This window comes from Catellatospora sp. KI3, from assembly GCF_029948125.1.
Classification (GTDB): Bacteria; Actinomycetota; Actinomycetes; order Mycobacteriales; family Micromonosporaceae; genus Catellatospora.
In genome coordinates, this window is sequence record NZ_JASAMB010000003.1 from 402080 (window position 1) to 450723 (window position 48644).

35 protein-coding genes (1 of these 35 cut by a window edge) are annotated in these 48644 nt (G+C 70.1%); 22 read left to right on the plus strand and 13 right to left on the minus strand.

Annotation, left to right across the window (positions count from 1 at the left end):
- The 7 genes from QEZ54_RS08250 to QEZ54_RS08280 form a co-directional block, all read right to left on the minus strand.
- On the minus strand, positions 1 to 153 hold the 5' end (the start) of the coding sequence (locus tag QEZ54_RS08250; RefSeq protein ID WP_281303888.1) for an ABC transporter ATP-binding protein. The gene continues 1584 nt to the left of window position 1, outside the view; 153 of the gene's 1737 nt are visible here — the first part of the coding sequence; it begins with the start codon at positions 151 to 153; its stop codon lies off the left edge, out of view.
- Positions 150 to 1193 carry a hypothetical protein gene (locus tag QEZ54_RS08255; RefSeq protein WP_281303889.1) on the minus strand — a complete coding sequence of 348 codons (1044 nt, stop codon included), beginning with the start codon at positions 1191 to 1193 and terminating at the stop codon, positions 150 to 152. Before QEZ54_RS08255 ends, QEZ54_RS08250 begins: the two co-directional genes overlap by 4 nt.
- A 214-nt stretch (positions 1194 to 1407) precedes the next feature.
- Positions 1408 to 2652, minus strand: coding sequence for a GDSL-type esterase/lipase family protein (locus tag QEZ54_RS08260; RefSeq protein WP_281303890.1), 1245 nt, complete (start codon positions 2650 to 2652; stop codon positions 1408 to 1410).
- Positions 2653 to 2862: 210 nt separating this feature from the next.
- The gene (locus QEZ54_RS08265; protein WP_281303891.1) at positions 2863 to 4440 is read right to left on the minus strand and encodes a right-handed parallel beta-helix repeat-containing protein; all 1578 of its coding nucleotides are present in this window, start codon (positions 4438 to 4440) and stop codon (positions 2863 to 2865) included.
- A 222-nt stretch (positions 4441 to 4662) separates the two neighbouring features.
- Positions 4663 to 5805, minus strand: a complete 1143-nt coding sequence (locus QEZ54_RS08270; RefSeq protein ID WP_281303892.1) for a hypothetical protein — start codon at positions 5803 to 5805, stop codon at positions 4663 to 4665.
- Between the two features lie 151 nt (positions 5806 to 5956).
- Positions 5957 to 6910 carry an ABC transporter permease gene (locus tag QEZ54_RS08275; protein ID WP_281303893.1) on the minus strand — a complete coding sequence of 318 codons (954 nt, stop codon included), beginning with the start codon at positions 6908 to 6910 and terminating at the stop codon, positions 5957 to 5959.
- The gene (locus tag QEZ54_RS08280; protein WP_281303894.1) at positions 6907 to 7812 is read right to left on the minus strand and encodes an ABC transporter ATP-binding protein; all 906 of its coding nucleotides are present in this window, start codon (positions 7810 to 7812) and stop codon (positions 6907 to 6909) included. Before QEZ54_RS08280 ends, QEZ54_RS08275 begins: the two co-directional genes overlap by 4 nt.
- Before the next feature lie 404 nt (positions 7813 to 8216).
- On the opposite strand from QEZ54_RS08280, the gene QEZ54_RS08285 reads away from it, so the two are divergent.
- The 3 genes from QEZ54_RS08285 (at position 8217) to QEZ54_RS08295 (ending at position 10732) form a co-directional block, all read left to right on the plus strand.
- Positions 8217 to 8696: a GNAT family N-acetyltransferase gene (locus QEZ54_RS08285; protein WP_281303895.1), complete on the plus strand. Its 480-nt coding sequence runs from the start codon at positions 8217 to 8219 to the stop codon at positions 8694 to 8696.
- A 40-nt stretch (positions 8697 to 8736) separates the two neighbouring features.
- On the plus strand, positions 8737 to 9345 hold the full coding sequence (locus tag QEZ54_RS08290; RefSeq protein WP_281303896.1) for a phosphotransferase: 609 nt from the start codon (positions 8737 to 8739) through the stop codon (positions 9343 to 9345).
- Between the two features lie 304 nt (positions 9346 to 9649).
- The gene (locus tag QEZ54_RS08295; RefSeq protein WP_281303897.1) at positions 9650 to 10732 is read left to right on the plus strand and encodes a glycoside hydrolase family 11 protein; all 1083 of its coding nucleotides are present in this window, start codon (positions 9650 to 9652) and stop codon (positions 10730 to 10732) included.
- 82 nt (positions 10733 to 10814) lie between these two features.
- Here QEZ54_RS08295 and QEZ54_RS08300 read toward each other — a convergent pair whose 3' ends face one another.
- Positions 10815 to 11915 (minus strand): RICIN domain-containing protein, encoded by a 1101-nt coding sequence (locus QEZ54_RS08300; RefSeq protein ID WP_281303898.1) that lies wholly within the window; start codon positions 11913 to 11915, stop codon positions 10815 to 10817.
- A 56-nt stretch (positions 11916 to 11971) separates the two neighbouring features.
- Positions 11972 to 13672 (minus strand): ricin-type beta-trefoil lectin domain protein, encoded by a 1701-nt coding sequence (locus QEZ54_RS08305; RefSeq protein ID WP_281303899.1) that lies wholly within the window; start codon positions 13670 to 13672, stop codon positions 11972 to 11974.
- A gap of 401 nt (positions 13673 to 14073) precedes the next feature.
- Here QEZ54_RS08305 and QEZ54_RS08310 point away from each other — a divergent pair, with 401 nt between their 5' ends.
- The 16 genes from QEZ54_RS08310 to QEZ54_RS08385 all read left to right on the plus strand — a co-directional run bounded on the left by QEZ54_RS08310 (position 14074) and on the right by QEZ54_RS08385 (position 35261).
- Complete coding sequence (locus QEZ54_RS08310) at positions 14074 to 15657, plus strand: sigma-70 family RNA polymerase sigma factor (protein WP_281303900.1); 1584 nt, start codon at positions 14074 to 14076, stop codon at positions 15655 to 15657.
- A gap of 235 nt (positions 15658 to 15892) precedes the next feature.
- Entirely contained in the window at positions 15893 to 16825 is a 933-nt protein-coding gene (locus QEZ54_RS08315; protein WP_281303901.1) for a substrate-binding domain-containing protein, read from the plus strand.
- A 234-nt stretch (positions 16826 to 17059) separates the two neighbouring features.
- Entirely contained in the window at positions 17060 to 19051 is a 1992-nt protein-coding gene (locus QEZ54_RS08320) for an alpha-L-fucosidase (RefSeq protein ID WP_281303902.1), read from the plus strand.
- 460 nt (positions 19052 to 19511) lie between these two features.
- Entirely contained in the window at positions 19512 to 19940 is a 429-nt protein-coding gene (locus QEZ54_RS08325; protein WP_281303903.1) for an RbsD/FucU family protein, read from the plus strand.
- Positions 19941 to 20440: 500 nt separating this feature from the next.
- On the plus strand, positions 20441 to 21562 hold the full coding sequence (gene chvE, locus QEZ54_RS08330) for a multiple monosaccharide ABC transporter substrate-binding protein (RefSeq protein ID WP_281303904.1): 1122 nt from the start codon (positions 20441 to 20443) through the stop codon (positions 21560 to 21562).
- A 56-nt stretch (positions 21563 to 21618) separates the two neighbouring features.
- Complete coding sequence (gene mmsA / locus QEZ54_RS08335) at positions 21619 to 23151, plus strand: multiple monosaccharide ABC transporter ATP-binding protein (protein ID WP_281303905.1); 1533 nt, start codon at positions 21619 to 21621, stop codon at positions 23149 to 23151.
- A 4-nt stretch (positions 23152 to 23155) separates the two neighbouring features.
- Complete coding sequence (gene mmsB, locus QEZ54_RS08340) at positions 23156 to 24421, plus strand: multiple monosaccharide ABC transporter permease (protein WP_281303906.1); 1266 nt, start codon at positions 23156 to 23158, stop codon at positions 24419 to 24421.
- A 69-nt stretch (positions 24422 to 24490) separates the two neighbouring features.
- Positions 24491 to 24979: a substrate-binding domain-containing protein gene (locus QEZ54_RS08345; protein ID WP_348650523.1), complete on the plus strand. Its 489-nt coding sequence runs from the start codon at positions 24491 to 24493 to the stop codon at positions 24977 to 24979.
- 403 nt (positions 24980 to 25382) lie between these two features.
- The gene (araB, locus tag QEZ54_RS08350) at positions 25383 to 27035 is read left to right on the plus strand and encodes a ribulokinase (protein WP_281303907.1); all 1653 of its coding nucleotides are present in this window, start codon (positions 25383 to 25385) and stop codon (positions 27033 to 27035) included.
- Positions 27032 to 27709, plus strand: coding sequence for an L-ribulose-5-phosphate 4-epimerase (locus QEZ54_RS08355; protein ID WP_281303908.1), 678 nt, complete (start codon positions 27032 to 27034; stop codon positions 27707 to 27709). Before araB ends, QEZ54_RS08355 begins: the two co-directional genes overlap by 4 nt.
- A 138-nt stretch (positions 27710 to 27847) precedes the next feature.
- Positions 27848 to 28849, plus strand: a complete 1002-nt coding sequence (locus QEZ54_RS08360; protein ID WP_281303909.1) for an ABC transporter substrate-binding protein — start codon at positions 27848 to 27850, stop codon at positions 28847 to 28849.
- 114 nt (positions 28850 to 28963) lie between these two features.
- Positions 28964 to 30505: a sugar ABC transporter ATP-binding protein gene (locus tag QEZ54_RS08365; protein WP_281303910.1), complete on the plus strand. Its 1542-nt coding sequence runs from the start codon at positions 28964 to 28966 to the stop codon at positions 30503 to 30505.
- A complete protein-coding gene (locus QEZ54_RS08370; protein WP_281303911.1) occupies positions 30502 to 31572 on the plus strand; it encodes an ABC transporter permease in 1071 nt (356 codons plus the stop codon). Before QEZ54_RS08365 ends, QEZ54_RS08370 begins: the two co-directional genes overlap by 4 nt.
- Positions 31569 to 32564, plus strand: a complete 996-nt coding sequence (gene yjfF / locus QEZ54_RS08375) for a galactofuranose ABC transporter, permease protein YjfF (RefSeq protein ID WP_281303912.1) — start codon at positions 31569 to 31571, stop codon at positions 32562 to 32564. The genes QEZ54_RS08370 and yjfF overlap by 4 nt, the downstream gene beginning before the upstream one ends.
- A 30-nt stretch (positions 32565 to 32594) precedes the next feature.
- Positions 32595 to 34097: an L-arabinose isomerase gene (gene araA / locus QEZ54_RS08380; protein ID WP_281303913.1), complete on the plus strand. Its 1503-nt coding sequence runs from the start codon at positions 32595 to 32597 to the stop codon at positions 34095 to 34097.
- Positions 34098 to 34223: 126 nt separating this feature from the next.
- Complete coding sequence (locus tag QEZ54_RS08385) at positions 34224 to 35261, plus strand: LacI family DNA-binding transcriptional regulator (RefSeq protein WP_281303914.1); 1038 nt, start codon at positions 34224 to 34226, stop codon at positions 35259 to 35261.
- A gap of 103 nt (positions 35262 to 35364) precedes the next feature.
- Here the strand turns inward: QEZ54_RS08385 and QEZ54_RS08390 are convergent, their stop codons facing one another.
- The 3 genes from QEZ54_RS08390 to QEZ54_RS08400 all read right to left on the minus strand — a co-directional run bounded on the left by QEZ54_RS08390 (position 35365) and on the right by QEZ54_RS08400 (position 41672).
- Complete coding sequence (locus QEZ54_RS08390) at positions 35365 to 38106, minus strand: beta-L-arabinofuranosidase domain-containing protein (RefSeq protein ID WP_281303915.1); 2742 nt, start codon at positions 38104 to 38106, stop codon at positions 35365 to 35367.
- 284 nt (positions 38107 to 38390) lie between these two features.
- Positions 38391 to 39950 (minus strand): alpha-L-arabinofuranosidase B, encoded by a 1560-nt coding sequence (locus QEZ54_RS08395; protein WP_281303916.1) that lies wholly within the window; start codon positions 39948 to 39950, stop codon positions 38391 to 38393.
- A 681-nt stretch (positions 39951 to 40631) separates the two neighbouring features.
- Positions 40632 to 41672, minus strand: a complete 1041-nt coding sequence (locus QEZ54_RS08400) for a LacI family DNA-binding transcriptional regulator (RefSeq protein ID WP_281303917.1) — start codon at positions 41670 to 41672, stop codon at positions 40632 to 40634.
- 771 nt (positions 41673 to 42443) lie between these two features.
- Here QEZ54_RS08400 and QEZ54_RS08405 point away from each other — a divergent pair.
- From QEZ54_RS08405 to QEZ54_RS08415, 3 genes are all read left to right on the plus strand, one after another.
- Positions 42444 to 43958, plus strand: a complete 1515-nt coding sequence (locus tag QEZ54_RS08405) for a ricin-type beta-trefoil lectin domain protein (RefSeq protein ID WP_281303929.1) — start codon at positions 42444 to 42446, stop codon at positions 43956 to 43958.
- Between the two features lie 630 nt (positions 43959 to 44588).
- On the plus strand, positions 44589 to 45902 hold the full coding sequence (locus QEZ54_RS08410) for a glycoside hydrolase family 43 protein (protein ID WP_281303918.1): 1314 nt from the start codon (positions 44589 to 44591) through the stop codon (positions 45900 to 45902).
- Positions 45903 to 46077: 175 nt separating this feature from the next.
- The gene (locus QEZ54_RS08415; RefSeq protein WP_281303930.1) at positions 46078 to 47832 is read left to right on the plus strand and encodes a family 43 glycosylhydrolase; all 1755 of its coding nucleotides are present in this window, start codon (positions 46078 to 46080) and stop codon (positions 47830 to 47832) included.
- A gap of 446 nt (positions 47833 to 48278) precedes the next feature.
- On the opposite strand, the gene QEZ54_RS08420 is transcribed toward QEZ54_RS08415, so the two are convergent.
- On the minus strand, positions 48279 to 48644 hold a 366-nt coding region (locus QEZ54_RS08420; protein WP_281303919.1), incomplete at its 5' end, for a cellulose binding domain-containing protein.

Below are 48644 nucleotides of genomic sequence, written 5' to 3' on the forward strand. Positions count from 1 at the left end.
GGCCACCACCGCGCCGATGACGAAGGCGCTGCCGATCGACAGCGCCATTACCAGGCTCGCCCCGCCCAGCGAGACGGCGAACAGCCTCGGCTCGGACCTGATCATGCGGGCGCACAGCCGCGTGCCCCGGACGATCAGCTCGCGCGCGGTCACCGCAGCACCTCGGCCCACAGGTCGGCCATGGCGCGGTCCAGCGCGGCCTCGTCGAAGTGCGGTGGCGCGGTGTCGTCGGACGCGGTCGCCGTACGGGACAGCGCCGTGCCCTCCTGCGAGTCCCGGGCCAGGGTCCGGTCGAGCGTGTGCGGGGCCGCCAGGCCGCAGTGGGCGAACAGCGACCCCAGCACCGGGTACGGATCGTCGACCAGTTCCTCGTAGGTGGCGGTGAACAGGTCGACGCCCCGGTGCCGCAGCGCCAGCGCCCGCTCGGTCTGCGCCACCCACTGGCAGGCCATGACCTCCTCCGGTGACAGCAGCCGCCCCAGCCGCCGCCGCCACCGGGCGACCAGCGGGATCAGCGTGCCGAGCCGGTCCTGCACCGCCGCCGGGTCGGTGACCAGGGCGGGGTCGTAGCCCGCGAACGCCCGCGCGGTCGAGCGCCCCCAGGCGCGGGGCTGCCGGTACAGGAAGACCGAGGCGAACTGCGGGAACTCCTCGTGCAGCAGCCCGGCCAGCTCGATGACGAAGCTGCGGGGTTTGATGACGGCCGGCCGTCCCCGCGACAGCAGCCGTACGCAGCTGCGGGCCAGTCGGCGCAGCTCGGCGGGGTCCAGGCGCGGGGCGAGGGTGACCAGCTGGGTCAGCACGTCCGGCTCGGACACCCCGGCCAGGCCGCCGTGTTCGACCAGGGCGGCGGCGACCAGGGTGGAGCCGCACCGGCCGGTCGAGTAGAGGAAGACCCCGGACGGGTCGGGCACGTCCAGCGCGTGCAGCTCGTCGTAGGACAGCGCGACGAGGCCGTCTGCGTGCTCGTACTGGGCGAGGAAGTGGAACGGGGCGCGGCTGAGGTCGGCGCCGGTGCGGGTGAACACGGCCCGGCCGGTGTCATGGTCCAGGCAGTACAGGCTGTAGGCCGGGTCGGCCACGACGACCTGAGGGTCGACGGTGCCCAGCGGCGTGCAGCGGAAGTCGGCGGGGCCGGCCACCGCCAGCGGATAGGCCTTGGTCCTGTCCGCGAGAGCGAGCAGTTGCGCCATCTCACCGTCCCACGATGCGTCCCACGACGGGCTCGGCCCGAAGCAGACGAGGGCGGCATGCCGGCCGCCCTCGTCTGCGCTTTCGGTCAGGGGACCGAACTCGGTCAACGCTACGGGTAAGCGTTTTCCTCAATCAAGTATTTGCATGTGCAGCTTTGTTGCATGCCCGCAAACCCGGTGGACCGCTCCAAAACCGCCAATCCGGCATCACGGATCAGAGCAGCCACAGCGGCACGGCGGCCGCCAGCGCCTGGGCGCCCGCGTCGTTCGGGTGGATGTGGTCGCCGCTGTCGTAGGCGGGCAGCACCCTGGTCGGCGCGGCCGGGTCGCGCAGGATCTGGTCCAGGTCGAGCAGCGCGTCGAACCCGGTGTCACCCCGCAGCCAGGTGTTCACCTCCTGGCGGACGGCCTCCTTCGCCGGGGTCCACGACGAGTACCCCTCGAACGGCCCGAGCGTCGTGACGACCAGGCGCACGTCCCGGGCCTTGGCCTGGCTCGCGAGCTGGCGCAGGCCGCCGATGATCCGGTCGGCCGGGTAGCCGGACAGGTGCACGTCGTTGATGCCGAGCTCGACGATCACCGTGCGCACCCCGGGCTGGCTGAACACGTCGTCGTCCAGCCGGGCCAGGGCGCTGTCGCCCAGCGCGGGGGAGTTGAGCGTCAGCCCGTCGCGGGTCACCTGGTTGCCGGCCAGGCTCACGTTGATCACACCGGGGTCGCCGAGCGCCGGCCAGGTGCCGTCGATGCGCGCCGCCAGCTGGTCCGGCCAGCGGGTGTTGGCGCCGAGCGTGGCGCCCGACCCGTCGCTGATCGAGTCGCCGAGCACGACCACCGTGCCCAGGCCGGTCCTGGTCAGCACCTCGACCCCGGCCAGGTAGTAGAAGTGGTTGTACGCGGCGGTCTGCCCGCTGCCGTCCGGGTCGGCAGCCCGGTCCCCGGGGTAGACGTACGAGGTCTGCCGAGCCGTCCAGTGCCAGGAGGCGGCGCCGGTCGCAGTGGGCAGGTAGATCGTCACCGCGAGCTCGGTCACGGCGGCGACCGGCAGGTCCACCGGGTCGGAGAGCAGCTCGGCGCCCTTGTAGACGGTGGCGGAGGGGCTGCCGTCGAAGGTCACCTCGCGGATGCTGTCCGGCCGCAGGTGGGGCGAGCCCGCCGAGACGGGCAGGCCGACCGTGGCGTGCCCGATGGCCAGCGGTCCGGTGCCGTACGCGTTGGCGAACCGCAGCCGCACCTTCTCCCCGCCCAGCGACACCCGCACCACCTGGCGGATCGTCTGATCCGTGAAGCCGTTGAGCGAGCTGCCCGTGTTGGCCAGGCTGGGCGCGGTGAGCGCGGTCCCCCAGGTCCCCACCCAGCGCGGCGGCAGCCCGCCCGAGGCCGGACCCGCCCCGGCGACCAGGCTGGTCGCCGCCAGGCCGAGTCCGGCCAGCGCGGCCACCACCCGCCTACGAATGATCATCACTTGTGGAACCTCCGTCGATTCCCGAGGGGGAGGCGGCGGACTGTCCCGCCACCGGAGGCCACGATGCCAATAAATGTTAAAACTGCCGATATACGAATCTGCTGTCATTTTTAGCGGTTCGGCTGATTTATCCGAACCACCCGTACATGAGCGAGGCGGGCGGACCACCCGGGGGGCGCCGGGCGGTCCGCCCGCCGGATCCTGCGGCTAGAACCGCGCGCCGACGTCGGCGTTGCTGCTCGGGCGGAGGAACGTCGAGGAGGGGATCGAGCCGTCCGTGAGGCGCGGCCCGGTGATCACCGCCGGGTCGGTGCTCTGCAGCGGCCAGCTGCCGCCCAGGTCCCACGAGTTGCCCGAGCCGCTGGAGTTCGAGCCCAGCGACACGTTGGTGCCGTTGGCCACGGCGAGGTTCTTGCTCAGCGTGCTGTCGGACCGGTTGGCGTTGAATCCGGTGCCCGGGTTGTCCCAGGCGGTGCAGCGCTCGATCAGGTGCTGGCCGGGGTTGTTGTTGTCGATGAACCCGCCGGCGGCGTTGTCCCAGGCCATGCTGTTGCGTACGGTGTGGCTCGCCGAGACGGCGTTGCCGCCGAGCTTGAACCCGTTGCCGTCACCGGTGTAGTTCGGCAGGTTCCACCGGTTGAACCCGTTGCCCCAGGCCAGGCTGCTCTCCAGCAGGATCGGCGACTGGAACATCCAGAAGTCCAGCCCGTCGTCGGAGTTGTTCCACAGCCGCGCGCCGCGCACCACGTTGCCGCTGCCCGAACCCTCCTTGAGAGCCAGGCCGTCGGCGCTCTCGCCGTTCTTGCGCGGGTCGCGGTTGCCGTAGCTGTCCAGGTTCAGGATCAGGTTGCCGCCGGAGGAGCCCTGCAGGTGCAGGCCGCTCTCGTAGTTGTCGCGGGTGACCAGGCGCTCGAACACGTTGTTGTTGGTGTCCAGGCCGAAGACCCCGTACGGACCGTGGATGATCTCCAGGCCGGTGATGCGCCACCAGTCGCCCTCGATGTGGATCGCGCCGCGCTCGGCGCGGGGGATGGTGGAGTCCACCGCTCCGGGCGTGTAGGACATGTTCTCGCCGTCGAGGATCACCCGCTCGCTGCCGTAATTGCGCAGCGTGATGGGCTGGCTCGACGTGCCGTTGGCGAGGATCTGCAGGTTGGTGCTCGGCGCGTAGGTCCCGCCGCGCACGTAGACGGTGTAGCCGGGCCTGGCCAGGTCGACGGCGCGCTGCAGGGTCTTCAGCGGCGCGCTCAGCGTGCCCGCGGCGGCGTCGTTGCCGGTGGTCGCCACGTAGAGGGAGGTGGTGGGCGGGGGTGTGCCGCCCGCGTCGAACTCGAGGTAGTCCACGTTGGGCAGGCCGGTGGCGGCGGTCGGGCTGAGGCGGATCGTGTTGGCGCCCGCGGTGACGCTCACCGTGACCGTCTTCGTGCTCCACGCGTCCCAGGCGGCGGTGCCCTCGAACGACAGCGTCTGCACCGTCGCGCCGTTGACGGCGAGCGCGGCGGGCCGGGCGGTCGTGGTGCCGTTGGCGAAGCGGATGCCGACCGTGGCGCTGCCCGCGGCCGAGGCGCTGACCGTGAACTGCACATACCCGCTGGTGGAGTTGGTGCCGTTGCAGAACCCGCTGCCGGAGAACCCGGCCCAGTCGCTGTCGACGGTGCCGACGCAGACGGCGGGCGAGGTCTCGGCTTCGTGGCGGACCGGCGCGGCGACGGCCGGGGTCGCGGGCAGCACGAGCGCGGTGCCGAGGGCCAGGGCCACGCCCGCGGCCAGAGATGTGTGTCTCAAGGTGTCTCCCCATGCTGGTGACGGCGTGCGGCCCGGCGGTGCCGGCGCACGCCGCAGTGGGTGACGACGCGAGAGAGCCCTCGCCCGGAAAGAACTCCGAACGTCGATGCGAGACCCAGTCTGTGGAAAGCGCTTGCCCATGGCAAGGGTCGGCGGTTGCAGGTTTGTTGCAGGGCGCCGACCAGCTGGTACACGCCGTCGCGAACCCGACGGCCGACTGTCCTACCAGGTGATGCCAGAGGCGGTGGGGGAGAGCAGGTTGAACAGGGCGAAGCGGCGCTGCGGGCTGCCGTTCAGCGACGTGTACGCCCCCGCGGCGACCAGCTGCCCCAGCTCCGGGCTGGACCGCAGCGCCCGCACCCCGACCGAGCCGTTGCCGTCGGCGATCCAGCCGAGCAGCGCCCCGCTGGCCGGGTCGAGGGCGGCGAGCTTGACCCGCCGGGTCGCGCCGTCGCGGCATAGCCCCAGGTGCCCGGTGTTCGCGCTGGCGCACACGTTGTCGAAGTGCCCGCCGAGGTAGAGCACCCCGTCCAGCACCGTCATCGCCTGCACCGCCCCGTCGGTGGCCACCGTCCACCGCACCAGCCCGGCCAGGTCCATCGCGCTGGCCCGGCCGCCCCCGCCGTCCACGCCGACGTAGACGCTGCCGTCGGCGACGGCGAGGTCGTTGACCATCGCGTTGACGTGCGACCGGAAGCCGGGATCGGGTACGCCTGTCACCGGGTCGAGGGCGGCGATCTTCCTCGTGCCCTTGACGCCGTCGACCGAGTCGAACCTGCCGCCCAGGTACACCCGGCCCGGGGTGTACCGCACCACGTTCACCACGTCGTTGAGGGTCGGGTGCCACTGCGCGTCCAGTTCGCCGGTGGCCAGGTCGAAGGCGGCCGCCCCGGTGCGCACCTGGCCGTCGACCGCGGTGATCGACCCGCCGACATAGAGGCGCCCGCCGCCGAGGGACATGGAGTACGCGTGTCCGTCGACGCGGTGGTTCAGGGCGGGCTGCAGCACACCGGCGTGGTCCACCTCGGCGAGGTTGTCGCGGCCGGCTCCGTTGACCTTGTGGAACTTCCCGGCCAGGTAGACCCCGCCGGCATCGGCCTCGATGGCCCGCACCCCGGCGTCGACCTGCGGGCTCCACGGCAGCAGCGCTCCGCTCCGGGCGTCGACCGCCGCGGCGTGCGGCCGGGCGACGATGTGCCCGTCCCAGGTCGCGGTGGTGAAATCGCCGCCGACGTAGATGGTGTCGCCCCAGTACGCGGCCGTGTGCACGGCGCCGTTGAAGGTGGCCGACCCGGCCGGAACCGGTTCGACCGGTGCACCCTGTGACACCCCGCCGACCAGTACCACGACCAGGACGGTGAGCACCGCCGCCGCGGCACCTCGCAGACTCAGACCTTCGCGCACGTCATGCCCAACGACCCAGCCACGGCGAGGACGCAGTCGCCGCGGCGCTCGCGACGTGGCCGGCAGGGCTCGACCACGTCGCGGGACTCGGCACGCGCCGACCGGCGTGCCGTCAGGCGATGTCGCGGCGGCGGTTGAGCAGGATGCCGACGGCGCCGGCGACCAGCGACCAGCCGGCCATGACCAGCACACCGACCCACCACGGCGCCGCCTGCGGATACAACCGCTCCGGCGACACCATGACCTGCGACGCGATGGGCGGCATCACCACGGCGGAGGTCAGCACCCAGTCGCCGTGGATGAGGTAGGTCCGGATCAGGTTGAACACGCCGATCCCGCCCACGAACCCACCGAGGTAGATCACCATCGCGGTCACGACCGCGCCGATCTGGCTGTGGATCAGCGTGCCGAGCCCGAAGCCGAGCAGCGCCCACAGCAGGTACGCGACCAGGTTGAAGATGAGCGCCCGCTGGACCGGCCACTCCGACAGCGAGTTCGTCAGGCCCATGTCGTGGAAGAACAGCAGCCCGGCGGCGAACGACACGGCTCGCGCCACGAGCCAGAAGACGAGCCCGAGCCCGAGCACCGCGAACAGTTTGCCGAACACCACCCGGGTCCGCCGCGGGGTGGTCAGGAAGGTCGCGGTCGCCGTCTGGTACTGGAACTCGTTGGTGATCACGAGGGCGCCCAGCAGCATCACCAGCAGCAGGCCGAAGAACTGCCCGCTGGTGAAGATGTTCCCGGCCGCGTTGACCGCCTGCAGGTGCAGGTCGTGCAGCTGCGCGAACTCCGCCCTGGCCGCGGCGATCTCGGCCGCGCCCATGCCCCGGCCCGGCTTGAACACCGCCGCCGTGTCCCGCGCGCGGTCGATGTGCCCGGACGCCTCGGCCATGTTGATGGCCAGGGCGAGCCCGGTGAACACCAGCGACGCGAGGCCGAACAGCCACCACGCGTTGGTGGTGGTGATCTTCCGGATCTCGCTGCGGACGAGCCGGAGCCCCGGCACGCCGACGTGGGCGATCACCGGGCGGTCGGCGGCCGGGGGTGCCTGGAGGGTCGCGGTCATAGGATGTCTGCCTTTCCGGCCGTCAGCTGGAGGAACACGTTCTCGAGGTCGCGCCGCTCGACGGTCAGCTCGTGGATTTCGGCGCCCGCCCGCAGCGCCGCCGCCCCGACCGTCGGCCCATCGGCGCCCACGATGCGCAGCGCACCGCCCTCGACGGGCGTGGCCGTGACCGCGGCGCCCAGCTCGGCCAGCAGCGCCTCCGGCCGGGGCGTGCGTACGAGCAGCTGCGCGCCCCCGGTCGAGGCGATGACCTGGGCCACGGGACCCTGCTGGACCAGCTTCCCCGCCGCGATGATCACGACATCGTCGGCGAGCAGCTCCATCTCCGACAGCAGGTGGCTGGAGACCAGGACCGTGCGCCCCTGCTCGGCGAGTGACCGGAGCAGTTCCCGCATCCAGCGGATCCCCTCGGGGTCCAGCCCGTTGGCGGGCTCGTCCAGGATGAGCACGTCCGGGTCGCCCAGCAGCGCCGCGGCGATGCCCAGCCGCTGGCGCATGCCCAGCGAGTACCCCTTGAACTTGCGGTCGGCGGCCGAGGCCAGCCCGACCGTGTCCAGCACGTCGTCGGCCCGGCCGACCGGGATCCCGGCCGCGTCGCACAGCATGCGCAGGTGGTTGCGGCCGGTGCGGCCGCGGTGCGCGCCCGACGCCTCCAGCAGCGCGCCGACCTTGCGGACGGGGTCGGCGAGCTCGGCGTAGCGCCGCCCGCCGATGGTCGCGGTGCCTGCCGTGGGGCGGACCAGGTTCAGCACCATGCGCAGCGTGGTCGTCTTGCCGGCGCCGTTCGGCCCCAGGAAGCCGGTCACCCGGCCCGGACTGACGGTGAACGACAGGTCGTCGACCGCGCGCACGTTGTTGTACAGCTTCGTCAGTCCACTGACAGCGATGCCGTCGTCGGCCATCGACCAGCTCCCCTCTCGCCCAATACGTAGAAGCGTGATGCATAGTAGTTCTAGGTATCGGCGGCGCGCAAGAACGCGGCCGCACCGCCGCGACCAGCGCACCGACGGCGAGGCCGCCGAGCCGGAGAGTGGCGTGCCGCGGCGAGGCGAGGCTCCGACCGGTGGTCGTGATCTTCGGGCTCGTTTCGGCCGGTGATCGCTGTTCCGGGTCGGGACCTCGGCTGACGGGTGAGGTTCCGACCGCGTACGGCGATGGACGGCTGGCTGGCGAGGTGATCGGCCGCGACCTCGGCCGCCGTCGGGAAGCGAGGACATCCGCGACGCCGCTGCGTTGCTAGGCTGCGCGCGTGTCAGACCTGAGTTCCGTGGCTTGGCCGCCTGAGCCGATCAGAACCGAGCGGCTCGTGCTCCGCGCGCCCGAGGCCCGGGACCGTCCGGTGTTCATCGAGCTGCTGGCGTCGCCGGAGGTGCACGCCTACCTCGGCGGGCCTCGGCCGAGCGGCGAGCTCGAACGCGAGCTGCCCGCGGTGCCCGAAGCGTGGCCCGGCAGTCTCGTCGTCGAGCTCGACGGGACGATGATCGGCCACATCCTGCTTCGGAAACTGGAGCATCGCCGCCCGGCCGCCGTGGGCAGGGCTGATCTCGGTTACCTGTTCCTGCCGAGAGCGTGGGGACGCGGATACGCCGCTGAGGCGTGCGCGGCGGCGCTGGCCTGGTTCGACGCGGCCCTTCCGGGGGAGCCGGTGGTGCTGTTCACGCAGAGCGCCAACGCGGGCTCGATGCGCCTCGCGGCCAAGCTGGGGTTCACCGAGGTGGAGCGGTTCCACGCCTGGGACGCCGAGCAGTGGCTCGGCCTGCGGCCACCCGTCGCGCCGTCCCCATGAGGACGCGGCCCTGGCTGCGGCATCGGCAGGTGCCCGCACGATGACCGCGCCCGACGACACGGCGATCCTCGACCGGGTATGGCGCCGATGCGCGGGAACGGCCACCCTGACCGCGGTCGAGCGCCTGCCCGGCCGCAGCCATCGCGTCTACGCGTGTACACCCGACCGAGGTCCGGCACTGATCGTGCGCCTCGGTGACCCGGGCCGGGCCCGTTTCGCGTTGGAGGCCGCGCTGATGAGACGCTGCGGCGACAGCGGCGTGGCGGTGGTTCCTGTCGTCCGGCACGTGGGAGTCGAGGAGGCCGGCGGGCAGGCCGCGGCGGTGATGGTGCTCGAGCGGGTGGCAGGGGAGCGGCTGAGCGAGTTCGCGCGGCGGGTCGGCCCACGGCGGGCGGCCGGGTCCGTGGCCCGCGCCGGGGAGGCCCTCCACGCCGTGCACCAGGTCCGCACCAGCGGGTTCGGTCCGCTCGACGCGGCGTTGGGCGGGCCGGCCGCGCGCCTCGGGGACTGGTTCATCGACGGGCTGGCCGACAAGGCCAGGCGGGCCAGAGACGTCGACCGCTCCGGCGTGCGGTACGCCGCCGACCGGCTGAGGCGGGAGGTGGAGAGCGCCGATGCCTGGCGGGCCCCTGGATGTGACGAACAGTGACCGAAAGTTCCGGTCTCTCCGGTCGGCCCCTTGTCGATCACAGACCCGTCCGGACGTCCCAGACGGTCCCGACATTCCACGACGTCGGAAGCCTTCGGGCAGTGCGTTCACGGTTATTTTGGAGGTTTTGCGCGAGAGGGAAGGCGTGTAGAGGCTTCCGCAGGACTTCCGGTAATTGTTGACAGTCCCAACGGGACGGTCCAATACTGCCTGCATCCATGGGTGTCGACGGCCTCTCTCCGCGGCCGCGGCCATTCCCGCAGCCTGGCCCGCAGGCTGCCCCTCCCGCAAAGGACGCACTCGCGTGAACGAGCACCCCACCCACCCGCGCAGGCGCAGTCGGGTCAGACCGATCATCGGCGGCCTCGCCGCCATCGCGCTGGCCGCCGCCTCCTTCGTGCTGGCCGGCACGGCCCACGCCGAGGCCGACCGGACCATCACCGGCAACTCCACCGGCTTCCACAACGGCTTCTTCTACTCGTACTGGAAGGACAGCGGCAACGTCACCATGACCCTGGGCGCGGCCGGCCAGTACAGCGTGCAGTGGAGCGGCATCAACAACACCGTCGTCGGCAAGGGCTGGAACCCCGGCTCCAGCCACACCGTGAAGTACTCGGGCAGCTTCAGCCCCAACGGCAACGGCTACCTGGCGCTGTACGGCTGGACCACCAACCCGCTCATCGAGTACTACGTCGTCGAGGACTTCGGCAGCTACAACCCGAGTTCGGGCGCGACCCGGCTGGGTTCGGTCACCACCGACGGCAGCACCTACGACATCTACCGCACCCTGCGCGTCAACCAGCCCTCGATCATCGGCAACGCGACGTTCTACCAGTACTGGAGCGTGCGCCAGCAGCACCGCACCAGCGGCACCATCACCACCGCGAACCACTTCAACGCGTGGTCGGGCCTCGGCCTGAACCTGGGCACCCACAACTACCAGATCATCGCGACCGAGGGCTACCAGAGCAGCGGCAGCTCCAACATCACCGTCAGCGAGGGCGGCAACCCGCCGACCAGTCCGAGCCCGCAACCCAGCGCGAGCCCGCGGCCGTCCACCTCGCCCGGCGGCGGCGCCGGCTGCCGCGTGTCCAATGCGCTCAACCCGTGGAACAACGGGCTGACCGACAACATCACCATCACCAACACCGGTTCGTCGACCGTCAACGGCTGGTCGCTGCGGTTCACCCTGGCCTCCGGACAGGTCATCACCTCCGGGTGGAGCGCCACCTTCTCGCCCGGCAGCGGGCAGGTGACCGCGACCAACGTCGGCTACAACGCCGCCATTCCACCGGGTGGATCCACCACCATCGGCTTCCAGGCGACCCACACCGGCAACAGCTCAGCACCGACCGGGTTCTCGCTCAACGGCACGACCTGCGGCTGAGGGCGCGGCGGCGTAGGCGCCGCCAGATGTTCATGAGGCACACGCTGTGGCGCGGTCACCAGACCGCGCCACAGCTCAATCCCTATGCTCGCGTCCACCGCTGGTTCGCCGCGGTGGTGCAGGTCCACAGGATCACGGGGGTGCCGTTCGCGGTGGCGTTGCCGGAGACGTCCAGGCAAAGCCCTGATGCGGCGTTGCTTATGGTGCCGCTGGCGTTGAGGCTCCATTGCTGGTTGGCCGCTCCGCTGCACGTCCACATCTGCACCTTGGACCCTGCCGTCGCGCCGGTGGGCGCGTCCAGGCACTTGCCCAGCGACTGGATGCTCTGGCCGCTGAACGTCCACTGCTGGTTCGGGCGGCCGCTGCAGTCCCAGATGATGGGTTGGACGCCGTTCGTCGTGCTGCTGTTGGGCACGTCGAGGCAGCGTCCGGAGGCCGCGCTGACGAGTGCGGACGCCGTCGGTCCGGTGCCCGTGCCGATGCTGCCGGGCACCGAGCGCAGCGCGGTGTACCAGGTGGCGGCCATCTTGTCGTAGCCGGTCGCGGTCGGGTGGATGCCGTCGATGAGGTCGGCGGTGGTGAGTGCGCTGTGCATGTCGACGAGGTGCACGTGCCTGCCCGCGTTGACCTTGCTCTGCACGATGCCGGGCAGGGCGGCGTTGAACGTCCGCGCGGCGGACTCCTGGCCGCTGTTGCTCAGCGGGATGATGGTCGCGACGAAGACCTCCGCGCTGGGAGCGACGTTGGTGATCCGGTCGAGCAGGGTGGACAGCCTGCCCGGCGCACCGGACACGTTGTAGTTCTGCAGCACGTCGTTGGTGCCGATGTGCAGCAGCACCGTGCGCGGGTTCGTCGCCTGGAGCCAGCCGGTGATGTTGGCGTCGATCTGGTCGATACGCCAACCGGGGTGGCCCTCGTGGTCGTGGTCGCCGAGGCTGGAGGGGCCGTTGAACTGCGAGCCGACGAGGTCGACCCGGTAGCCGCCCGCGGCCATCCGCTGCCACAGGCCGATCCGGTAGCCGCCCGGCACCTGGGTGCCTTCGGTTATCGAGTCGCCCAGCGGCATGACCCGTACCCCGCCGTTGGACTCGGCGGCGGCCACGCCGCTCTGCGTCGCGAGCACGGTGGCGGTCAACGCCAGCGCGGCCGCCACCGCGACGAGCCGGCTTACGTGTTTGGACATGGTCGATCCTCTCGATCGAGCCGAGTGAGTAAAGTTCGGGAAGGTGCGTTCGGTGGTCAGCGCAGGCGCCACTGCTGGTTGGCCTGGTTGTTGCAGGACCATAGGATGATCTTGGTGCCGTTGGCGGTCCCGGCGCCGTTGGCGTCCAGGCACAGCGACGACTGCGCGCCGGTGATGGTGCCGTTGGCGTTGACGTTCCACTGCTGGTTGGTCTGCCCGTTGCAGTCCCAGATCACGACCGCGGTGCCGTTGGTGGTGCCGCGGTTGTACGCGTCCAGGCACTTGCCGCCGTACACCCGCAGCTCCTTGGCGGCGGTGTAGGTCCAGGCCTGGTTGGGCTGGCCGGCGCAGTCCCACAACTGGACCTGTACGCCGTTGGCGGTGCTGCTGCTGGGGACCTCGACGCAGCGGTTCGACGCGGTGCCGACGAGCTGGCGGCCCTGCGACTGGCCGTCGGTGCCGGAGACGACGAGCAGGACCGCCTCCCCGGCCGGGACCCGCGCCGTGTAGCCGGTGGTGAAGGAGCCCAGGTTGGTGGCCGACCACAGGTTGCGGACGGCGGCCGAGCCGGTCAGGCCGAGGTCCGACCACCGGGCGGTGATGTCGGCGGCAGCCGACGTCCGGTTGAGCAGCAGCACCGCCCGACGGCCGCTGCCGGACAGCGTCTTGCCGTACACCTGCAGCCCGGTTCGGTCCTCGGCGACCTTCACGCCCTGCCGGCCGAGGGCGTCCTGGTCGACGGCGATCACCTCGCTGTTGGTGAGGATGGCACGTGTCTCGGCGCTCATCTGGTCGAGCTTGTTCCCGGCGAGCAGCGGTGCGCCGGAGATCGCCCACAGCCCCAGATGGGTGCGGTTCTGTGCGGCGGTGAAGCCCGGCATGCCGGCGATGAGCATGTCGGGGTCGTTGTAATGGCCGGGGGACTGCGCGCTCGGGTGCAGTGCCGAGTCGAAGTTCGCCAGGACCCGGCTCATCGACGGCGCCTGCCCGAAGAAGATGATGTCGCCACTGGTGCGCCAGAGGTTGGACATCCCCGGTGCCCAGTTCCAGGGGCTGTCGACGCCCCAGTTGCAGACGGACAGGACCATCGGGCGGCCGGTCTGGGCCGTCGCCCGGCTGATCGCGTCGCTGATCGCCTGGTAGGTGGAGCGGGAGTCGAGTCCCTCGGCCGAGCCCCCGCACCAGTCGACCTTGACGTAGTCGAATCCCCACCGGGAGAACTGCAGGAAGTCCTGGTCGTAGTGGCCCTCGCTGCCACTGCCGGGGGCGGCGGGGCGTCCGGTGGGGTAGTAGTAACCGCACCCGTCGCGTCCGGCGTCGGTGTAGATGCCTGCCTTCAGGCCCTTTCCGTGGATGTAGTCGGCGATCGCCTTCATGCCGCCCGGCCACTCGGCGGTGTCGACGGTGATGTTGCCGGCCGAGTCCCGGGTGCCCTGCCACCAGCCCTCGTCGATGTTCACGTACTGGTAGCCGGCGTCCTTCATGCCGGACGCGACCAGCGCGTCCACCTGCGTCTTGATCACGTTGTAGTTGATCTGCGCGGCGAAGCTGTTCCACGACGCCCAGCCCATCGGCGGCGCCGCGATCTGGGCGACGGCCGCCGAGGCGGGGGCGGCGCCGAGCAGGACCGGGGCGCCGATCATCGCGGCCAGTAGCACGACGATCTGGGCGAGCGCGCCGGAGACGCGGTACCTGTGCACGTGGGCGGCGGGTGGCGGCGACATGGCCGCCCGCTGCCGCCTCTGCGTTCGATGCATCCAACTCTCCTCGGAGGCCGGTTCGGCGGCGGCGCCGCCATGTACACGTCGTCCCTGGACAGTTATCGCTAACAATCGCCCGACTGTGTCACATGGAAACGGCGGAGCTACGCCTAGGTGGTGTTTAGGTATTGACATGTCGTTATGCATGCCTGCTCAAATGTGACCGATAACATTGCAAGCGTCAAGAGTGCGACAGCCGTCGGCGCGGCACGTGCCGGGCCGACCGCCCACCACCTCGCCGCTGTTGACCCTCGGCTGCCACTGGCAGTAACTTGGCTGCCACCTCCCGAAGGCCGGAGCCGGCATCAGCCGACCCCGGCCCGCGGCAGTCGAATGCCGCCATGCCGCAGGCGGCTCGCGACGCCGCACCACAGGGGGCACGGGCAAAGGTGGGGCGGTTGACGACAAGGGATCTGGGCCACTCGGAACTGGTCATCGCGGCGCAGCGCGGCGACCGACGGGCCCGGGGCGAGCTGCTCTCGGCCTACCTTCCGCTGATCTACAACATCGTCGGCCGCGCGCTCGGCGGCCACGCCGACGTCGACGACGTCGTCCAGGAGACCATGCTGCGCGCTGCGCGAGACCTTCCGAAGCTCCGCGATCCCGACAGCTTCCGCTCCTGGCTGGTCGCGATAACCGTTCACCAGATCAGCTCTCACCGGCACCGGTGGCGCCGCAGGTCGGCTCTCGACACCACCGTCGCCGGGATGGACCAGTTCTCCGATGCCGACGCCAGTTTCGAGGACACCGCCGTCCTCCGCCTGCACCTGGCCGATCAGCGGCGCCACGTCGCCCGCGCCGGCACGTGGCTCGACCCCGACTACCGACTGGCCCTGTCGCTGTGGTGGCAGGAGCTGGCCGGCTTGCTCACCCGCGGCGAGGTGGCCGACGCGATGGGGCTGACCATCGCCCACGCCGGCGTCCGGCTGCAGCGCATGCGCGAACAGCTCGACACGGCGTGGGCGATCGAGGTGGCGCTGACCGATCGCCCCCGCTGCCCGCAGTTGGACGCCGCCGCCGTCGGCTGGGACGGCAGCCACACCTCGGTATGGCGCAAACGGCTCGGCCGCCACGTACGCGGCTGCGCGGTGTGCGCCGCCGGCGCCACCGACCGCGTGCCGCTCGAACGCCTGCTGCTGAACGTGGCGCCGCTGACCGTCCCGGTCGCGCTGGGTGCCGCGCTCACCGCCAAGGGCCTGCTGGCAGGCACAGCCGGGTCCGCAGGACAAGCGATCGTCGGCTCCGCGGCTGCGGCCTCGGCCGAGGGGGCCCGCACCTCGGTGCTCGGCAAACTCGCCGCCGGAGTCGCGGCTCACCCGCTGCCGAGCCTCGCGGCAGGTGTGGCACTCGCCGTAGGCACCGCTGCCGTCTACGCGAACTGGCCATCGTCGCCCGAGGCACCCGGCGTCGTGGCCGGGCCGAGCCCGGTGCTGCCGACACGCACGCCGGCGTCGCCGTCGCCGCAGCACTCGGCGACGCCCGGTCCGGCCAGCCCGTCTCCGCAGCGACCCACCCCATCTCCCAGCCCGGCGGCAGCGCCCACCCTGCCGCCGGGAACGTGGTCCCTGGAGTCCGCGGGTGCACGCGGCACCTACCTGACCTACGCCGGGAACTTCGCCACCCTCGGTGCCGTGGACGGCTCGAGCACCGCCCAGGCCCGTAGGCAGGCGACGTTCACCGTCGTCAGCGGGCTCGCGGACGCGAACTGTGTCACCTTCCGCGCCGCAGACGGCCGCTACCTGCGTCATTACGAGCTGAGGCTGCGGCTCAGTCCTGAGGACGCCACCCCGCTGTTCCGGGAGGACGCCACGTTCTGCCCACGGCCCGGGCCCGTCGCCGGCTCGGTGGAGCTTCAGTCGCACAACTACCCCGACCTGGTCATCCGCTTCCGCGACGGCGCCTTCTACATCGACGTACCCGACGGCAGCGCCGAGTTCGACGGCCAGAGCTCCTTCATCCGGCATCCCGCCTGGGCGGCATGAGAGGCTCCGCCCGCCGGAGACGCGCCGCGCCGGAACCCGCCCCGCGCCCTATGACCACGGCGGAGAAGTGTGTCGTGGACATGGCCGAAAAGTTTCTGTTATGGCCTCGGCGGCCCGGAGCCTCCTGCTCATAGAGGCACCGTGGACTTCCGCGTCCTGACAGTCGGACCGCTGGAGAACACGAACGTGCCCGAACACCCGCGGCCGCCCGGGTCGTGGATGCGAAGGAGGCACGATGAACGGACGCGATGTCAGAACGGCGGACGGCCGCAGCGCGACGATGACCGGCGCGGCGCCGGTCAGCCGACCACTCCTCGCGCTCGACGGCAGCCCCCGCCGACCGGACCTCATCGGCGTCGTGGCGTTCGACGCCATCCGGTACGGCACGGCCGTGACGATGCGCGGGGTCGAGCAGGCTGCCCGGCGAGCCGGCTACGGCACCTGCATCGTCGAACTGGAACGGCCCGACGACACCGGCATGGCGGAGGCGATACGTCGGCTCTCCCGACAGCCCGTCGTCGGCACCGTGATAATCGCGCCGCTGACTCCGGCCGTGACCACCGGCAGCCTGCGCTCTGCCGTGCCGACCGTGGTCGTCGGCGCGGAGACGGCCGGTCCGGTCCAAGCCCCCACGGTGGACCATGAGCTCGGGGCGCGGCTGGCGGTCGAGCACCTGCTGAACCTCGGGCACGACACGGTGTGGCACCTGTCCGGACCCCAGGACTGGCGACAGGCACAGCACCGTACCGACGGCTGGCGCTCCGCCCTCGAACGGGCCGGCCGCAGCGTACCGCAGGTCATGGTCGGCAACTGGGGCGCGCAGTCCGGATACGAGGCCGGCCACCGCCTGGTCGACCGAGCCGACGTGACCGCCGTGTTCTGCGCCAGCGACCAGCAGGCCATGGGCATGCTGCGGGCGCTGTGCGAGCGAGGTGTCCGGGTGCCGGACGACATCAGCATCGTCGGGTACGACGACATACCCGAGGCCGAGTACCTGACCCCGTCACTGACCACCGTACGGCAGGACTTCGACGGGCTCGGTCGCTCCTGCCTCACGACGCTGCTGGCGACGATCGAGCAGCGGGACCCGCTCGCGACGGCGGGACAGCAGTGGGCGACGCCGACACTGGTCGTCCGTGCCAGCAGCGGACCACCGCGGACGAGGTGACCGGGTCGGCGCTGACACCGCAGACCGGGCCGATACGGACAGGCGTTGACCGATGTTGATGTGACCGTTAACATTTCACTGCCCCCCTTGGCTCGACATCCAAGTCCTTCGACGCTCATGCGGGTCGTGTTAGCGGTCACGACCGATGCGTGTCGAAGGTGGCCCGAGATCCTGGCTGCCCCGGGCATCGAATGCCAGATGTGTCGGCTTTCATCCCCGACCTGGAGGAACTGCATGTACTCGTCCCCGTACAGCCGTAGGGCGTTTCTCGCCGCGATGGGCGTCGGCGGCGCGGCCGCGGCCGGACTGCCGGCGGTCCTGCTCGCCGACGCCGCGCAAGCCGCGATCCCCGGACCGGCCTCCTACACCGCTACCTGGTCATCGGTGAACCAGCACCCGGCCGCGGCCGAGTGGTTCCAGGACGCCAAGTTCGGCATCTACTACCACTGGGGCGTCTTCAGCGTCCCCGCCTACGCCAACGAGTGGTACCCGCGCAACATGTACTACGACGGCTCGAACGAGAGCAACCACCACCGCAGCGTCTACGGCGACCCGGCCGCATGGCCGTACCACAACTTCATCAACGGTGCCAGCGACCGGGCCGGCAACTTCGTCCAGTTCGCCCCGAAGCTCAAGTCGGCGGGCGGGAACTTCGACCCCGGCGAGTGGGCGCAGCTGTTCGCCGACGCCGGGGCCAGGTTCGCCGGACCCGTCGCCGAGCACCATGACGGCTTCTCCATGTGGAACAGCACCGTCAACGAATGGAACTCGGTGGCCAAGGGCCCCCGCCTCGACCTGCTGCGCCTGCACGCCGACGCGATCCGCGGCAAGGGCCTGAAGCTGCTGGTCGCGATGCACCACGCGTACAACTTCACGGGGTTCTACGACCGTGTCCCGCAGCAGTCGACCACGAGCTTGCGCAAGCTCTACGGCCAGCTCGACACCGCCACCCAGGAGCAGCTGTGGTACGACAAGCTGCGCGAGGTCGTCGACGGCTACCAGCCCGACATCCTGTGGCAGGACTTCAACCTGTCGCGCATCAGTGAGGCGCAGCGGCTCAAGTTCCTGTCGTACTACTACAACCGCGCTGTCGCCTGGGACAAGGAGGTCGTGGCCACCTACAAGGACGGGTTCAACACCAGCGGCGAGGTCTTCGACTACGAGCGCGGCGGTCCGGCGGGCATCCAGACGCCGTACTGGCTCACCGACGACAGCATCTCCAGCTCGAGCTGGTGCTACACGGTCGGCATCGGCTACTACTCGCTCAACGCGATGCTGCACTCGCTGATCGACCGGGTGAGCAAGGGCGGCAGCATGCTGCTCAACATCGCGCCGATGGCGGACGGGACGATTCCCTCAGGGCAGCGCACCGTGCTGCTCGGCATCGGCGACTACCTGAAGCGATTCGGCGAGTCGATCTACTCGACCCGGGCCTGGGGCGCGTACGGGGAAGGCCCGACGCAGATGGGCGGCGGCTCGTTCGTCACCCCGCGCCCCGGCACCAGCACCGACATCCGGTTCACCCGCAACAAGGCCAACACCGTCCTCTATGCGACCGTCCTGGGCTGGCCCGGCGCCGCCCTCAACATCACCACCCTGGCCGCGGGGCGCATCAACCTCGGCACCCTGACCTCGGCGCAGCTGCTCGGCTCGACCGCAGGTTCGTACCTCAACCTGCCGACCCGCACCCAGGACGGCTCCGGCCTGCACGTCTCGATGCCGTCGTCCACCGCGCCGTTCAGCGCGCCCGCGTACGTCGTGAAGCTGACCTTCTCCGGCCAGATCCCGATCCTGGGCGGCGCCACCATCCCGACCGGGTGGGTCAGGCTGACGAACGTCACCAACGGCCTCGTCCTCGACGGCGGCGGCAGCGTGCCCTCCGGCTCGGTCGTCAAGGAGTGGACCTGGGACGGCAGCACCAACCTCCAGTGGCAGCTGGTCGATGCCGGCGGTGGGTACTACCGCATCCTCAACCGCACCAACGGCATGGTCGTGGACAGCTGGGGCAGCACCGGCAACGGCGCCAACGCGCTGCAGGCGCCCTGGAACGGCGGCGTGAACCAGCAGTGGCGGCTCAACAGCATGGGCGGCGGGCGGTACCAGCTCATCAACCGCGGCACCGGAACGGCCCTAGACGGGCGGGGCAGCATGCCCTCCGGCACCACGGTCGGCCTCTGGACGCCCGACTCCAGCACGAACCTGCAATGGACCATCACCGCGATCTGACCTCTGCCGCGGCGGACCACCACGGATGTTAACGATAACAATCGATACCCGACCCGGTCTGATCCATGATTCGGAGCGAGGCGCCGGACTGCGGCGCCTCGCTCTCGCGCTGCTGGTGGCCTCGGTCCGGACCTGGTCGGCGCCGCAGGGGCGCCGCCGCGTGACGTCGCGCCTTGCACCTCGAAACCACGGAGCGTATGTTAACGATCACATTGTCCGTGGGATGAAGCTGCCACGCGTGCCCTGCTCGCGGTAGGCGGGCGTCGAAGGCCGCCCGAGGAGGTTGATCGGCATGTCGTCGTGCCCGAGCTGGGACGCCGGCGCGGGGCGGGCACCCACGGTCGCCATCCTATGGGGGCGAGCCCTCGGCGGCCGCCCTGGCAGTCCGACGCGGGGAAGGCGACTCGGCCCCGTGTCCCATGACCACCGACCTCCCGAGAACCCATGAGAGGGATCCGTAATGCTGCGCACACGCCTCATCCATCCACCGCTGCTGGCCGCACTCGCCGGGGCGGGGCACGGGTCGCGGATCCTTCTTGCCGACTCCAACTACGCCCATGACGTCAACGTCAGGCCGGGGGCGACAGTCATTCATCTCAATATCCGCCCCGGCATGGTCACCGTCGACGAGATACTGTCGCTCATCATCGAATTCGTGCCCCTGGAATCGGTGTCCACAATGCGGCCCGACGACGGCTCGACTCCGCAGGTGTGGAGTCGCTACGCGGAACTGCTGGGACCGGATCTCGCCCTGAATCCCGTCGGTCGGCACGACTTCTACGCTGCGGCCAGGTCGCCCGACCTGTCCGTCGCCGTGGCCACCGGCGATGAGCGCCTCTACGCCAACCTGCTGCTGACCGTCGGCTACATCCCGCCGCGCGCGAACTGACGCAAACGCGGTCGCCGTAGGGGTGTACGCATAGAAGGTAAAAGATGTTTCTCGGCAGCACCGGAAGCTGTTATCGGTAACATTAAGTTGCCGCCCCGCCGACCTTTTCGAGGCTCGCCCGAGTCGGCACCCGAGGGGGCATGGACAAGCATAACTGAATACATCTCCGCTCATGAATGTGAGCCGGGATGGGAACCATGGGCCGCTCGCCGTGCAATCGGCGGGCGGCCCTCGTCTTCTCCTGGTGGCTCGGGTGAGATGGGTGCGCCGCGAGATGTCGCCGTGCGTCCGGCGTGGAGTCGCCCGTCGACGCTCGGTGGGACCACTGTTGTAACCCAACCGTTACGGCTGTGCCATTGACCGTGCCAAGCACTCGATCGACAGTATGTGAGCGTTAACAGTCGGCGGATCGGGTGGGGCGGTGTCTGCCGCTCGGAGTCGTCCGGCCGGCAACGAAGTGATCTTCCGGCCCGCGGGCCGTCCACGTCGTAGGGAGTGAGATGAAGATCGTGAAGTTGGCTGCCGCCACGGTCGGCCTGATCGTCGTCACCGGCCTGGCCGCCTGTGGCTCGAGCACCAAGACCGTCGACCAGGAGCCAGGCGGCACCGGCGCCGCGCTCGTGGGTGTGACGATGCCGACGAGGTCGTCCGAGCGGTGGATCCACGACGGCGACAACCTCAAGAGCCAGCTCGAAGCGCTCGGTTACAAGGTCGACCTGCAGTACGCGGAGAACGACATCCCGACCCAGGTCAACCAGATCGAGAACCAGATCACCAAGGGCGCCAAGCTGCTGATCATCGCGTCGATCGACGGCACGGCCATCACCAACCAGCTGCAGGAGGCGGCCGACAAGCACATCCCGGTCATCGCCTACGACCGCCTCATCCGCAAGTCGCCCAACGTCGACTACTACGCCACCTTCGACAACTACAAGGTCGGCGTGCAGCAGGCCACCTCGCTGCTGGTCGGACTGGGCCTGAAGAAGCAGGACGGCTCGGACGGGACCGCCAAGGGGCCGTTCAACATCGAGCTGTTCGCCGGCTCGCCGGACGACAACAACGCGACGTTCTTCTTCAACGGCGCCATGGACACCCTCAAGCCGTTCATCGACAAGGGCACCCTGGTGGTCAAGAGCGGCGAGACGGCCTTCAACACCGTGGCGATCCTGCGCTGGAACCCCGAGACCGCGCAGAAGCGGATGGAGGACCTGCTCACCAAGACGTACGCCAAGGGAGCCAAGGTCCAGGGTGTGCTGTCGCCCTACGACGGCCTGTCCATCGGCATCCTGTCGGCGCTGAAGAGCAGTGGCTACGGCACCGCCGGCCAGCCGTACCCGGTCGTCACCGGCCAGGACGCCGAGGTCGCCTCGGTGAAGTCGATCATCGCCGGTGAGCAGTACGCGACGATCTACAAGGACACGCGCGAGCTGGCCAAGGTCACCGTGAAGATGGCCGACGCGGTGCTCAAGGGCGGCAAGCCCGAGGTCAACAACACCAAGGACTACGACAACGGCGTCAAGGTCGTTCCGTCGTACCTGCTCGAGCCGGTGATCGTCTACAAGGACAACTACAAGGCGGCTCTGATCGACACGGGCTACTACACCGAGGACAAGCTGAAGTAGCCGCCCGCGCCCGGCCGGTCCCGACCGGCCGGGCGCCCGTACCGAGGAGAACTGCCTTGACCGACGTGGTCCTGCAGATGCGCGAGATCACCAAGACGTTCCCGGGCGTCACCGCCCTCAAGGATGTCAACCTCACGGTACGCCGGGGCGAGATCCACGCGATCTGCGGCGAGAACGGCGCCGGCAAGTCGACTCTGATGAAGGTGCTGTCCGGGGTCTACCCGCACGGCTCCTACACCGGGGAGATCAGCTTCGACGGGCAGCCGTGCCGGTTCTCCGGCATCCGCGACAGCGAGCACCTCGGCATCGTGATCATCCACCAGGAACTCGCGCTGTGCCCGAACCTGTCGATCGCCGAGAACATCTTCCTGGGCAACGAACGCGCCTCGGCGGGCGTCGTCGACTGGAACCGCACCCACGCCGAGGCGGCCCGGCTGCTGGAGCGGGTGGGGCTGCGGGAGAACCCGGCCACCCTCGCGATGGACCTGGGCGTGGGCAAGCAGCAACTGGTCGAGATCGCCAAGGCGCTGTCCAAGCGGGTGCGGCTGCTCATCCTCGACGAGCCGACCGCCGCGCTCAACGACGAGGACTCCGCTCACCTGCTCGACCTGCTTCGCGGGCTGCGCGAGCAGGGCATCACCTGCGTCATCATCTCGCACAAGCTGAACGAGATCGAAGCGATCGCCGACGCCACCACGATCCTGCGCGACGGCCGCACCATCGAGACCCTCGACATGAAGAACGACCACGTCACCGAGGACCGCATCATCTCCGGCATGGTCGGCCGCGACCTGGAGCACCGCTTCCCCGACCACGAGCCGCACATCGGCGAGGAGGTGCTGCGGATCGAGGACTGGACCGTGCACAGCCCGACCCAGCACGGCCGCATCGTGGTCAGCGGTGCCAACCTCAGCCTGCGCCGGGGCGAGATCGTGGGGCTGGCCGGCCTGATGGGCGCGGGGCGCACGGAACTGGCGATGAGCGTGTTCGGTCGCAGCTACGGCATCGGCATCTCCGGCCGGGTCTACAAGGACGGCCGCGAGGTGCATCTCAAGACGGTCCGTGACGCCATCCGCCACGGCATCGCGTACGCCACCGAGGACCGCAAGCGCTACGGCCTGAACCTGATCGAGGACATCAAGCGCAACGTGTCGGCGGCCGCCCTCGGCAAGCTGGCCAGCGGCGGCTGGGTGCACGACAACGAGGAGTACCGGGTCGCCGACGGTTACCGGGCGAGCATGAACATCAAGGCGCCCAGCGTCTCGGCGGTCACGGGCAAGCTGAGCGGCGGCAACCAGCAGAAGGTCGTGCTGTCGAAGTGGCTGTTCACCGACGCCGACGTGCTCATCCTGGACGAACCGACCCGCGGCATCGACGTGGGCGCCAAGTACGAGATCTATTCGATCATCAACCAGATGGCCGACCAGGGCAAGGCCGTCCTGGTCATCTCCTCCGAGCTGCCCGAGCTGCTGGGAATCTGCGACCGCGTGTACGCGATGTCGGCGGGCCGCATCACGGGGCAGCTCACCCGCGCCGAGGCGACCCCCGAGCGCCTCATGCAGTACATGACCAAGGTGAAGGAGCAGTAGAGCGATGACCGGTGTCGGACCCTACGCCGCCGCGGCGACCGCGGCCGCCGATCGGAGCGCCGAGCCCGCGGCGGCCACACGCCAAGGCGGCCGCCTGTTCTCCGCCAACCTGCGCCAGAACGGCATCTACATCGCGTTCGCGCTGATCATCGTGCTGTTCTCCATCCTCACCGGCGGAGACCTGCTCGCACCGCAGAACGTCTCCAACCTGGTGGTGCAGAACTCCTACATCCTGATCCTCGCCATCGGCATGATCCTGATCATCATCGCCGGGCACATCGACCTGTCCGCCGGCTCGGTCGTCGCCGTCACCGGCGCCGTCTCCGCCGTCCTCATGGTGAACAACGACGTGCCGTGGCCGCTGGCCATCCTCATCACACTGGTCTGCGGCGGGCTCATCGGAGCGTGGCAGGGCTACTGGATCGCCTACTTCGGCATCCCCGCGTTCATCGTCACCCTCGCGGGCATGCTGATCTTCCGGGCGCTGACGCTGGCCGTGCTGGGCAACCAGGGCATCGGGCCGTTCCCGGTCGAGGTGAGCCGGATCGCCAACGGCTTCATGCCCACGTACCTGGGCAACATCGGCCTCGGGCCGCTGGACGGGGCCGACCTGTTCACCCTGCTGATCGGGCTGCTGTTCGTGGCCGGGATCGTGGTCACGCAGTGGCGCACCCGGGCCGGCCGGGCGCGCTACGGCCAGGTCGTCGAACCGGTCGGGCTGTTCGCCGCCAAGCTCATCGTGGCCGGGGTCGTCGTCATGACGGTGATCGTGCAGCTGGCCCGGTTCAAGAACCTGCCGTGGGTGCTGGTCCTGCTGGCCGCGCTGGTGCTGGCGTACTCGCTGCTGACCGACCGCGTCGTGTTCGGCCGCCACATCTACGCCATCGGCGGCAACCTCAACGCCGCGAACCTGTCCGGCATCAAGGTCAAATCTGTCACGTTCTGGCTGTTCGTGAACATGGGGGTGCTCGCCGCGATCGCCGGCATGGTGTTCGCCGGGCGGCTCAACCAGGCCGGACCGACCGCCGGCACGGGGTTCGAACTCGACGCCATCGCCGCCGCGTTCATCGGCGGTGCCGCGGTGCAGGGCGGCGTCGGCCGGGTGACCGGCGCGATCACCGGCGGCCTGCTCATGGGCGTCATCAACAACGGCATGTCGCTCATCGGCGCGCCCACCGAGCAGGTGATGCTGTTCAAGGGCCTCGTCCTGCTGGCCGCCGTCGCGTTCGACGTCTACACCAAGCGTCGTGCCGGAGCCGCCGCCGGCTGACCTGGCAGGGCGGCAGGCGGCACCGGCGAGCGTGGGCTGCTGGGCGAGTACGCCGACCACAACGGTCCGGTGCGCATCGTCGAGCTGCAGGGTTCGGTGGGCTCGGCACCGGCTAACGATCGGCGCAGCGGATTCGCGGAGGTCATCGCCGCCCGACCCGCGTTCACCGTCATCGCGTCGCAGTCGGGCAACTTCACGCGCTCCGGTGGCAAGCAGGTCATGGAGGCGCTGCTCAAGGCCCACGACGACATCGACGTGGTATACGCGCACAACGACGACATGGGCCTGGGCGCCATCCAGGCGATCGAGGAAGTCGGCCTCGTCCCGGGCAAGGACGTCAAGGTCGTCACGGTCGACGCCATCCGGGACGGCATGCGGGCGCTGGCGGCCGGGAAGATCAACTTCATCGTGGAGTGCAGCCCGCTGCTCGGTCCGCAACTCGTCGACATCGTCGAGCGGGTCTTCGCCGGCAGGAGCGTTCCGCAGCGGGTGGTGACCGAGGAGACCACGTTCACCCGGGACCAGGCCGAGGCGGTTCTGCCGCAGCGGGAGTACTGAGCCGAAGTTCGGCTTCCGGCTGGGCCGACCGTGGCGTTCGCGCGAGTCCACGGCCGGTGCCAGGCCGGACGTCCGTTGGAGCGGGCGGGGGTGCCGCTCTCACCGCATGAAGGTGCACCCCCGCCCGCCGTCGAGTGCCCTCGCCGATCGGGCCCACGGCGACGGTCTGGCGCCATCCGGTGGGAGCCGAGTGCGTCGGGCGACTTAGTGTTAACGCACACATGGTGTGCCGTCAAGGCATTGCGTTACAGGCGTTGCACATAGGACGCACGGACGAAAGCTTTCGCACGTTTTCGGACCGAATCCCATTGCTGACCGTTACACAGACGTTGCCAACCCATATCTTGACGAGTAGTCGTGTGAGCGCTAACACTGTTGGGCAGCACAAGAGCTGGAGGATGAGATGAGCGTTGCCGCAGATTCGCACGCCCGGTACGTCGTGGGCGTCGACTACGGCACCCTGTCGGGCCGGGCACTGGTGGTGCGCGTGTCCGACGGCGCCGAGGTCGGCACGGCGGTGCACCCGTACCGCCACGCCGTGATGGACACGGTGCTGGCCGCTGACGGCAAGGCGCTGCCGCCCGACTGGGCGCTGCAGGACCCCGACGACTACCGCGACGTCCTGCGCCACGCGGTGCCGGCCGCGGTCGCCGCCGCCGGGATCGACCCGGCGCAGGTCGTCGGCATCGCGACCGACTTCACGGCGTGCACGGTGCTGCCGACGCTGGCCGACGGCACGCCGCTGTGCGAGCTGGACGAGCTGCGCACCCGCCCGCACGCGTACGTCAAGCTGTGGAAGCACCACGCCGCCCAGTCGCACGCCGACCGGATCAACGCCACCGCCGCGCAGCGCGGCGAGCCCTGGCTGGCCCGCTACGGCGGGAAGATCTCCTCGGAGTGGCAGTTCGCCAAGGGCCTGCAGCTGCTGGAGGAGGACCCGGAGGTCTACCACCGGGCCGACCGCTGGATCGAGGCGGCCGACTGGATCGTCTGGCAGCTGTGCGGCGCCGAGACCCGCAACGTCTGCACCGCCGGCTACAAGGGCATCCGCCAGGACGGGCAGTACCCGTCGGCCGACTACCTGGCCGCGCTCAACCCCGACTTCACGGGCTTCACCGAGAAGATCGACGGGCCGCTGCGGGAACTCGGCGCGCGGGCCGGGTCGCTGACCGCGCAGGCCGCCGCCTGGACCGGGCTGCCCGAGGGCATCGCGGTCGCGGTCGGCAACGTCGACGCGCACGTCACCGCGGCCGCCGCGCAGGCCATCGAGCCGGGCCGCCTGGTCGCCATCATGGGCACCTCCACCTGCCACGTCGTCAACGGCGAGAAGCTGGCCGAGGTGCCGGGCATGTGCGGCGTCGTCGAGGGCGGCATCAGCGCCGGCGCGTGGGGGTACGAGGCGGGCCAGTCCGGTGTCGGCGACATCTTCGGCTGGTTCGTCGACCACGCCGCCCCGGCCGGGTACGACTCGCACGAGGTGCTGTCCGAGCTGGCCGCCGCGCAGCCCGTCGGGGCCCACGGCCTGGTGGCCCTGGACTGGCTGAACGGCAACCGCTCGCTGCTGGTCAACCACGAGCTGTCCGGCCTGATCGTCGGCCTGACCCTGGCCACCCGCCCGCACGAGATCTACCGCGCGCTGCTGGAGTCGACCGCGTACGGCACCCGCATGATCATGGAGGCGTTCGCGGAGGCGGGCGTGCCCGTGACCGAGTTGGTGATCGCGGGCGGCCTGGCCGCCAACACGCTGCTGATGCAGATCTACGCCGACGTGACCGACCGGCCGCTGAGCCTGATCGGCTCGGCGCAGGGCCCGGCGCTGGGCTCGGCGATCCACGCTGCGGTCGCCGCGGGCGACTACCCGGACGTGGCGACCGCCTCGGCGGCGATGGGCCGGGTCGAGCGCGCGGTCTTCCTGCCCGACCCCGAGCGCGCCCGCGCCTACGACGCGCTGTACGCCGAGTACCGCGCGCTGCACGACCACTTCGGCCGGGGCGGCGACGACATGATGCTGCGCCTGCGCGCCATCCGCAACGCGGCCCGGGGGGAGCAGGCATGAGCGAGACGGTCCTCAGACTGCGCGAGCAGGTCGCGACGCTGCACTCGGAGCTGACCCGGTACGGGCTGGTCGCCTGGACGGCCGGGAACGTGTCGGCGCGGGTGCCGGGGGAGAACCTGATGGTGATCAAGCCGAGCGGGGTGTCCTACGACGACCTCAGCCCGGCCAACATGATCGTCTGCGACCTGAACGGCACCGTCGTCGAGGGCGACCTGTCGCCGTCCAGCGACACCGCCGCGCACGCCTACGTCTACCGGGCCATGCCCGAGGTCGGCGGGGTGGTGCACACGCACAGCACCTACGCCACGGCGTGGGCGGCGCGCGGCGAGTCGATCCCGTGCCACCTGACGGCGCAGGCCGACGAGTTCGGCGGGGAGATCCCGGTGGGGCCGTTCGCGCTGATCGGCGGCGACGACATCGGCAAGGGGATCGTGGCCACGCTGTCGGGGCACCGGTCGCCGGCCGTACTGATGCGAAATCACGGTGTCTTCACCATCGGCAAGGACGCCAAGGCCGCGGTCAAGGCGGCGGTGATGTGCGAGGACGTCGCGCGCACCGCGCACCTGGCCCGCGCGCTCGGCCAGCCGCTGCCGATGGCGGCCGCGGACGTGGACGCCCTCTACGACCGCTACCAGAACGTCTACGGGCAGTCGGGCAAGCCTGCCGGTAGCTGATCCGCCATTGACGGCCCGCCCCCGGGGGTGGACCGTCTCCCGCACCTCTCACCGCAGCACAACTGCTCCACAGGAAAGGCCGCGCACCGTCGTCCCTTCGGTGCGCGGGGGTAGGCCCACATCATCCAAGGAGATTGCATGTCCACCATGGGCAAGGCCATCACGCGGCGCCGGGCTGTCGCGGTCCTCACGGCCGCGCTGCTGGCGACCGGCATGGCCGCGTGCGGCAACAGCGACACCGGCGACACGCCGGCCGACGACGGCAAGCTGACCCTGGGCTTCTCGCAGGTCGGCGCCGAGAGCGGCTGGCGTACCGCGAACACGAACTCGATCAAGGAGTCGGCCACGGCCGCCGGGATCGAGCTCAAGTTCGACGACGCGCAGGGCAAGCAGGAGAAGCAGATCACGGCCATCCGCAACTTCATCCAGCAGAAGGTCGACGTCATCGCCTTCTCGCCGGTGGTGGAGTCGGGCTGGGACACCGTGCTCAAGGAGGCCAAGGACGCCGGCATCCCGGTCATCCTGACCGACCGCTCCGTCGACTCGGCCGACAAGTCGCTGTACAAGACGTTCATCGGCTCGGACTTCGTGAAGGAGGGCAAGCTCGCCGGCGAGTGGCTGGTGGAGCAGACCAAGAGCGCGACCGGCCCGGTCAACATCGTCGAGCTGCAGGGCACCACCGGTTCGGCCCCGGCCAACGACCGGAAGAAGGGCTTCGGCGAGGCCATCGCCGCCAACCCGAACCTGAAGGTCATCGCGTCGCAGACCGGTGACTTCACCCGCGCCGGCGGCAAGGCCGTCATGGAGCAGTTCCTCAAGGCCAACCCGAAGATCGACGTGCTGTTCGCGCACAACGACGACATGGGCCTGGGCGCGCTCGAGGCGATCACCGCGGCGGGCAAGGTGCCCGGCAAGGACATCACCATCATCACCATCGACGCGGTGCACGACGGCATGCAGGCGCTGGCGGACGGGAAGTTCAACTTCATCGCCGAGTGCTCCCCGCTGCTCGGGCCCCAGCTGATGGACCTGGTGAAGAAGGTCAAGGCGGGCGAGACCATCCCGACCCGCATCGAGACCCAGGAAGGCACCTTCACGCAGGAGCAGGCCAAGGCCGCCCTGCCGAACCGCAAGTACTGATCCACCCTCGGGGTCGCCGCACGGCACTGTGCGGCGACCCACCCCAATGACCGGGGCCGCCGCGGACGGTCGCGGCGGCCCCTCTCCTATGAACTCAGTGAAAGGTCTGATGGGATGTCGGGTAGGCAACCGGTCCTGACGATGACCGCGATAAGCAAATCGTTCCCCGGCGTCCGGGCCCTGGACGGTGTCGACTTCCGGATGTTCCCCGGCGAGGTCCACGCGCTCATGGGCGAGAACGGCGCCGGCAAATCCACCCTGATCAAGGTCCTGACCGGGGTGTACAGCAACGACTCCGGCACGATCGAGCTGGCCGGCGCCGAGGTCTCCTTCAGCGGCCCCATGCAGGCCGCCACGCACGGTGTCAGCACCGTGTACCAGGAGGTCAACCTCTGCGCCAACCTGTCGGTGGCCGAGAACATCTTCATCGGCCGCGAGCCGCGCACGTTCGGCGCCATCCGCTGGGGCGAGATGCGCCGCCGCGCCCGCGACCTGCTGGCCCGGCTCGACATCCACATCGACGTCACGCAGCTGCTGGGCACGTACTCCCTGGCGGTGCAGCAGATGGTCGCCATCGCCCGCGCCATCGACATCCGGGCGCGGGTGCTCATCCTCGACGAGCCCACCTCCAGCCTCGACGCGGGCGAGGTGGAGCAGCTGTTCCGCATCATGCGCCAGCTGCGCGACGAGGGCATCGCGATCCTTTTCGTCACCCACTTCCTCGACCAGGTCTACGGCATGGCCGACCGGATCACGGTGCTGCGCAACGGCCGCCTGGTCGGGGAGTACCCGACCGCGGAGCTGCCGCAGTTGGCGCTGGTGGAGAAGATGATCGGCAAGGACCTCGACGTGCTGGAGGGCCTGGACGAGCAGCCCAAGCGGGAACTGGCCGCGATCGAGGCGAGCACCCCGTTCCTGCGCGCCGAGCAGCTGGGGCGCAAGGGCTCGGTCGCTCCGTTCACCATGACGATCCACGCCGGCGAGGTGGTCGGCCTGGCCGGCCTGCTCGGCTCCGGGCGTACCGAGGTCGCGCGGCTGCTGTTCGGCGCCGACCGCGCCGACCACGGCGGGGTGCTCATCAACGGCAAGCCGTCGCCGCTGCGCAACCCGGTCACGGCCATCGGCCACGACATCGCCTTCTGCTCGGAGAACCGCCGCACCGAAGGCCTGGTCGGCGAGCTGACCGTGCGCGAGAACATCATCCTGGCCATGCAGGCGGCCCGGGGCTGGCTGCGGCCGATCCCGCGCCGGCGCCAGGACGAGCTGGTCGAGAAGTACATCAGCGCGCTGAGCATCCGCCCGGCCAACCCGGAGATGCCGGTGCGCAACCTGTCCGGCGGCAACCAGCAGAAGGTGCTGCTGGCCCGGTGGCTGATCACCGAGCCGCGGCTGCTCATCCTCGACGAGCCGACCCGGGGCATCGACGTCGGCGCCAAGGCCGAGATCCAGAAGCTGGTCGTGCAGCTGTCCGACGGCGGCATGGCGGTGCTGTTCATCTCCGCCGAGCTGGAGGAGGTGCTGCGGCTCAGCCACAAGATCGCCGTCATGCGCGACCGGCAGCTGGTCACCGAGCTGGCCAACGACGACACCGTGGACGCCGTCCGCGTCATGCAGACCATCGCCAGCGGCACGCACCACGAAGGGCCGAACGCATGAGCACCTGGACCGTACGCCGCGCTGCGCTCACCGGCCACGCCCTGTTCTGGCCCATCGTGGCACTCGTCGCGCTGGTCGTCGCGAACACGATCTACCGGCCCGGGTTCCTGGCCGTGGAGATGAAGGACGGCCACCTTTACGGCAGCCTGGTCGACATCCTCCGGCTGTCGGCACCGCTGATCCTGGTCGCGCTCGGGATGACCCTGGTGATCGCCACCGGCGGCATCGACCTGTCGGTCGGCTCGATGTGCGCGATCAGCGGCGCGGTGGCCTGCCTCTACATCAGCAAGCAGCCGGACCAGAACGCCGTCGGCGGAGTGCTGGTCTCGCTGGTGCTGGGGGTCGGGCTCGCGCTCGTCCTCGGCGCCTGGAACGGGGCGCTGGTGGCGGTGATCGGCATCCAGCCGATCATCGCGACGCTGATCCTGATGGTGGCGGGGCGCGGGCTGGCGCAGCTGATCACCGAGGGCCAGATCATCACCATCAACTCCGACCCGTACAAGGCGATCGGCGTCGGGCACCTGCTCACGCTGCCGCTGTCGATCTTCATCGCGGCCGCGGTGACGCTGCTGATCATGCTGGTGACCAGGCGCACCGCCCTCGGTCTGATCATCGAATCGGTCGGCGGCAACGCCGAAGCCAGCCGGCTGGCCGGCATCCGGTCCGGCCGGATCATGTTCCTGATCTACGTCATCAGCGCGGGGTGCGCCGCCATCGCCGGGTTCATGATCACGGCGAACGTGTCCAGCGCCGACGGCAACGCCGCCGGCCAGTGGATCGAGCTGGACGCCATCCTCGCGGTCGTCATCGGCGGCACGTCGCTGGCGGGCGGCCGGTTCTCCCTCGGCGGCACGATCCTGGGCGCGCTGCTGATCCAGACCCTGACCACGACCGTGTACGCGATGAACATCTCGCCGCAGACGTCGCTGCTCTTCAAGGCCATCGTCGTGATCATCGTATGCCTGATCCAGGCCCCCGCGTTCCGGGCCCGGATCGCCCCCCGCCGACCAGCCGGACCCGCCGCGCCGGCCGTCGCCGACCAGCCGAAGGAGCAGGTGCCGGCATGACGACCACCACCCCGTCGCAGATCTCCGGCCGCCCCTGGTGGCGGATCCCGCAGCGGCACGTGCCGGTGCTGGCCACCGGCGCCCTGCTGCTGGTCATGTACGCCGTCGGCGTCTCGCAGTACCGCGCGTTCTCCAACGTCCAGGTCATCTTCAACGTCTTCATCGACAACGGCTTCATGCTGGTCGTCGCGGTCGGTATGACCTTCGTGATCCTCACCGGCGGCATCGACCTGTCGGTCGGCTCGGTGGTGGCGATGACCGCGATGGTCTGCGCGTCGCTGCTGCAGGCCGGGGTGCCCGCCCCGCTGGTGCTGGTGATCGCGCTGCTCATCGGCCCGACGCTCGGGTTCCTGATGGGCGCGGTGATCCACTTCTTCGAGATCCAGCCGTTCATCGTGACGCTGGCCGGGATGTTCTTCGCCCGCGGCATGTGCACCCTGATCAGCAAGTCCTCCATCCCGATCACCGACCCGTTCTGGACCGACGCCGCGCAGCAGCGCATCGGCGACCCCAAGGGCAACTTCGTCTCCATCAGCGTGCTGATCGCGTTCGCCGTGGTCGTGGTGGCCGCCTACGTACTGGCGTACACCCGCCTGGGCCGCAACACCTACGCCATCGGCGGCAACCCGCAGTCGGCGCTGCTCATGGGCCTGCCCGTGGCGAAGACCAGGATCGCGGTCTACACCATCAGCGGGCTGTGCGCGGCGATCGGCGGCATCCTGCTGTCGTTCTACACGCTGTCGGGCGCCCCGCTGATCGCCGTCGGGATGGAGCTCGACGTCATCGCGGCGGTCGTCATCGGCGGCACCGTGCTGACCGGCGGATCCGGGTACGTCTTCGGCACCGTGCTGGGCGTCCTGGTGCTCGGCGTCATCCAGACGCTGATCACCTTCGACGGAAGTCTCAACTCCTGGTGGACCAAGATCGTGATCGGTGGCCTGCTGTTCGCGTTCATCCTCCTCCAGCGCCTCATCGGCATCCGCAAGAAGTAACCCCCGACCCGTAACGCGGAAGGCGACTCCATGACAACGCAGCCCCACCCCGAGGTCTGGTTCCTCACCGGCAGCCAGGGCCTGTACGGCCCCGAGACGCTGCAGCAGGTGGCCGACCAGTCGCGCGAGATCGCGCGCCGGCTCGACGAGTCGCCGGACATCCCCGCCCGCGTGGTGTGGAAGCCGGTGCTCACCTCCAGCGCGGACATCCTGGCCGTGTGCCGGGACGCCGCGGTGCAGGGCGCCGTCGGGGTGATCGCGTGGATGCACACGTTCAGCCCGGCCAAGATGTGGATCTCCGGATTGGACGCGCTGCGCACCCCGCTGCTGCACCTGCACACCCAGGCCAACGTGCTGCTGCCCTGGGACGAGATCGACATGGACTTCATGAACCTCAACCAGGCCGCGCACGGCGACCGCGAGTTCGGGTTCGTGCAGACCCGGCTCGGGGTCGCCCGCAAGACCGTGGCCGGGCACGTCAGCGACCCCCGGGTCACCGCCCGCGTCGGGGCGTGGACCCGGGCCGCGATCGGCTGGTCGGCGATGCGCTCGCTGAAGCTGGCCCGCTTCGGCGACAACATGCGCGACGTGGCGGTGACCGAGGGCGACAAGGTCGAGGCGGAGCTGCGCTTCGGCGTCTCGGTCAACACGTACGGCGTCAACGACCTGGTCGCGGCGGTCGACGCCGTCGGCGACGGCCAGATCGACGCCCTGGTGAAGGAGTACGACGACACCTACCGCATCGCCGCGGCGCTGCGGGCCGGCGGCGAGCGCCACGACAGTCTGCGCTACGCGGCGCGGATCGAGGCGGGTCTGCGCAACTTCCTGGAGGCGGGCGGGTTCCGGGCCTTCACCACCAACTTCGAGGACCTCGGCGGGCTGCGCCAGCTGCCGGGCCTGGCGGTGCAGCGGCTGATGGCCGACGGGTACGGCTTCGGCGGTGAGGGCGACTGGAAGACCTCCGTGCTGGTGCGCACGCTCAAGGCGATGTCGGTCGGCACCACCGGCGGGACGTCGTTCATGGAGGACTACACCTACGACCTGACCCCCGGCAACGAACTCGTGCTCGGCGCGCACATGCTGGAGGTCTGCCCGACCATCGCGGCCGGCACCCCCAACCTGGAGATCCACCCGCTGGGCATCGGCGGCCGGGAGGACCCGGTGCGGATGGTGTTCGACGCCGCGGCCGGACCGGCCGTGGTGCTGGGCCTGGCCGACATGGGGGAGCGGTTCCGCCTGGTCGCCAACGAGATCGACGTGATCGCCCCGCCGCAGCCGCTGCCGAAGCTGCCCGTGGCCCGCGCCGTCTGGCGGCCGCGCCCCGACCTGCCCGGATCGGCCGAGGCCTGGATCACCGCGGGCGCCCCGCACCACACCGTGCTGTCCCAGGCGGTCGGGGTCGAGGAACTGCACGACCTGGCCGAGATGAGCCGTACCGAGCTGGTGGTCATCGACGCCGGCACCACCCCGCGCCGCTTCGCCGACGAACTGCGCTGGAACCAGGCCTACTACCGACTGGCGCGCGGCTTCTGAGCCGGCCCGACAGCGCGACGGATGCGGCCCCTGCAGAGCACGCGGGCACGCATCCGTTCGTGCTGTCGGCCACCGCGAGGGCCGAATGATCATGTCGCGCTATGATGTGCCGTCAGGGGAGACGCAATGAGCCAGCAGCCAGCCGCACGCGCCGCGGTGATGAACGACGTCGCCCGCCTCGCGGGCGTGTCGCACCAGACGGTGTCCCGGGTGCTCAACAACCACCCGAGTGTGCGCGAGGAGACCCGCGAGCGCGTGCTGCGCGCCGTCGCCCAGCTCAACTACCGGCCCAACGCGCTGGCGCGCGGCCTGGCCGGGCGGCGCTCGCGCGTCATCGGCGTGGTCAGCTTCGACACCATCCTGTACGGCCCCGCCGCCACCCTGCTCGGCGTCGAACGGGCGGCCCGGCAGGCCGGATACGGCATCAGCATCGTCGCCCTGGAGAAGCTGGACCGGGCCGGAGTCTCCGAAGCGGTGAACCGGCTCACCGAGCAGTCCGTCGCCGGAGTCGTCATCATCGCGCCCCTGATGACCGCCGCCGCGGCGGCGCACAGTCTGCCGACCGGGGTGCCGGCGGTGGTCGTGGAGTCCGATATGGCCGGTGACCTGCCGACCATCTCCGTCGACCAGGTCGCCGGCGCCCGCCTCGCGGTCCAGCACCTGCTCGAGCTGGGGCACGAGACCGTGTGGCATCTGACCGGGCCCCGGGACTGGCTGGAGGCCCGGGACCGGGTGGACGGCTGGCGCCAGGCGCTGGAAGCGGCGGGGCGCCGGGTGCCTGCTGCGATCCCGGGCGACTGGAGCCCGAACTCGGGATACGAGGCCGGCAACCAGATCGCCGACCGCCCGGAGGTGACCGCGGTCTTCTGCGCGAACGACCAGCAGGCCCTGGGCATGTTGCGGGCGCTGCACGAGCGCGGGGTGCGCGTGCCCGAGGACGTCAGCGTCGTCGGCTTCGACGACATCCCCGAAGCCGCGTACCTGTCGCCGCCCCTGACCACCATCCGGCAGGACTTCGACGAGGTCGGACGCCGATGCCTGGCCGCGCTGCTGGATATCCTCGAAACGCGGGGACCGGCCCTGCCGCTGCGTCACCCGCGCGTGCCGCCGACCCTCGTCGCCCGCGCGAGCAGCGGACCTCCGCCGTCCGGACGAGGTCACTGAGGTTCGGCAGGCGTGGACGGCATCGCCGGACCGGGTGACCCGGCCCGGCGCGGTGGCCGGTGCGCGACTGGCGTACCGGCCACCTCTCCACGGGTGGCCGGGCCTACAGGAAGCGCCAGAGCCGGTCGTTGGAGCCGGCGTCGTCGGCGGTCACGATCTGCGCGCCCTGGCTGGACGATCCGCCGCTGACGGCGAGGACCCTGCCGCCGTTGGCGCACTGGATGCGGAAGCAGCCGTTGGCGCTGTGCCGCAGCCGCCAGCGGTGGTCGGCCGTGCCGTTGTCGGCCCACTGCAGAATCCGGGCGCCGGCGGCGGTCGAGGCGTTCTCCACCCCGAGGACCTTGCCGCTGTTCGAATTGCGCAGCCGCAGGTAGCCGCCGGTGTCCACCACCGCCGACCACAGGTGGTCGGCGGTGCCGCTGTCGCCCCACTGGATGACCAGGCCGCCGTCGGCGGTGGACATGTTCTGCACGCCCAGCACCAGGCCGCTGCCGACGTTCTGGATGCGCCGCGCCCCGTCGGGGATGAGCCGCCACAGGTTGTCGGCGCTGCCGTTGTCCGGGTCCTGGACAGCCTGGGCACCCTGCGCGGTCGACCCGCCGAGGATCGCCAGCAGCTTGCCGCTGTTGGCATTGCGGATCTTGTGGGTACCGTCGCCGACGTCGACCAGGGTCCAGTTGTGATCGGCGGTGCCGTTGTCGGTCCACTGCAGCACCCGGGCGTCGTCGGCGGTCGACATGCCGTCCACGCCGAGGACCTTGCCGCTGTTGACGTTGCGAAGTCGCAGCGACGAGCTGCCGACCAGCAGCTCCCAGTTGTGGTCGGCGGTGCCGCTGTCGGCCCACTGGACGGCCAGGCCGCCGTCGGCCGTCGACATGTTCTGCACGCCGAGCACGAGTCCGCTGGCCGCGTTCATGAGCCGGAACGAGGCGCTGCCGCCCGTCGAGCCCTGGCCGGTGGCGTTCCAGTAGACGGTGTAGTTGAAGCCCTGAGCGTCGTGGAACGGGCCGAGGTTGACGGTCGCGCCGTTCGCCGTGGCGGTGAACGCCAGCGCGGTGGTGCTCGTACGGGTCACCGAGCTCGTCGTCAGCACGGGCAGCGCCGACAGCGATGTGTTGCCGTAGTTGCCGGCCAGGACTACCGGGCCGTACGTGACGGCGGCGACGTTGGCGTTGTCGTTCGCGGCCCGCATCACCACTCGCATCGGCAGTCTCACGGTCACCGTGTCGCCCGAGGTCCAGGAGCGGGTGAGGGTGGCATAGGTGCCCGGGGTGGTGGCGATGCTCTGGGCGACGCCGTTGACGCTGACCGTGGCACCGGTGGTCCAGCCGGGGATCCTGATGCGCATCGACCAGCTTCCGCCGACGCTGCCGGTCACGGTCAGGGTCGTGGTGTCGCTGGCGGGGAAGGCGGTGGCCTGGGTGACGGTGATGCCGCGCTGGCTCCAGTCCAGCACCGAGGGGGTGAACAGGTTCACCGTGAGGGTGGTGCCGTTGTAGAAGTAGATCGAGTCCATGAGCTTGGTGTTGGTCTCGATGCCGGTGCCCTGGCAGCACCAGAAGGTGCCGTAGTCGGTGCTCCAGGTGCCGCCGCCCCAGGCCGGGCCCACGCCGCGCCGTCCGCCGGGGTTGAGCGGGGTGAAGTAGGTGATGTGCCCGTGGCTGTCGGCCGGGTTCTGCTGGCCGAGCAGGTGGTTGAGCAGCGCCCGCTCGTAGAAGTCGAAGTAGCCGGCCTGGTCGGGGTTGAGCAGCCACAGCTCGCGGGTCAACTTCAGCATGTTGTACGAGTTGCAGGCCTCGCACGCGTCGCTGTTGAGGTACCCGGCGATCGCGTTCGGGGCGCGGAAGTGCTCGGCCTGGCTGTTCCCGCCGATGACGTAGGTGTGCGCGTTGACGGTCATGTTCCACGCGTTGACGGCGATGTCCCGGTAGCGGGTGGTGCCGGTCGCCTTGTACTCGCGGGCGGCGCCGATCCACTTGGGCACCTGCGTGTTGGCGTGCAGGCCGTTGAGCTGGTCGGAGTTGGAGGCCAGCGGGTTGAACACCGCGGCGTGGTCGAAGCGCTGCGCGGCGGTCAGCCACCGGGCGTCGCCGGTCTGCTGGTAGAGGTCGGTCAGCACCGCGTTCATGCCGCCGAACTCGGTGGCCAGCTGCGCCTGCATCTGCGCGGAGGTCAGCCGGGCGGTCCTGGTGTCGACCCAGCCGGCCAGCGCCAGCAGCACGTCACGGGCCTGGGTGCTGCCGATCAGCCGCCATACGTCCAGCAGCCCCGCCAGGGTCTTGTGGACGGCGTAGTACGGGACGTTGCCGTTGCTGAGCGTGCGGTTCTCCAGCGCGGTGAAGTCGGACTCCGGAAATCCGGCCAGGTAGCCGGTGCTGAACCCGGCCGTGCCGTTGTTGGCCTGGCAGGCGGCCATGGCGGCGACCATCTGGTTGGCCTTGTCGCGGCAGGTGGTGTCGCCGAGCACGGCCCAGGCCTGGGCCCAGGCGGTGAGGAAGTGCCCCTGGCTGTGGCTTCGGAACGGGAACGTCGGCGCCTCCCAGCCGCCGGTCGCGGCGGCGCCGTTGGTGGACAGGCGGTGGTTGGCGCGGAAGACGTACAGCAGCCGGTCGACGTCCACGAATCTCAGGTACGCCAGGGTCCGGTTCTGGTTGTCGAGCCACCGGCTGCTGGTCAGCCGGGTCTGGCTCAGGTCGAACGGGTACGCCGACACGCCGATGTCGACACGTGCGGGCGGCAGCGCCGCGGCGGCGGCCCCGGTGGCGGCGACGGCGGGCATGGCCGTGGCGGCCGCCGCGACTCCGGCGGCCTGCAGTACGCGGCGCCTGTTGACGGACGATGACATGGGCTCTCCACAGGGTAGGAAGGCGGATCTTCGGGGAGGGTGTTGCGAGCACGGTGTGTGGCCGTGGAGCGGTCAGCCGGTCCGTCCACGGCCACTGTCGAGGTCGAGATCGCGAGGTGTCGTATCGATCACGGATGACTGCGGAGTGCGTCCTGGAACGCTTGCCCTGCCTCCGTCTGGCCGAGTTCCGTGTCGACGGGTGCGTGCCCGGTGCGACGGTCCCGGGTGCCGGCCGCTCGCGGCGGCCGGCACCCGGGGCGTCTAGCCGACGCGGCCGCCGGACGTCACGGCGTCCAGGGAGCGCTGACGACCCAGCTCACGTCGTCAGCCCACAGGTTGGTCGCGTCGAACGTGTTGGAACCGCCGTTGCTGGCGATGTACACGTTGTTGCCGTAGTGGCGGAGGTATCGGGTGGGGAAGTTGGACGAGGCGAACGAGTTGCCCTGTCCGTTCTTGCCGGCCTCGGGGCAGAAGGTCGCATCGGCGGCGAACAGCGCGCTGCCGTCGTTGCCCTGCAGGTAGAGCTGGTAGTTCTGGTGGCGTAGGTAGCTGCCCGCGGTGTTCTTGGACTCGAACGACACGCACGAGCTGTTGGCCAGGCCGGCCCGGACGATCCACGACGCGTTGGCCTTATCCGTGGCCGAGCTCGACGAGCTGACCACACCGGTCGCCACGGTGGCGCCGGAGTGGTTGATGTAGCGGGTGGTGCAGCAGGCGGTGGTGGCGCGCAGCGAGACGGTCGAACCGGGCGTGAGCACGCCGCCACCGCCGCTGTAGGTCGTGTAGCCCGCCGCGACGATGTTGGCCTGGACCGCGTTCTCGGTGGCGTCGGTGGGGTAGCCGGAGGTCATGACGCCTTCGTAGAAGGTGCCGGCGGAGCCGTGGCTGTTGTCGCCGCCGATGCCGAGGATGATGGCGCCTTCCTTCTTCATCGGGTTGTAGCCCGAGACGTTGGGGCGGGCGCCGTTGTAGTAGGTGGACAGGCTGCCGGAGGCGGCGTTGCCGGCCCGGATGGACCAGTGGTTGGGTTCGCCCTTGACGATGGCGGTGAGGAAGCGGTGGCTGACGCTGGGGTCGTTGGCGTTGTAGCCGGCGTTGATACCGGAGAACAGGCCGTTCTCAAGGTCGGCCATGACCCAGGGTCCGTTGCCGGTGCCGTAGCCCCAGACCTTGATGTTGCCGAAGTAGATCGTCTCCATGGTGCCGTTGCCGTTGTCGCGGCTGTTGGTCTCGGCGTTGCCGTAGTCGAAGCAGCAGCCGCCGTTGTAGTGGGTGCCGTCGAGGATGGCGTACATGCCCTCGGGCTGGTCGCCCTTGGCCACGCCGTTGGTGTTGTTGTTGCGGTAGCCGGTGCCGGGGGCGACGAACACCCCGTACGCCTTGCTGCCGCCGACCTTGACCGGAGCCAGGCTCGCGTCGGCGAGGTTGTCGTAGCCGCCCGGGGCCGGGCCGGAGAACCCGCCGGGAGGGGCCTGGGTCAGGTGGTTGCCCCGGCCGGACTGGTCGTAGATGATCGTGATCAGGCAGCTGGTGTTGGCGCAGAACGAGTCCTGCGTCGCGGCGTTGGCCACGCCGCCGGCGGCCAGCAGGCCGACGTCGCGGGTGGCGTTGTCCGACGCGCGCCGGACCTGGTACAGGGCACCGTTGTACGAGCCGTAGAGCGCCCGGGTGGTGCTGTGCGCGGCGACGCAGGGAGTGCCGCCGGCGGCGTAGATGTCACAGGGCTGCGACGTGGCGGCCTGCGACGTCCCGGCGCCGGTGAGCACGCCGGCGACGAGGGCTCCCACCGCCGCCAGCGCGAGAGTGGCCCGGCGCAGGTGCCGGTACCGCGAGAGTGGTGCCATTTCGACCTCTTCCGTGCGGATGGTGCTGACGACCACGGCAGGGCACGGTCCGCCGACGCGTCCATGGACGGCGCGAGAACCGGGCGAAGTCGGTCCGTCAGCGTGCGGGTTGCGTACTACGGAGATCCGTTGGCTTCCGCGTCGGCGGGCGTGGATCCGCCTCCTCTCCCGAGCCGCCGCCGCCCCATCGTCAGGCGAGGGCAGACGCCGAGCGATGAGACCGTTAACATAACCGACCCGAAAAGCGCTCGCAATGATCGCTTCATTTCCACAGCTCGATCAGAGAACTGTTATCTGATCGCCGAGAGGTGAGCCGGTACGATCGTCATGGCCCTTACAAGGCAGTATGGTGAGTGGCGATCCGGCAAACATGGACATCGCTCACTGGGCGGGCTTCCGTGCGCGGGTGTCGCGCTGCCCGCCATGGCCGCGCCGAGGGAAGCGGGCGTCTCGGAGCACGATCCGGCTGTTATCGTTAACATCCAACAGGTCAGCTGAGCCGCCGTCGACGTAAGGCTGTTGCGCGCCTTGTCCGGGCGACCGGCGTAGGCGGCTCAGGGGCGGACGCCGTCGATTCGCGGGGTGCGGGGCGGGCGGGACCGGCTGCCGCCGTCGCAAAGCCCTGGGACCGGCTGCCGCCGTCCTGAAGCCACTGCGCGCCGCGGGCGCGTCGGCGGGTGGCTACCTGCTGACGGCCAGGCGGGACGGCCGGTCGCTGCTCGCCCGCACCATCAGGGTCGGGCGCACGCGTAGGTGGCTCACCGGCGCGGCGGGCTCGTCACCCTCGATCAACTCCAGCAGCGTTCCCAGGCACCGCCGGCCGACCTCGTCGAAGTCCTGACGAACCGTGGTCAGCGGTGGAGACAGGAAGCGTGACTCCGGGATGTCGTCGAAACCGACGACGCTGATGTCCTCCGGCACGCGTACCCGGCGCTCGTGCAGCGCCCTGAGCAGGCCCAGCGCCTGGTGGTCGTTGGCGCAGAACACCGCCGACACATCCGAGCGCCCGGCCAGTTCCAGCCCGGCGTCGTAGCCCGACCGCGGGCTCCAGTCGCCCGTCAGGGTCGGTGGCACTGCCCGCTGCGCCGCCTCCAGCGCCTGGCGCCACCCGTCCGCCCGACCGCGCGCCTGCGACCAGGTTGGGGGGCCGGAGAGGTGCCACACCGTCTCATGCCCGAGGCTCAGCAGGTGTTCGACCGCGAGCCGGGCGCCCTCGACCTGGTCGACCGCGACCGTCGGGAGGTCGGCGACCGCGTCGGGCTCGACCACCACCGCCGGTACGGCGGCCAGCACGCTCTGGGCGGCGGCCGCCGCGGTCGCGCTCAGCAGGGGGGCGATGACGGCCACGCCTGCGACCGCCTGCGCGGTGAGCCGATCGAGCGCCTCGGTGACGGAGTGATGATCGAGCTGCTCCAGCGTGACGACGCTGACGCCGTAGCCGGCGGTCCTCGCGGCTCGCTCGACGCCGAGCAGGGTCGAGGCCGGACCGAACAGCAGCGGCTCGTGACTGATGACGCCGATCAGGCGTGAGCGCCCGGCGGCCAGGCCGCGCGCGTTCGCGTTGGGTCGGAAGTTGAGCTGGTGGACCGCCTTCATCACGCGGTCGTGCGTCTCGGGCCGGACGCTCGGATGGTTGTTCATGACACGCGAGACGGTCTGGTGCGACACCCCGGCGAGCCGCGCGACGTCTCGGATGACCGCACTGCGTGGCTGCTGGCTCATGGCGACCCCCTGACAGCGCATGTTAGCGCAGGTATGTTTCCAGGCCGTCATCGAAGTGCCAGTTCAGGCTGCGGAAGCCCGCCGGGAGGACCCGGCTGGGCGCCGGCCGCGGGCGCAGGTGCAGGATCATGGCGGTATCTCATCGACACGAGTCGAATGACCGTCTCGGGTGGCGGTACCCGGTTCGGGCGCAGGGCACTACCGCGCCCCGCCGGTCGGATCGAGCGGGCGGCCACGCGGTCGACCAATCGGGACGGCAGTCGTCGACCCGTGATGTTAGCGGTCATCCGATGCTCGTCAATCGATCAACGACGGCGGGGTCGGCGCAACGGGGTTGCGGCTCTGTGCGATCTCCTCCGTGCCACGTCAGGGCTTCTGTTCGGGCTGATGCTGTCCGCCGGGTCAGGCATGGCGCCTTCCGCGAATGCGGCGGTTTCTTCCGGAACAACTTGACGACGGCCTATGTTATCGCTCACAGTCGTGATCGATGCGAGGCGGACGCCGACACCAGCGGTCTTGAGAACCTCCGTGACGCATCCGGCCTGAGCTGCTGTTCGCTGCGGGTGCGCGCCGTGGGCCGCGTCGGCGGGCAGGCCCGGTCGCCTCGCACCCGTCCCCCGCCCGAACGACGCAGGAGAACCGATGGACCACCGATCCCGGAAATGGCGCCTCGGCGCCGGCCTGGCGACCGCGCTGCTGGCGGCTGCAGCCGTCGCGTGGCAGGCCACCGCCGTGCAGGCGCTGGACAACGGCGTCGCGCGAACGCCGCCGATGGGCTGGAACAGCTGGAACACCTTCGGCTGCAGCATCAACGAGACACTCATCCGCCAGATGGCCGACGCGCTGGTCAACTCGGGCATGCGCGACGCCGGCTACCAGTACGTCGTCGTCGACGACTGCTGGTTCAACCCCAACCGCGACAGCGCGGGCAACCTGCAGGGTGACCCCGGCCGGTTCCCCAGCGGCATGAAGTCCCTCGGCGACTACCTGCACGGAAAGGGCCTCAAGTTCGGCCTCTACCAGGTCCCCGTCGACAAGACCTGCGCGCAGTACTTCGGTTCCTACCCGGGAGCGACGGGCAGCCAGGGCCACGAGGCGCAGGACGCCCGCCAGTTCGCCGCCTGGGGTGTCGACTACCTCAAGTACGACTGGTGCTCGCCCAACGGCACCATCGATCAGCAGGTCGCGACCTTCGCCAAGATGCGCGACGCCCTGGCGGCCACGGGACGCCCGATCGTCTATAGCATCAACCCCAACAGCATCCATGCCAAGACCGGCCCCCAGCGCAACTGGGGCGATGTGGCCAACATGTGGCGCACCACCGAGGACATCACCAACGCGTGGAACACCGGCCAGACCAACGGCTACCCGATGGGCATCCAGAACATCGTCAACGTCACCGTCCCCCTCGCCTCGTACGCCCGACCCGGCGCGTTCAACGACCCGGACATGATGGAGGTCGGCCGAGGCGGCATGACCGACACCGAGATGCGCAGCCACTTCGCGCTCTGGGCGGTCATGGCCTCGCCCCTGATCGCGGGCAACGACATCCGGAACATGGACGCCGCCACCCAGGCGATCCTGAAGAACCAGAACCTCATCGCGATCAATCAGGACTCGCTGGGACTCCAGGCGACCCAGGTCAGCAACGATGGAACGCGACGGGTGCTCGCCAAGCGCCTGGCCAACGGCGACGTCGCGGTGGCGCTGTTCAATCAGGGATCCGCCGCCACCACGGTGTCGACGACCGCGGCGGCGATCGGCAAGAGCGGCGCGTCCTTCACCCTGCGCGACGCCTGGACGAACGCCACCAGCACGTCCACCGGCTCGATCAGTGCCAGTGTGCCCGCGCACGGCACCGTGGTCTACCGGGTCAGCGGCGGAGGGGTCGTGTCGCCTCCGCCCACGACGACCAGCAGCCTGGTCAGCGCCGCCTCCGGCCGCTGCCTCGACGTCCCGCAGAGCAACACCGCCAACGGCACCCAGCCGATCATCTGGGACTGCAGCGGAGCGGCCAACCAGCGCTGGACCGTCAGTGGACAGTCGCTGCAGGTGCTGGGCAAGTGCCTCGACGCCCCGACGGGAGCCACGGCGGGCAGCAAGGTCCAGATCTGGGACTGCAACGGTGCGACCAACCAGCAATGGACCTTCAACTCCAGCGGAACCGTCAGCAGCGGCAGTTCCGGACTCTGCCTCGATGTCAACGGCAACGCGACCGCCAACGGCACCACCGTGATTCTCTGGAACTGCACGGGGGCGGCGAACCAGCGGTGGACCAGGCAGTGATCCGGCTCGGCTGATCGGCGTCGCGACGCCGACCAGATCGACGGCGCCATACGGCGGCCGGTGCGGCAGGCGGGCATCCCGACCTCGCTCCCGCACCGGCCGCCGTCTTGTCCCCGCGCGGGCGCACCGCTGGCGGAGAAACGCCTAAAGCCGCATGTTAACGATCACGTGGACGCCCTCGAGCTGGCGGGCGGTCGAGGATCTCGGGCAAACGCCAACCCGTACCCGCAGAACTCTGACCAGGGATAAGCCGCTCAGCCGACCCGGAAGCGCGGTTGCGGTGGTGGGAGACTCTTGCCACTCGGCAGCGAACGTCGTATGTTAACGGTCACATCGACGGGCTGCCCGGGCGATCGGGGCCCGGCGTTCGGTCAGCTCCATCCGACCGAAGTCGGCACGCTCATGCCGAGCCGCACCTGAAGCCGTCTCCGGGCCGGGCCGTACCGCGACCCCGGCCGCGACGGGCAGCATGGCGCGCCGGCCCGGGTCCCGGACGCTGCCCGGTCGACCTGTCGATCCCAGCGCAGCACCCGACCTGATCCCTGACAGAGAGGCACCACGATGGCCCTCACCCGCAGATCGCTGCTCCGTGCGGCAGCCGCCTCATCGGCTGTCACCGCGGCTTCCGCGATGCTCGGCGCGAGCCCGGCCCTCGCCGCCGACACGGCGTACGTCATGGCCTACTTCACCGAGTCGCCGTCGTTCCAGGGCGCCGACTACGGACTGCACCTGGCCGTCAGCCGCGACGGACTCAACTGGACCCCGCTCAACCAGAACAACCCTGTGGTCACCCCGACAGCCGGGCAGCTCGGTCTGCGCGACCCCTACATCTTCCGTAGGCAGAACGGCACCTTCGGCGTCCTGGCCACCGATCTCAAGGGCACCAACTTCGGCCACAACAGCCAGTACCTGCACATGTGGGACTCCACCGACCTGACCAGCTTCACCGGCTACCGCCGGCTGAGGATGCACACCCTCAACACGCACACCTGGGCCCCGACCGTGTTCTGGGACGCCGCCCGGGGCCAGTACGGCATCGTCTACTCCGCCGACAACCCCGGCGCCGTGTTCATGGTCAACTACACGAGCGACTTCCAGACCGTCAGCGCCCCCCAGGTGTACTTCAGCCCCGGGTTCGGAGTGCTCGACGCGGACATCGTCGTCGACGGCGCGACCACGTACATGTACTACAAGAACCTCGCCGACGGGAACATCTACGGCGCCCGTTCCGCAACCGGTGCCCCGAACAGCTACACCACCTACACCAGCGGGCTGCGGCAGGGCAACGCGATGGAGGCCCCGCTGCTGCACCGGGCCAACGACGGCGGCTGGCGGCTGTGGGGTGACTCCTTCAGCCCGGTCAACGCCGACTACTACGCCTGGTCGTCGACCAACATCGCCGGGAACTCCTGGACGCTGCTGAACCAGCGAGACTACACCGCGCCGCTCAACGCCAAGCACGGCTCGATGCTCGGCATCACCGACGCCGAGTACAACGGGCTCATCGCGCGCTGGGGCACCCCGAACTGGGCCCGGCTGAAGTCCTACAACCTGCCCGACTACTTCGTACGCCACCTCAACGGCGTGGGCCGCATCGACTCCTACCCGTTCGACCCCTACCGCGACCAGCTGTGGCAGCTGGTCCCCGGCCTGGCCGACGCCGCGGGCGTGTCGTTCCAGTCGGTGAACAACCCCGGCCGCTACCTGCGTCACTTCAACTACGCCCTGCGCCTGGACGCCAACGACAACAGCAGCATCTTCCGTGCGGACGCCACCTTCTACCGCACCGCGGGCCTGGCGGACAGCACCTGGAGTTCGTTCCGCTCCTACAACTTCCCCACGTACTACCTGCGCCACAGCAACAACCTGCTGCGCATCGACCCGCTCAGCAGCAGCTCCAGCGCCGCCGACCGGCAGAGCGCCACGTTCCGCGTCGCGTCCTGACCGGCATCCCGACCGCGGGGCGGGCGCCGGACGGGTCGCCCGCCCCGCTCAGAACGCTCGCATCGACCGACCATCCGCTCCCACCCCTGAGGTGACCGTGAGTCCCATCCGCAGCCCGCGCGTCGACCGCCGCGTGCGGCGAATCGCCGCCGGCGTCGCGATCCTGCTGGCGGCCGTGACACTGGCGCCGGCGACGGCCGTCGCCGACAACCCGATAGTCCAGACCATCTACACCGCCGACCCGGCGCCGTTCGTGCACAACGGCCGCGTGTACGTGTACACCGGCCACGACGAGGACGGCTCCACCAACTTCACCATGCGCGAATGGCGGGTCTACTCCACCGCGGACATGGTGAACTGGACCGACCACGGTGTGCCGATGAACCTGGCCACCTTCAAGTGGGCCGACGCCAACGCCTGGGCGGGGCATGTCGCCTACCGCAACGGCAAGTTCTACTGGTACGTGCCGATCCGCCGGGCCGGCGGCGGCATGGCCATCGGCGTCGGCGTGTCGAACAGCCCGACCGGCCCCTTCACCGACGCGCTCGGGCGCCCGCTGGTCGAGAACGGCGAGATCGACCCCAACGTCTTCATCGACGACGACGGGCAGGCATACCTCTACTGGGGCAACCCCCGCCTGTGGTACGTGCGGCTCAACGCCGACATGATCTCCTACTCGGGCAGCCCGACCCAGATCCCGCTCACCACCGCCGGATACGGCACGCGGACCGGCAACGCCAGCCGCCCGACGCTGTTCGAGGAGGCGCCCTGGGTCTACAAGCGCAACGGCCTCTACTACAACGTCTTCGCGGCCGAGTGCTGCTCGGAGTTCATCGGCTACTCGACGGCGCCCGGGCCGACCGGGCCATGGACCTACCGCGGCACGGTGATGCCCCGGCAGGGCGGCAGCTTCACCAACCACGCCGGCATCGTCGACTTCAACGGCGGCTCGTACTTCTTCTACCACAACGGAGCGCTCGCCGGCGGTGGCGGATTCACCAGGTCGGTGGCGGTGGAGAAGTTCTCCTACAACTCCGACGGCACCATCCCCACCATCAACATGACCACGAGCGGCGTCCCCCAGGTCGGCACCCTGAACCCGTTCACCCGGCAGGAGGCCGAGACCATCGCCTGGGGGTCCGGCGTGGAGACCGAGCCGTCCAGCGAGGGCACCCAGAACCTCGGCTACCTGGACAACGGCGACTACGTCAAGGTCAAGGGCGTGGCGTTCGGATCCGGGGCGGCGTCCTTCAGCGCCCGGGTGGCGTCGGCAGGCTCGGGCGGCGCCATCGAACTGCGCCTGGACAGCCTGACCGGCCCCGTCGTGGGCACCTGCGCAGTCTCGGCGACCGGCGGCTATCAGACGTGGACCACGGTCTCGTGCGGGGTCAGCGGTGCGACGGGCACCCGCGATCTGTACCTGCGCTTCACCGGCGCCGGTGGCGGCCTGTTCAACCTCAACTGGTGGCAGTTCAATCCGACGGCCGTCGGCAACCAGCTCACCAACGGCAACATGGAGAGCGGTACGACCGGATGGGGCGTGTTCGGCAGCGGCACCCTGTCGGCGAACACCGGCGTCGTGCACGCGGGCACCGGGTCGGCCCTGATCACCGGCCGTACCGCGTCGTGGCACGGCATCCGCCAGGACGTCACCTCGAAGCTGGTCAACGGCAGGAGCTACACGACCAGTGTCTGGGTACGCACCCAGGCCGGAACTCCGTCGGCGAAGGTGACTCTGGCGGTGGCCGCCAACGGCACCACCAGCTACCTGCAACTCACCCCGGCGAGCGCCGTGAACCCCAACGGCTGGACCCAGCTCACCGGAGCAGCGACTGTCTCCTGGACCGGCACGCTGTCCAGCGCGAACCTCTACGTCGAGACCGCGGCCGGAACGGACAGCTACTACCTCGACGACGCCACCTTCCAGTGAGCGTCGGACCCCGCCACCGGCCGACTGCCCAGCCGGTGTGACCTACCCCGGGCCTATGGCTCTCCGCAGGCCCGGGGTAGGTCGGTGGACAAGACTCCGCAGGCGTGTATCAGCCGGCTTGGCGGTGCAGGTCCGCGGCGCCCGGCTGCCCCGACCGGAACGGGGGAGCCGGGCACCCCTGTTCGCGGCCGGTGCGCACCCGACCCGGTCGCACCGGTCGCCGCACCCGGCCCGTCCGCCGCGCACGCCGTGTCCGGGCATGCGCGTTCGGCCCGGCGGTTGGCCGGGCCGAACGGTGGTGCCGGCAGGACCTCTGACGGCCGCCACGTCCGATCGTCGGCATCCCGTGCCCTGAGACGTCGTCAGAACGTGGCTGGTCCGTCACCGGCCCTGCCGTCCGCCTGTGTCGGTGAGTGACTTCGGCGGACAGTGGGGGCCGCCGCCGATCAGGTGGTGGCGGTGCAGCTCGGGCTCATGCTCGCGGCGCCGCCGTTTGCCTGGAAACCGAACTCGGTGGACTGGCCTGGGGCGACCTGGCCGTTGTAGGACACGTTGGCGAAGGCGACGGTGCCGCTGGTGCCGCTCGGAGCGGCGTTCCAGGTGTTGACGATCACGACGCCCGAGGGCAGGGTGAGCCGTACCGACCAGGACCGGATCGCGGTCGAACCCGCGGTGACCCGGACGGTGGCGTTGAATCCGCCGGTCCAGGTCTGCAGCGAGACCGTCGCGGTGCAGCCGACCGGAGCCGAGGAGGCTGACGGGGAGGGCGACGGCGGACGGCTGGGCGACGGCGACGGGCTGATGATCGGCCC

Coding starts and splice junctions, on each gene's coding strand:
- mmsB (WP_281303906.1), top strand. CDS start 23,156: ATGACCGGTGTCGGACCCTACGCCGCCGCGGCGACCGCGGCCGCCGAT.
- QEZ54_RS08315 (WP_281303901.1), top strand. CDS start 15,893: ATGAACGGACGCGATGTCAGAACGGCGGACGGCCGCAGCGCGACGATG.
- QEZ54_RS08260 (WP_281303890.1), bottom strand. CDS start 2,652: ATGATCATTCGTAGGCGGGTGGTGGCCGCGCTGGCCGGACTCGGCCTG.
- QEZ54_RS08300 (WP_281303898.1), bottom strand. CDS start 11,915: ATGTCCAAACACGTAAGCCGGCTCGTCGCGGTGGCGGCCGCGCTGGCG.
- QEZ54_RS08405 (WP_281303929.1), top strand. CDS start 42,444: ATGGGCTGGAACAGCTGGAACACCTTCGGCTGCAGCATCAACGAGACA.
- araA (WP_281303913.1), top strand. CDS start 32,595: ATGACAACGCAGCCCCACCCCGAGGTCTGGTTCCTCACCGGCAGCCAG.
- chvE (WP_281303904.1), top strand. CDS start 20,441: ATGAAGATCGTGAAGTTGGCTGCCGCCACGGTCGGCCTGATCGTCGTC.
- QEZ54_RS08410 (WP_281303918.1), top strand. CDS start 44,589: ATGCTCGGCGCGAGCCCGGCCCTCGCCGCCGACACGGCGTACGTCATG.
- QEZ54_RS08255 (WP_281303889.1), bottom strand. CDS start 1,193: ATGGCGCAACTGCTCGCTCTCGCGGACAGGACCAAGGCCTATCCGCTG.
- QEZ54_RS08370 (WP_281303911.1), top strand. CDS start 30,502: ATGAGCACCTGGACCGTACGCCGCGCTGCGCTCACCGGCCACGCCCTG.
- QEZ54_RS08325 (WP_281303903.1), top strand. CDS start 19,512: ATGCTGCGCACACGCCTCATCCATCCACCGCTGCTGGCCGCACTCGCC.
- QEZ54_RS08275 (WP_281303893.1), bottom strand. CDS start 6,910: ATGACCGCGACCCTCCAGGCACCCCCGGCCGCCGACCGCCCGGTGATC.
- QEZ54_RS08320 (WP_281303902.1), top strand. CDS start 17,060: ATGTACTCGTCCCCGTACAGCCGTAGGGCGTTTCTCGCCGCGATGGGC.
- QEZ54_RS08365 (WP_281303910.1), top strand. CDS start 28,964: ATGTCGGGTAGGCAACCGGTCCTGACGATGACCGCGATAAGCAAATCG.
- yjfF (WP_281303912.1), top strand. CDS start 31,569: ATGACGACCACCACCCCGTCGCAGATCTCCGGCCGCCCCTGGTGGCGG.
- QEZ54_RS08395 (WP_281303916.1), bottom strand. CDS start 39,950: ATGGCACCACTCTCGCGGTACCGGCACCTGCGCCGGGCCACTCTCGCG.
- araB (WP_281303907.1), top strand. CDS start 25,383: ATGAGCGTTGCCGCAGATTCGCACGCCCGGTACGTCGTGGGCGTCGAC.
- QEZ54_RS08385 (WP_281303914.1), top strand. CDS start 34,224: ATGAGCCAGCAGCCAGCCGCACGCGCCGCGGTGATGAACGACGTCGCC.
- QEZ54_RS08390 (WP_281303915.1), bottom strand. CDS start 38,106: ATGTCATCGTCCGTCAACAGGCGCCGCGTACTGCAGGCCGCCGGAGTC.
- QEZ54_RS08400 (WP_281303917.1), bottom strand. CDS start 41,672: ATGAGCCAGCAGCCACGCAGTGCGGTCATCCGAGACGTCGCGCGGCTC.
- QEZ54_RS08305 (WP_281303899.1), bottom strand. CDS start 13,672: ATGCATCGAACGCAGAGGCGGCAGCGGGCGGCCATGTCGCCGCCACCC.
- QEZ54_RS08355 (WP_281303908.1), top strand. CDS start 27,032: ATGAGCGAGACGGTCCTCAGACTGCGCGAGCAGGTCGCGACGCTGCAC.
- QEZ54_RS08280 (WP_281303894.1), bottom strand. CDS start 7,812: ATGGCCGACGACGGCATCGCTGTCAGTGGACTGACGAAGCTGTACAAC.
- QEZ54_RS08290 (WP_281303896.1), top strand. CDS start 8,737: ATGACCGCGCCCGACGACACGGCGATCCTCGACCGGGTATGGCGCCGA.
- QEZ54_RS08360 (WP_281303909.1), top strand. CDS start 27,848: ATGTCCACCATGGGCAAGGCCATCACGCGGCGCCGGGCTGTCGCGGTC.